The 48,259-nt window shown below is 72.3% G+C and carries 44 protein-coding genes and 1 riboswitch; of the genes, 16 read left to right on the forward strand and 28 right to left on the reverse strand.

Annotated features, from left to right (window positions below):
- Positions 1-315: 315 nt before the first annotated feature.
- The 3 genes from AB0399_RS29495 to AB0399_RS29505 all read right to left on the reverse strand — a co-directional run bounded on the left by AB0399_RS29495 (position 316) and on the right by AB0399_RS29505 (position 2,902).
- The gene (locus tag AB0399_RS29495; RefSeq protein ID WP_366413427.1) at positions 316-1,503 is read right to left on the reverse strand and encodes an ArsA-related P-loop ATPase; all 1,188 of its coding nucleotides are present in this window, start codon (positions 1,501-1,503) and stop codon (positions 316-318) included.
- Between the two features lie 2 nt (positions 1,504-1,505).
- Complete coding sequence (locus AB0399_RS29500) at positions 1,506-2,030, reverse strand: SRPBCC family protein (RefSeq protein WP_366413428.1); 525 nt, start codon at positions 2,028-2,030, stop codon at positions 1,506-1,508.
- Between the two features lie 110 nt (positions 2,031-2,140).
- Positions 2,141-2,902, reverse strand: coding sequence for a metallophosphoesterase (locus AB0399_RS29505; protein WP_366413429.1), 762 nt, complete (start codon positions 2,900-2,902; stop codon positions 2,141-2,143).
- 141 nt (positions 2,903-3,043) lie between these two features.
- Between AB0399_RS29505 and AB0399_RS29510 the strand changes: the two genes are divergently transcribed.
- Positions 3,044-4,840, forward strand: a complete 1,797-nt coding sequence (locus AB0399_RS29510; protein WP_329370366.1) for an AMP-dependent synthetase/ligase — start codon at positions 3,044-3,046, stop codon at positions 4,838-4,840.
- Between the two features lie 270 nt (positions 4,841-5,110).
- Here the strand turns inward: AB0399_RS29510 and AB0399_RS29515 are convergent, their stop codons facing one another.
- From AB0399_RS29515 to AB0399_RS29545, 7 genes are all read right to left on the reverse strand, one after another.
- Positions 5,111-6,241, reverse strand: coding sequence for a glycosyltransferase family 4 protein (locus tag AB0399_RS29515; protein WP_366413430.1), 1,131 nt, complete (start codon positions 6,239-6,241; stop codon positions 5,111-5,113).
- 76 nt (positions 6,242-6,317) lie between these two features.
- A complete protein-coding gene (locus tag AB0399_RS29520) occupies positions 6,318-7,502 on the reverse strand; it encodes a M48 family metalloprotease (protein ID WP_366413431.1) in 1,185 nt (394 codons plus the stop codon).
- Complete coding sequence (locus AB0399_RS29525; protein ID WP_366413432.1) at positions 7,499-8,740, reverse strand: hypothetical protein; 1,242 nt, start codon at positions 8,738-8,740, stop codon at positions 7,499-7,501. The genes AB0399_RS29520 and AB0399_RS29525 overlap by 4 nt, the downstream gene beginning before the upstream one ends.
- 152 nt (positions 8,741-8,892) lie before the next feature.
- Positions 8,893-9,939 (reverse strand): NlpC/P60 family protein, encoded by a 1,047-nt coding sequence (locus AB0399_RS29530; protein WP_366413433.1) that lies wholly within the window; start codon positions 9,937-9,939, stop codon positions 8,893-8,895.
- A gap of 278 nt (positions 9,940-10,217) precedes the next feature.
- Positions 10,218-11,252 (reverse strand): NlpC/P60 family protein, encoded by a 1,035-nt coding sequence (locus AB0399_RS29535; RefSeq protein ID WP_329370357.1) that lies wholly within the window; start codon positions 11,250-11,252, stop codon positions 10,218-10,220.
- Between the two features lie 356 nt (positions 11,253-11,608).
- A complete protein-coding gene (locus tag AB0399_RS29540; protein ID WP_366413447.1) occupies positions 11,609-12,907 on the reverse strand; it encodes an NYN domain-containing protein in 1,299 nt (432 codons plus the stop codon).
- 375 nt (positions 12,908-13,282) lie between these two features.
- Entirely contained in the window at positions 13,283-13,543 is a 261-nt protein-coding gene (locus AB0399_RS29545) for a hypothetical protein (protein WP_328463069.1), read from the reverse strand.
- Positions 13,544-13,710: 167 nt separating this feature from the next.
- On the opposite strand from AB0399_RS29545, the gene AB0399_RS29550 reads away from it, so the two are divergent.
- Together AB0399_RS29550 and AB0399_RS29555 are read left to right on the forward strand one after the other, a co-directional pair.
- Positions 13,711-14,490 (forward strand): rhomboid family intramembrane serine protease, encoded by a 780-nt coding sequence (locus AB0399_RS29550; protein ID WP_329370355.1) that lies wholly within the window; start codon positions 13,711-13,713, stop codon positions 14,488-14,490.
- A complete protein-coding gene (locus AB0399_RS29555; protein WP_328463073.1) occupies positions 14,487-14,768 on the forward strand; it encodes an Lrp/AsnC ligand binding domain-containing protein in 282 nt (93 codons plus the stop codon). Before AB0399_RS29550 ends, AB0399_RS29555 begins: the two co-directional genes overlap by 4 nt.
- Before the next feature lie 152 nt (positions 14,769-14,920).
- Here AB0399_RS29555 and AB0399_RS29560 read toward each other — a convergent pair whose 3' ends face one another.
- The 6 genes from AB0399_RS29560 to AB0399_RS29585 all read right to left on the reverse strand — a co-directional run bounded on the left by AB0399_RS29560 (position 14,921) and on the right by AB0399_RS29585 (position 22,317).
- Positions 14,921-16,240, reverse strand: coding sequence for an aminotransferase class V-fold PLP-dependent enzyme (locus AB0399_RS29560; RefSeq protein WP_366413448.1), 1,320 nt, complete (start codon positions 16,238-16,240; stop codon positions 14,921-14,923).
- A gap of 272 nt (positions 16,241-16,512) precedes the next feature.
- A riboswitch (SAM riboswitch) is annotated at positions 16,513-16,630 on the reverse strand.
- A 158-nt stretch (positions 16,631-16,788) separates the two neighbouring features.
- The gene (gene trpD / locus AB0399_RS29565) at positions 16,789-17,856 is read right to left on the reverse strand and encodes an anthranilate phosphoribosyltransferase (RefSeq protein WP_328463075.1); all 1,068 of its coding nucleotides are present in this window, start codon (positions 17,854-17,856) and stop codon (positions 16,789-16,791) included.
- A gap of 227 nt (positions 17,857-18,083) precedes the next feature.
- Positions 18,084-19,721 carry a cytochrome bc complex cytochrome b subunit gene (locus AB0399_RS29570; protein ID WP_329370353.1) on the reverse strand — a complete coding sequence of 546 codons (1,638 nt, stop codon included), beginning with the start codon at positions 19,719-19,721 and terminating at the stop codon, positions 18,084-18,086.
- Positions 19,718-20,782, reverse strand: a complete 1,065-nt coding sequence (locus tag AB0399_RS29575; protein ID WP_329370351.1) for a Rieske 2Fe-2S domain-containing protein — start codon at positions 20,780-20,782, stop codon at positions 19,718-19,720. The genes AB0399_RS29570 and AB0399_RS29575 overlap by 4 nt, the downstream gene beginning before the upstream one ends.
- Positions 20,779-21,588: a cytochrome c gene (locus AB0399_RS29580; protein ID WP_329370349.1), complete on the reverse strand. Its 810-nt coding sequence runs from the start codon at positions 21,586-21,588 to the stop codon at positions 20,779-20,781. The genes AB0399_RS29575 and AB0399_RS29580 overlap by 4 nt, the downstream gene beginning before the upstream one ends.
- 108 nt (positions 21,589-21,696) lie before the next feature.
- On the reverse strand, positions 21,697-22,317 hold the full coding sequence (locus tag AB0399_RS29585; RefSeq protein ID WP_328463083.1) for a heme-copper oxidase subunit III: 621 nt from the start codon (positions 22,315-22,317) through the stop codon (positions 21,697-21,699).
- Between the two features lie 177 nt (positions 22,318-22,494).
- Between AB0399_RS29585 and AB0399_RS29590 the strand changes: the two genes are divergently transcribed.
- Positions 22,495-22,914, forward strand: a complete 420-nt coding sequence (locus tag AB0399_RS29590) for a hypothetical protein (RefSeq protein ID WP_329370347.1) — start codon at positions 22,495-22,497, stop codon at positions 22,912-22,914.
- Positions 22,915-22,985: 71 nt separating this feature from the next.
- Here AB0399_RS29590 and AB0399_RS29595 read toward each other — a convergent pair whose 3' ends face one another.
- The 4 genes from AB0399_RS29595 to AB0399_RS29610 all read right to left on the reverse strand — a co-directional run bounded on the left by AB0399_RS29595 (position 22,986) and on the right by AB0399_RS29610 (position 27,592).
- On the reverse strand, positions 22,986-24,326 hold the full coding sequence (locus AB0399_RS29595) for an Ig-like domain-containing protein (RefSeq protein ID WP_329370345.1): 1,341 nt from the start codon (positions 24,324-24,326) through the stop codon (positions 22,986-22,988).
- A gap of 136 nt (positions 24,327-24,462) precedes the next feature.
- Positions 24,463-24,861, reverse strand: a complete 399-nt coding sequence (locus AB0399_RS29600; RefSeq protein ID WP_328463088.1) for a cytochrome c oxidase subunit 4 — start codon at positions 24,859-24,861, stop codon at positions 24,463-24,465.
- Positions 24,858-26,603: a cytochrome c oxidase subunit I gene (ctaD, locus tag AB0399_RS29605; protein ID WP_328463090.1), complete on the reverse strand. Its 1,746-nt coding sequence runs from the start codon at positions 26,601-26,603 to the stop codon at positions 24,858-24,860. Before ctaD ends, AB0399_RS29600 begins: the two co-directional genes overlap by 4 nt.
- A complete protein-coding gene (locus AB0399_RS29610) occupies positions 26,600-27,592 on the reverse strand; it encodes a cytochrome c oxidase subunit II (RefSeq protein ID WP_366413434.1) in 993 nt (330 codons plus the stop codon). Before AB0399_RS29610 ends, ctaD begins: the two co-directional genes overlap by 4 nt.
- Before the next feature lie 303 nt (positions 27,593-27,895).
- Here AB0399_RS29610 and AB0399_RS29615 point away from each other — a divergent pair, with 303 nt between their 5' ends.
- Positions 27,896-29,401, forward strand: a complete 1,506-nt coding sequence (locus AB0399_RS29615; RefSeq protein WP_366413435.1) for an aminotransferase class V-fold PLP-dependent enzyme — start codon at positions 27,896-27,898, stop codon at positions 29,399-29,401.
- Positions 29,402-29,462: 61 nt separating this feature from the next.
- On the opposite strand, the gene AB0399_RS29620 is transcribed toward AB0399_RS29615, so the two are convergent.
- Positions 29,463-30,440, reverse strand: a complete 978-nt coding sequence (locus AB0399_RS29620) for a carbohydrate kinase family protein (protein ID WP_329370339.1) — start codon at positions 30,438-30,440, stop codon at positions 29,463-29,465.
- Between the two features lie 193 nt (positions 30,441-30,633).
- Between AB0399_RS29620 and AB0399_RS29625 the strand changes: the two genes are divergently transcribed.
- Both AB0399_RS29625 and AB0399_RS29630 read left to right on the forward strand, forming a co-directional pair.
- Complete coding sequence (locus AB0399_RS29625; RefSeq protein ID WP_366413436.1) at positions 30,634-30,834, forward strand: hypothetical protein; 201 nt, start codon at positions 30,634-30,636, stop codon at positions 30,832-30,834.
- 144 nt (positions 30,835-30,978) lie between these two features.
- On the forward strand, positions 30,979-32,550 hold the full coding sequence (locus AB0399_RS29630) for a hypothetical protein (protein ID WP_366413437.1): 1,572 nt from the start codon (positions 30,979-30,981) through the stop codon (positions 32,548-32,550).
- A 117-nt stretch (positions 32,551-32,667) separates the two neighbouring features.
- On the opposite strand, the gene AB0399_RS29635 is transcribed toward AB0399_RS29630, so the two are convergent.
- Positions 32,668-33,021: an iron-sulfur cluster assembly accessory protein gene (locus AB0399_RS29635; RefSeq protein ID WP_328463099.1), complete on the reverse strand. Its 354-nt coding sequence runs from the start codon at positions 33,019-33,021 to the stop codon at positions 32,668-32,670.
- Between the two features lie 249 nt (positions 33,022-33,270).
- Between AB0399_RS29635 and nadA the strand changes: the two genes are divergently transcribed.
- Positions 33,271-34,464 (forward strand): quinolinate synthase NadA, encoded by a 1,194-nt coding sequence (gene nadA / locus AB0399_RS29640; RefSeq protein ID WP_366413438.1) that lies wholly within the window; start codon positions 33,271-33,273, stop codon positions 34,462-34,464.
- A 110-nt stretch (positions 34,465-34,574) separates the two neighbouring features.
- On the opposite strand, the gene AB0399_RS29645 is transcribed toward nadA, so the two are convergent.
- Entirely contained in the window at positions 34,575-35,120 is a 546-nt protein-coding gene (locus AB0399_RS29645) for a helix-turn-helix transcriptional regulator (RefSeq protein WP_366413439.1), read from the reverse strand.
- Between the two features lie 79 nt (positions 35,121-35,199).
- Between AB0399_RS29645 and AB0399_RS29650 the strand changes: the two genes are divergently transcribed.
- Complete coding sequence (locus AB0399_RS29650) at positions 35,200-35,676, forward strand: hypothetical protein (RefSeq protein WP_366413440.1); 477 nt, start codon at positions 35,200-35,202, stop codon at positions 35,674-35,676.
- 9 nt (positions 35,677-35,685) lie between these two features.
- Positions 35,686-36,561 (forward strand): GNAT family N-acetyltransferase, encoded by an 876-nt coding sequence (locus AB0399_RS29655; RefSeq protein WP_366413441.1) that lies wholly within the window; start codon positions 35,686-35,688, stop codon positions 36,559-36,561.
- 80 nt (positions 36,562-36,641) lie between these two features.
- Here the strand turns inward: AB0399_RS29655 and AB0399_RS29660 are convergent, their stop codons facing one another.
- Together AB0399_RS29660 and AB0399_RS29665 are read right to left on the reverse strand one after the other, a co-directional pair.
- Positions 36,642-37,703, reverse strand: coding sequence for a nicotinate-nucleotide--dimethylbenzimidazole phosphoribosyltransferase (locus AB0399_RS29660; RefSeq protein WP_366413442.1), 1,062 nt, complete (start codon positions 37,701-37,703; stop codon positions 36,642-36,644).
- A gap of 410 nt (positions 37,704-38,113) precedes the next feature.
- A complete protein-coding gene (locus tag AB0399_RS29665; RefSeq protein WP_366413443.1) occupies positions 38,114-39,337 on the reverse strand; it encodes a bifunctional adenosylcobinamide kinase/adenosylcobinamide-phosphate guanylyltransferase in 1,224 nt (407 codons plus the stop codon).
- A 211-nt stretch (positions 39,338-39,548) separates the two neighbouring features.
- Between AB0399_RS29665 and AB0399_RS29670 the strand changes: the two genes are divergently transcribed.
- Positions 39,549-39,779, forward strand: coding sequence for a hypothetical protein (locus AB0399_RS29670; protein WP_328463108.1), 231 nt, complete (start codon positions 39,549-39,551; stop codon positions 39,777-39,779).
- A gap of 124 nt (positions 39,780-39,903) precedes the next feature.
- On the opposite strand, the gene AB0399_RS29675 is transcribed toward AB0399_RS29670, so the two are convergent.
- From AB0399_RS29675 to AB0399_RS29685, 3 genes are all read right to left on the reverse strand, one after another.
- A complete protein-coding gene (locus AB0399_RS29675) occupies positions 39,904-41,025 on the reverse strand; it encodes a trypsin-like peptidase domain-containing protein (protein ID WP_366413444.1) in 1,122 nt (373 codons plus the stop codon).
- Between the two features lie 118 nt (positions 41,026-41,143).
- A complete protein-coding gene (locus AB0399_RS29680) occupies positions 41,144-41,875 on the reverse strand; it encodes a class I SAM-dependent methyltransferase (RefSeq protein ID WP_329374370.1) in 732 nt (243 codons plus the stop codon).
- A gap of 269 nt (positions 41,876-42,144) precedes the next feature.
- Entirely contained in the window at positions 42,145-42,735 is a 591-nt protein-coding gene (locus AB0399_RS29685) for a DUF3043 domain-containing protein (protein ID WP_329370322.1), read from the reverse strand.
- 195 nt (positions 42,736-42,930) lie between these two features.
- Between AB0399_RS29685 and AB0399_RS29690 the strand changes: the two genes are divergently transcribed.
- The 5 genes from AB0399_RS29690 (at position 42,931) to AB0399_RS29710 (ending at position 48,147) form a co-directional block, all read left to right on the forward strand.
- Complete coding sequence (locus tag AB0399_RS29690) at positions 42,931-43,725, forward strand: PspA/IM30 family protein (RefSeq protein ID WP_329370320.1); 795 nt, start codon at positions 42,931-42,933, stop codon at positions 43,723-43,725.
- A gap of 31 nt (positions 43,726-43,756) precedes the next feature.
- The gene (locus AB0399_RS29695) at positions 43,757-44,035 is read left to right on the forward strand and encodes a hypothetical protein (protein WP_328463113.1); all 279 of its coding nucleotides are present in this window, start codon (positions 43,757-43,759) and stop codon (positions 44,033-44,035) included.
- A gap of 245 nt (positions 44,036-44,280) precedes the next feature.
- Positions 44,281-45,696 carry a histidine kinase gene (locus AB0399_RS29700; protein ID WP_366413445.1) on the forward strand — a complete coding sequence of 472 codons (1,416 nt, stop codon included), beginning with the start codon at positions 44,281-44,283 and terminating at the stop codon, positions 45,694-45,696.
- 9 nt (positions 45,697-45,705) lie between these two features.
- Complete coding sequence (locus AB0399_RS29705; RefSeq protein ID WP_329370318.1) at positions 45,706-46,422, forward strand: response regulator transcription factor; 717 nt, start codon at positions 45,706-45,708, stop codon at positions 46,420-46,422.
- A gap of 234 nt (positions 46,423-46,656) precedes the next feature.
- Positions 46,657-48,147 (forward strand): arabinofuranosidase catalytic domain-containing protein, encoded by a 1,491-nt coding sequence (locus AB0399_RS29710; RefSeq protein WP_366413446.1) that lies wholly within the window; start codon positions 46,657-46,659, stop codon positions 48,145-48,147.
- Positions 48,148-48,259 lie beyond the last annotated feature (112 nt).

The raw sequence follows: 48,259 nt of genomic DNA on the forward strand, positions 1-48,259 counted from the left end.
CGACCTTCGTACGGAGTGGGGTGACGTGGTTGAGGTGCGCTGTCCCCGCGGCGAACAGCCACAACGAAGGGGCGCGGGGAACTGCGCGACCAGCCCTCAACCCTCAGAAGATCCGGCAAACCCCGCAAGGGGCAGCCTGGACGGCAGTCCAGCCCGCCAAAGCCCGAGAGAAGCAAGCACTCCCGGGCACTCCGAAGGAAGCGAGCTTCTTTTCACGGAGGAGCAGAGCGAATCCAGGGGCGCGGGGAACGGCGCGACAAGCCACCCACTCACCGCAAGGTCCCGGGACGGGCGGGTCCGGGCCACCCGGGGGGTTCAGCTCGGCCACACCGTGGGGTCGGGGACGAAGCGCACCCGTAGGGCGCCGTCGCGGAGGGCGGCACCCTGGACGGTGCAGCGGCGGAGCGCGGAGGGGAGGGGGAGGATACGGCGGAACCCACCTGCGTCGACGACGAGTTCGTCCCCGCGCCGGACCAGGTCGAGCCCTTCGCGGTCGGCCCCGGGCAGCGGAAGCACCCAGAGGAAGTGCCCTTCGGTGTCGAGCAGATCCTCGACCTCCCAGGGCTCGGCGGCCCGCGCCGGACCGCCGGACAGCGGCACCCCGCCCAGCTCGGCAAGATCCGCGGGGGTGCGCGGCTCCCGCCCGAGATGCGGGAGTTCGACCAGCGGCACCCCGTCGGCGGCGCAGCTCTCGGCCACCGCCTTGAGCTCGCTCTGCTGCTGCCCGGACAGCCCCGCGAGGAACGCGTCGGCCGAGCCGGTCGGCAGCAGGCGGTTGGCGACGACGGCGGCGAGCCGGTGCCCGTACAGGGCCAGCCCGGTCCGCGCGGTGCGCAGCGCCTCCTGGGGCCGGGCCCCGGGGTCGAGGACGACGGCCACCGCCGTGCCGGGGTCCTCGATCACCGCCTGTACGGCGGCGAGTTCGCGGTCGGCGCGGGCCGCGGCGTCGTACGCCCACTCGGCGGGCATCGGGACGCCGGCGAGTTGGGCGAGCACCGGGCGCAGCGCGCGGGCTGCCTGCCGGTCGGGGGGCAGCAACCGCCAGAGGTAGCGGCGCAGTTGCTCCGGGAGCGCCAGCATCCGCAGCGCGTCCCGTACGGCGGGCAGGTCCACGACGACCAGGTCCCACGGGGACGGGCCGGCGGCCCCCGTGTCGTCCTGGTCGGACAGCACCCGGGCCTGCCGCAGCGCCCGCAGCAGGGCGAGCGGGTCGGCGCCGGGAAGTTCGGTCAGCTCCTCCGGGTCCAGCGGCGCCGCGCCGAGCAGGGCGAGCAGCGCGCCTGTCCGGCTCTGCGCGTCGAGCGCGCCCTCGCGGAACGCGGCGGCCGGATCGACCGGGCCGACCGTCAGGCCCGGCGCGGTGACCTCGGCGGCGGCCCGGTCGGCGGTGAGCAGCAGGGTGCGGCTGCCGCCGCCGGCCGCTGCTGCGGCGACGGCAGCGGCGACGGTGCTGCGGCCGGCCCCGGACGCGCCGGTGACCAGCAGGGTGCGTACCGCGGTCACGCTCAGACCGACTTGCCGGACGTGCCGGACCCGGCGTCCGTGCCGGCGCCCTCGACGCTGTCGGCACCCTCCGCGGGCCGGTCCGCGTCGCCGGACTCCACCCGCTGCTTCAGGCCGGCCAGCGCCCGGTCGATGATCACCTTCTCGGCCTTCCGCTTGATCATCCCGAGCATGGGGATCTTCACGTCGACCGTGAGCTGGTAGGTGACCTCGGTGCGGCTGCCGCCGTCCAGCGGCACGAGCGCGTAGGAGCCGTCGAGGGTGCGCAGCATCTGGGACTTCACCAGCGACCACCGCACCTCGTCGGCGCCGATCCACTCGTACGCCAGGGTGTGGTCGTCCTTGATCGCGCCCGCGTCCAGCACCAGCCGCACCTGCGCGGCGCGCCCGGCGTCGTCGGTGGCGAGCACCTCCGCCTGCTTGACCTCGCCGGTCCACTCCGGATAGCGGTCGAAGTCGGCGATGACGCCCATGACCGCGGCCGGCGCCGCCTCGATCGTGATGCTCGACCTCGTGTGTTCCGCCATCGCCGTGGCCCTCCGGACTACTGGTGCATCTGGTGAAAGTGCTGATAGCGCTCGTACTGCTCGACCTGTCCCGACGTGGGGAAGGCTATCGCGCCGGGCCGTGCGGCAGGTCACCACTGGAGTGCCCAGGGGACGCGGGTGTGGTTGAAGTGGCCGACATTGACGCATTCGGTGCGGCCGATCCGGGTGCGGCGCACCAGCGGCTGGTGGACGTGCCCGAAGAGCGCGTACTTCGGCTGCACGGACCGCACCGCGTCGAGCAGCGCCTCGCTGCCGCGCTCGAACCGCCGGGCGGACGTGTCGTAGCAGAGTTCGGGGACGGCCGGCGGGATGTGCGAGCACAGCACGTCCACCGGGCCGAGGGCGGCCACCTTGGCGGCGTACGCCTCCTCGTCGATCTCGTACGGGGTGTGCATCGGGGTGGGCAGGCCGCCGCCGACGAAGCCGAAGACCCGGCCGCCGATCTCGGCGGTGGCGCCGTCCAGGACGGTGGTGCCGGGCCGGGCGTACTCCTTCCACAGCCGGGGCACGTCGACGTTGCCGTAGGTGGCGTAGGTCGGGGTGGGGAACGCGGCGAAGAGCTCCGCGTACTGCTTGCGCACGGCCTGCTCGATCAGCGCGGGCCGGTCCCGGCCGGCCCACAGCTCGCGGTCGAGCGCCCGCGCCTCGTCGAAGCGGCGGGCGGTGCGCAGGGCCACCATGCGGTCGGCGTTGGCCTCGCCGAAGAGGTCGGGGAAGATGCCCCGGGAGTGGTCGGCGTAGTCGAGGAAGAGCACCAGGTCGCCGAGGCAGACCAGCGCGTCCGCGCCGTCCCCCGCCCTCGCCAGCGCCTCGACCGCGCCATGTACGTCACTGACCACGTGAACCCGCATGCCGTCACCCTATGCTCGGGTGTGTGACCCTGAGAACATCTGCCCTGCGCCCCCTATCCCGAGGCTTTACCGATGGGTAACGTCCTCGCAGTCCATACCTTCCCTCCGGGTGCGACGCGGCACCGATGAGGAGCAGCAGCCTTGCGTGAGTTCAGCCTTCCGGCCCTGTACGAATTTCCCGCGGACGGCAACCTGACGGACCTGATCCGCCGCAACGCCGCGCAGCACCCGGACACGCCCGTCATCGGCCGCAAGGACTCCGCCGGGCACTGGCAGGACATCACGGCGGCCCGCTTCCTCGACGAGGTGCGGGAGGTCGCCAAGGGCCTGATCGCCTCCGGGGTGGAGCCCGGCGACCGCGTCGCGGTGATGTCCAGGACCCGCTACGAGTGGACGCTGCTGGACTTCGCGATCTGGACGGCGGGCGCGGTGACCGTGCCTGTCTACGAGACGTCGTCCGCCTCCCAGGTGGAGTGGATTCTCGCCGACTCCGGCGCGGTCGCGGTGGTGGTGGAGTCACAGCCGCACGAGGAGACGGTGGAGTCCGTACGGGAGCGCCTGCCGCAGCTCAAGCAGGTGTGGCGGATCGACGGCGGCGGGGTGCGGGCCCTGGTCGAGGCGGGCAGCGACGTCTCCGAGGCGGTGGTCGACGAACGCTCCACGGCCGCCGGCGCCGACGCCCCGGCCACGATCGTCTACACCTCGGGCACCACCGGCCGCCCCAAGGGCTGCGTGCTCAGCCACCGCAGCTTCTTCGCCGAGTGCGGCAACGTGGTGGAGCGGCTGAGCCCGCTCTTCCGCACCGGGCACTCCTCGGTGCTGCTCTTCCTTCCGCTCGCGCACGTGCTCGGCCGCCTGGTCGAGGTGGGCAGCGTGATGGCACCGATCCGGCTCGGACACGTGCCCGACGTCAAGAACCTCACCGAGGACCTCCAGGGCTTCCGGCCGACCCTGATCCTCGGGGTGCCGCGGGTCTTCGAGAAGGTCTACAACACCGCCCGGGCCACCGCGCAGGCCGGCGGCAAGGGCCGGATCTTCGACAAGGCCGCGGACGTCGCGATCGAGTACAGCAAGGCGCTGGACACCCCCGGCGGCCCCTCGTTCAAGCTGCGGCTGACCCACCGCGTCTTCGACCGGCTCGTCTACGCCAAGCTCCGCGCGGTGCTCGGCGGGCGTGCCACCCACGCGATCTCCGGCGGTGCCCCGCTCGGCGAGCGGCTCGGCCACTTCTACCGGGGCCTCGGCTTCACCGTCCTGGAGGGCTACGGCCTCACCGAGTCCTGCGCGGCCACCGCGTTCAACCCGTGGGACCGTACGAAGATCGGCACCGTCGGCCAGCCGCTGCCCGGCTCCACCGTACGGATCGCCGACGACGGCGAGGTGCTGCTCTACGGCGAGCACCTGTTCACCGGCTACTGGAACAACGACGCGGCCACCGCCGAGGCCGTCTCCGACGGCTGGTTCCACACCGGGGACCTGGGCACCCTCGACAACGACGGGTACCTGACGATCACCGGCCGCAAGAAGGAGATCATCGTCACCGCCGGCGGCAAGAACGTCGCGCCCGCGGTGATCGAGGACCGCATCCGCGCGGACGCGCTCATCGCCGAGTGCATGGTCGTCGGCGACAAGCGGCCCTTCGTCGGCGCGCTCATCACGCTCGACGAGGAGTTCCTGCCGCGCTGGGCCGAGCAGCACCAGAAGGCCGGCCGCACCCCGGCGGAGCTCTCCTCCGACCCGGACCTCCTCGCCGCCGTCCAGCACGCCGTCGACGAGGGCAACGCGGCCGTCTCCAAGGCCGAGTCCGTCCGCAAGTTCCGCATCCTGCCCGGCCAGTTCACCGAGGAATCGGGCCACCTCACGCCGTCCCTCAAGCTCAAACGCTCCGTCGTGGCCGCGGACTTCGCCGCCGACATCGAGGCGATCTACTCCGCGTAGGGAGGGTGCCCCCGACCCCCCGGGGTGGGTGGTCCTGTCGGTCGAGGGACCACCTGCCGGTGGTGGCCGGTCGCGCAGTTCTCCCCCAGAGCTTCGCCTGGGTGGTACCTCCACGCGCCCCTTTGGGGCGTACCCGCCTGCGGCGGGAAGAGCCGCACATACCCAGGGGCGCGGAGACGTGCGCGCTCAGCAGGCCACTGCATGTGGCCGGGAGCGGACCGCAAGGGGCGCGGCGCAGGCCCGTACACCCCCACCGGGCCGGCAACCGGCCTAGAGCAGGGACTGGAGGCGGTCCGCCAGGAGGTCCCAGCTCCACGCTTCGTGGACCCACGCCCGCCCGCGCTCCCCGAGGGACCGCCGCAACTCCGGGTCACGCAACAGCGTGAGGATGCGGGAGGCGGCCTGTTCGGGCGACCCCCCGGGGACGACGTACCCGGTCTCACCGTCGAGCACGGCGTCCGGCGCCCCCCCGGAGTCGCCGGCGACGACGGGCAACCCCGTCGCGGACGCTTCGAGGTAGACGATGCCGAGCCCTTCGACGTCGAGCCCGCCCCGCCGGGTCCTGCAGGGCATCGCGAAGATGTCCCCCGCGCCGTAGTGCGCGGGCAGTTCGGACCAGGGCACGCTGCCGGTGAACCGGACCGCCGCGGCCACCCCGGTGCGGGCCGCCAGCTTCTCCAACTCGCCGCGGTACGGCCCGCCGCCGACGATGAGGAGCACCGCGTCGGGCACCTCGCGGAGGATGCGCGGCATCGCGAGGATGAGCGTGTCCTGCCCCTTGCGCGGCACCAGCCGCGACACGCAGACCACCACCGGCCGGTCGGCGAGCCCGAGCCGCGCCCGCAGCACCGCGCCGTCCGGCCCGGGGTGGAAGACGCTCTCGTCGACGCCGGGCGGCAGCCGCACCATCCGCTCGGCCGCCTCGGGAGTGAGCGCGGCCGCGATCCGCGACCGGGTGTACTCCCCCAGGTAGGTCAGGACGTCGGTGCCCTCGCCGATCCTGCGCAGGAGTTGGCGGCTGGCCGGGAGCTGCGCCCACCCGGCCTCGTGGCCGTGCGTGGTGCCGACCAGCCGCCGGGCACCCGCCTTGCGCAGCGCGGGCGCCATCAGGGCGAGCGGCGCGGCCGCCCCGAACCACACCGACGAGCAGCCGTGTTCCCGCAGCAGTTCCGCCGCGCGCCGGGTGACCCGGGGCGTCGGCACCATCATCCTGGTCCGGTCCCGCACCACGGTGAACGGCTGCTCGGCGTCGAACCGCGCGACCTCGCGCCCGTCCCGCCAGGTCGAGGCGTACACCACGACCTGCTCGGGGTCCATCCGCATCGCCATGCTGTGCACGAACGCCTGGATGCCGCCGGGCCGCGGCGGGAAGTCGTTGGTGACGATGAGCGTCTTTTCCATCGCCGCCGACAGTACCGCCTCGCCCCGGCCGGCGGGCCGCGCCACCCGCCCGGGCACCCTGAGCGGCGGTGCCCGGTCAGTGTCCGGCGGCCCACCGGCGGGCGGCGGCGATGCGTTCGGCGGCGGTGGGGTGGCTGCCGAGCAGGGCGTGGGCGAGGCGGGGCGGCGCCGGGTCGGCGACGTTCGCCACGGTGAGCCGGCGCTGCATGGCGATGAAGGTGGCGGGGTCGCCGGTGGTGTCGAGGGCGTGCCGGTCGGCGCGGCGCTCGACGCGCCGGCTGAGGAGGGCGGTGAGCGGGCCGCCGAGGGCGCCGCCGACCGCGGCCACGGCGGCGAGCAGCCAGGCCGAGCGGGGGTCGGCGAAGTGCCGTACTCCGGCGGCGTGCAGCAGCGGGTCCCAGCTGACGACGGCGGCCAGGACGCACACCCCGGCGGCGGCGCCGACCGCGCCCAGCGCGGTGCCGCGCGCCACGTCGCGGTGGACGACGTGGCCGAGTTCGTGAGCGACGACGAGTTCGACCTCGCGCGGGTCGGCCGTGCTCAGCAGGGTGTCGTAGACGACGATCCGCCGGGTGCCGCCGAACCCGGAGACGTACGCGTTGAGCGCGGTCGTACGGCGCGAGGCGTCGGCGACGAGCACGTCCCGTACGGCGACGCCGTCGCGGGCGGCCAGCGCCAGCAGGTCGACGCGCAGCGGTCCCGGGGGCATGGGCGTGAAGCGGTTGAAGAGCGGTTCGAAGACCAGCGGGGCGAGGAAGGAGAGCAGGACCGTCAGCACGGCCGCGCCGAGCGCCGCCCACGCCCACCACCAGCGGGTCACCCCGGCGAGCGCGTAGACCGCGAAGAGGGCGCCGAGCGCCAGCGGCAGGGACACCAGCAGCCCGCGCAGCCGGTCCACCGCCCAGCCGCCCCAGCCCTGCGTGACCAGGCCGTAGCGGGCCCTGACCACCCGTCCCCGCGCGGCGAACGGCAGCCCGGCCGCCTCGCCCAGCAGCACGAGCGTGACCGCGCCGCCCACCACCCGCACCGCCCACGCGGTCCCGAAGGCGCCGACCAGCCGCGCCCCGCCTCCGGTCAGCCCGAGCGCGAGCAGCAGCGCGAGCGAGACCGCGGAGGAGGCCAGCGACAGCGGCAGCACCTGCCGCCGCAGCGCCTGTCCCCGTGCGACCTGCTCGGCCGTGAAGTCGGGCCCCTCGCCGACGGGTTCGGGGCTCTTCGCCTCGCCGCGGCCGTTCTCGCCGTTCGCGTCCTGCCCGCTCAACCCAGCTCCTGTTCCACGTAGGCGCGCCACTTCGCGGTGAAGTCCGCGAGCCCGATGCCGAGCGAGGCGCGCAGGTGGGAGTCGAGTGTGCCGCCCTTCGCCACCGCGCGGTAGAACGTGGTCAGCGTGTCCGGCGACCACTGGTCGGCGATCATCCGGCAGGCGAGCCACCCGCCCTCGTACGCCTGGGCGAGGCCCTTGGCGGTGGAGCGGAAGTCGGCGTCGGTGGGGAGCGCGGCAGGGGTGCGGCCGGCCTCGACGTCGGCGGCCAGCTCGGGCGCGATCTCGCGGGCGGTGCGGCCGGAGTCTCGGTAGGCCACCCAGTCGGCGACGCCCTCGGACAGCCACAGCGGGGTGGACGCGGTGGTGGACAGCCGGGTGGCGACGTGCGTCGTCTCGTGGGTGAGCACCACCTGCCGCCCGAACGCGGACAGTTCGCCGAACGCCGCCGGGTTGAGGATCACCCGGTCCGCGGGCGCCGCCGCGTTGCCGCCGCCCTCGCCGGTGGTGACGGCGGCGATGTCCCGGTAGTCGGCGGGCTTCGCCGAGAGCAGCGCCGCCATCTGGTCCAGGGTGGACGGCGCCTCGATCACCACGCTGCCGGGCCAGCCGGAGCCGAACGCGTGCCGCACCTCGGGCACGGCCTTGTCCGCGTCGTCGGCGTAGCCGCGCAGCGTCTTCTCGCTGCCGAGCCCCAGCACCAGGCTGTGCGTGCCGCGCACCACCCGCACCGGACCCTGGTCCCAGATCTGTACGGCGGTGCGGTGGCCGCTCGCGTCGCCGTCGTCATCACCCGCCAGGTACCAGCGGGTGCCGTGCCGCGCGAGGGTCAGGTAGGCGGTGGAGACCACCGGGCTGCTGTCGTAGCCGCGCAGCCGGTAGCTCAGCCGCACCTCGGCGGCGGTGCGGCTGCTGCCGTCGGCGGTCGGCGGCAGCGCGAACGCGCCGGTGCGGACGAGTTGGTACGACCACGCGGCGAGCGGCACGTCGGCGAGATCGGTGAACACCTCGCGTTGCTGGGCGCGGAAGCGGGTGGCCGCCGGGTCGATCCCGGCTAGGAAGGCGGCGCGGTCGTGGTGCAGCACCGCGGTCGCCCGCCGCGCGAGCAGGGCCCGCGCGGCCGCGTCCACCGAGGAGGTCTTCTTCGCCGCGGTCCCACCCGACCCGGTGCACCCCCCGGCCAGCAGCACCCCGCACACGCCGAGTGCGACCCCGCGCGCTCCGCGGATGAGCCGCACCGTCCGAAGTGATCGAGCCCCATCGTGCACGCAGTGATCGTACGGTGCTCACCTTTCCCCGAGGCGCGCCGGGCCCGCCGGCCCAGCCCCCCGCGACGAGTCGCCGGACCACCCGCCGGGGGCCGACAGGACGGGGCTGACCGGGCGGACGGTCACGGACGAGTGATCGCGGTGATCGGCATCATCGTGACCGGGTCGTAGCGGACCCGGGCGCCCGGGTAGGGGGCGTGGATGACCTGGCCGCCGCCGACGTACATCGCGACGTGGCTGGCGTCGGAACGGTAGATCACGAGGTCACCCGGGCGGGCCTGGTCCAGCGAGACATGCCGCCCCGCGTTCATCTGCTCCTGCGAGGTCCGCGGCAGCGCCACCCCGGCCTGCGCGTACGCGTACTGCATCAGCCCCGAGCAGTCGAAGGAGTTCGGCCCGGTGGCGCCCCACACGTAGGGGCTCCCGAGCATCCGGCGGGCCGCGGCGACGGCGACCGCGGCGCGCCCGGAGGAGGCGGGCAGGTCCAGCAGGGGCGGCAGCACCTGGTCGCGGGAGGCGCGGGCACCGCCCCCGCGGAAAGCGGCCTGCTGGGCCGCGGGCATCGCGTGCAGCAGGGTCTGGGCCGTGGCCAGCGCCCGCTGCACCTCCTTCTTGCGCTGCTGGAGCTGCCGCGAGGTGCTCTGCAACTCCGCGAGCTTGCCGGTCGCCTGGTCCCCCTCCTGCCGCAACGTCCGCTCGGCCTCCTGGAGTTCGCCGAGCCGGGCGGCCTGCCGGGCGCCGAGCCGGTCCAGCGCGGTCGCCTGGTCGAGGTACTGGGACGGCCGGTCGGAGAGCAGCAGCGCCAGCGTCGGGTCCATCGCGCCCTCGCGGTACTGCGAGGCCGCGACCGCGCCGAGGTCGTCCCGCAGCGCGTTGACCCGCTGCTGGCCGCGCGCGGCCCGGTCCTGGAGGTCGGCCACCTCGCCGCGCAGCCGCTTCGCGGTCTCCTGCGCGGCGTCGTACTTCTGGGTGGCCTGCTCGGCCTGCTGGTAGAGCTGGTCCAGCCGGGTCGCGGCGTCCGGGGCGGTGCCACCGGCAGGGTCGGCCGCCGCGAACTGGGCGGCACCGCCGGACAGCGCGGCGGTCGCCGCTGCCGCCGCCGACAGCACAGTGACCCTGGTGGTACGGGAAGCGAGTCCCGGCTGCGGGGTGCGTCGATGGGAAGCCACGAACGCTGACAGTAATCGCGCCGTGGCGCACGGTTCAAAGATCCGCGGCCGCCCGAATCCGGACCGCGACCGTGAACCGCAGGTCACACGCCCGCCGTCGGCCCTCTCGGCAAGGTGTTCATCACCCGTCCGCCGTACGGGAGTCGGGCGCGTCACCGTCGACACCGGCCGTCATACGAACGAACGGGTACCCGCGAACGCGCCGGGCGGCCGCCCCTCAACGGAGCGGCCGCCCGGGCCAGGTCATCAGCCGGGGCACTCCGCCCCGCGCGGGTGCGTCAGATCCGCACGCCGAACTCGAACGGCATGTCGCTCATCGCCTCGTACCGCACCACGGCGCCCGGCTTCGGGGCGTGCAGCACCTGGCCGCCGCCCGCGTAGAACCCGACGTGGTGGAAGTCGCCGTAGAAGATGACCAGGTCGCCGACTTCGAGCTGGGAGGCGTTGTAGATGCGGGTGCCCGCGTTCGCCTGCTCCTGCGAGGTCCTGGGTATGGTCACGCCGGCCTGGGCGTAGGCCCACGAGGTCAGGCCCGAGCAGTCGAACTGGCTGGGGCCGGATGCGCCGTAGTAGTACGGGGAGCCGATCTTCGAGACGGCGGCGTCGAACGCGTTCTTGGCGCGGGCGCTGGCGGCCTTGGTGTTGCCGAGGTCCACCCGGGAGCTGGCCCGGTTGGCCGCCGCCGCGTCGTCCTGCGCCATCTGCGCGCGCTGCGCGGCGGTCAGTCCGTTGAGCACCGACTGCGCCTTGGCGAGCTTCGCCTGCGCGTCCTTCTTGTTCTTCGCCAGGTCGGTGCGGGTGCTCTGCACCTCCGCGAGCTTCGCGGTGGCCTCCGCCCGCTCCTGGTCCAGCGTCTGCTTCGCGTTCTCCAGCTGCGTGAGCGCACCGGCCTGGAGCGAGGTGATCTGGTCGAGCGAACTCGCCTGGTCCAGATAGTCGTCCGGGTTGGAGGAGAGGAAGAGCTGGAGCGAGGGGTCGATGCCACCGCTGCGGTACTGCGAGGCCGCGATCGCGCCGATGTTGTCCCGCAGCTTGTTCAGGTGCTCCTGCTGGCGGGCGACCTGGTCCTGGAGGTTCGACGCGTCCTTCTGCAACGACTTGAGCTTCTCGTTGGCCGCGTCGTACTTCTGGGTGGCCTGCTCGGCCTGGTCGTAGAGCGCGTCGACCTTGGTCTTGGCGTCCTTGACGGACTCCTTGGCCGGGGCGGCGGCGTTGGCAGCCTGCGAGGACAGCGCGACCGCTGCCGCCGCGGTGGCGGTCAGCACGGTGACGCGCACGCGGCTTGTCGGCTTGGGACGACGGTGGGACGCCACGAAGGCGGTCTCCTTCTTCCTTCAGCCGCCTACCGGTTCACTGGCGGGCGGCCTCCGAGCGCCACCCGGGTTGGATGATCGACTGCGCGGAGGTACGAGCCCAGACCCTAGTGACCGAACTGTGATCGGTTCAAATCCTTGCAGGCAAAATCTCGACCGCTTCGCATATTCTTTACGCGCCCTGTACCCGGGGTGAGGGCAGGAGGACACTGCGTTGGCGGTCGTGCGCTCGTGAACGCAAGCCGCCGTCGAACGGCCGGAAAGAGCCGGTGAGTTCACGCCACCACCACAGAGCGCGCGGGAAACCTCCCGCGCGCTTCGCACCGTCCGTACGCCTGTCAGGCGCTATGCCCGTTTCACACCCGGGCGAGCCGTTTGAGCAGCAGCACCGAGGCGACCGGGCGGGCCCCGGCCTTCGCCACGCCGTCGGCGACCTCGCGGTCCGCGGAGACCACCACGATCTGCCGCCCCGGCGGCTCCGCGCGCACCAGCCGGCGGATCAACTCGTCCGCGGTCTCACCGGCCTTGGAGAACAGCACCCGCACCCCGCGCGGCGGCGCGAGCAGCACCGGCATGTCCAGGTCGGCCCCGTCGAAGACGCAGGTCACCTCCGCGCCGCTCTGCGCGGCCAGCGCCGCCAGCCCGCCCAGCAGCCGCAGCCGCTGCTTCTCCAACGGCAGCGCGGGATAACCGGTCTTGGTGACGTTGTAGCCGTCGACCACCAGGTGCGCCTGCGGCAGCGCGAGGAGTTGGTCCAGCAGCGCCGGGTCGGTCGCGGACAGCGCCCGGGTGGCGATGTCCCGCGCGCTGAACGCCCCGGGCGCGACCGCGTCCACGGTGTCCGCGGGCCGTACCCCGAGCGTGTCGCGCGGCGGCAGCGCCAGCTCGCGGCGCAGCCCGGCCGCCGCGTCGAGCACCGTGTCCAGCAGCAGCCGCAGCCGGACCTCCTCCACGCTGCGGCCCTCGCGCACCGCGCGCCGGCCGGCCTCCACCACCGCCTCGGCCTCGGTCAGCCGGGTCCGCAGCCGGCGCGCCTCGCTCTCGGCCGCGGCACGCTCGCGCGCGGCGGCCGCCCGGGCCTCGTCCAGCTCGGCCTGGAGTTTGCGCTGCGCGGCCTCGGCGCGCTTCACGTCGCTGTGCGCGGCCCGCAGTTTGCGGTGCAGCGCGTCGCCGTCCTTGCGTACGGCGTCGAGTTCGCCGCGGGCGCGGGCCGCGTCGGCGCGGGCCTGGGCCTGGAGCGCGACCACCTCCTCGCGCAGCCGGGCCAGTTCGCGGACCGTCTCCTCGTCGACCCGCTCGGCGTCGGCCCGCTGGGCCTCCTCGCCCGCGGTCGCCACGAGCTTGGCCCACCCCTCCGGCCGCAGCAGATACGCGGCCGCGGCCACGTCCAGCGGGTCGGCGGCCGGCGGCGGGGTGCCGGAGTCCAGCGCCCCGGTCAGCTCCGGCTGCGCCTCCCGCAGCCGCCCGGCGACCTTCAGCCGGAAGCCGGGGTCCGACTCCAGCGCGGCGGCCAGCGCGGTCGCCGCGTACTTCACCCGGCGGGACGGCGTGAAACGGGCATACGGCCGCAGCGACACCGGCAGTTCGGGGAAGGTGAACCCGCCGAAGGCGTCGGCGGCGATGGCGACCACCCGGTGCCGTACGCCTTCGGGCAGCGGCCGGTCGAGCGCGGACTCGACCGCGCCGTCCTGCTCCGCGCCGCGCGCGTCGTCAGCCGCCGCGTCCCCGCCGGCCTCGTCCTCACCCGCCTCGTCCTCACCCACCGCGTCCGTGTGCTCCGCGGCATGCTCGGCGGAAGGCTCGGCCGGGCCGGTACGGTCGGCGGGCGCGCCGCCGTCCGCGGGCACGGCGTGCTCCACCGGCTCGGCGTCCCGCGCCGCTCCGGCGCCCGGCCCGCTCTCCTCGTCGGGCAGCGGTAGGCCGCCGTTACCATCCACCAGTCACTCCCTGTCGGGTTCCTCGGCGCCCTCCCGGCCCCCTTCGATCCCTCCGGCCGCCGCCTGCTGCTTCCATTGTCCCCGTAACAGAGCTCAACCCGTCGCGGAACCGTCCGTCACGTCCTTGCCGGGGCGGTCCACCAGTTCGACCTGGTCCACCGCGTTGCACCAGCGGCAGCGCACGGACTCCACGGTCTCGCTGAGCACCTCGGTCTCCTCGGTGCGCGGCTCACCGCCCAGATCGAGGTGGACGTACTCGACCACGCGGGTCGAGCGGGTGACGTCGAACCTGGTCAGATTGCCGCACAGCGTGCAGCGCCACCGGGTGGTCGCGGTCGGCAGGGGAACCGTCATCGGCTCCGCACCTCTTCTCGTCTCGGTGCGTCTACTAGGCGGACTATGGCTCACCCATACCCAACGTGAGGGGCGTGTGTGCCCCGGTCACCCTACGGCCTCGGAGGTCCGGCGCGCTGCGGCGAGGCGGTCCTTGCCGGTTGGTCCCGTTCCGTCATGATCGGTGCATGGTCATCCCGGTGTACGACAAGAACCCGGTCCGCCGCCCGCCGGTCGTGACCTACGCCCTCATCGGCATCTGCACCGTGGTGTTCCTGCTCAGCCCGCTCTCCGGCTTCGTCCGGCTGCACGGCAGCGGGCCCGCGCTCCAGTGCGCGCAGACGGTCTACTTCGACCGCTGGGGCGTCATCCCCAGCGAGCTGTTCCACGGGCGGCTCCCGGTCGGCGAGCTCGACCTGCCGGCCGGCTGCAAGACCCCGGGCACGTTCCCCAAGGTGCCGTTCCTGTCCGTGCTCACCTCGATGTTCGTGCACGGCGGCTGGCTGCACCTGATCGGCAACATGCTCTTCCTCTACGTCTTCGGCGACAACGTGGAGAACCGCATGGGCCGGGTCCGCTTCGCGCTCTTCTACCTCGCGGCCGGCTACCTCGCCACCTACGGCTTCGCCTTCGCCAACACCGACGACACACAGAGCCTGGTCGGCGCCTCCGGGGCGATCTCGGGTGCCCTCGGCGCCTACCTCTACCTCTATCCCAAGGCCCGCGTCACCAGCCTCTTCCCTTTCCTCTTCTTCGTGCCGCTGCGGTTCCCGGCCTGGGTCGTGCTCGGCTTCTGGTTCGTCCTGCAGTGGCTCGCCGCCCAGACCGCGCAGGGCGGCCCCGGCGTCGCCTACCTCGCCCACGTGGTCGGCTTCGCCTTCGGGTTCCTGTGGGCGTGGGTCTGCTACCGGCCACGGCGTAAGGTGAGCGTCGTCATCGGACCCACCCAAGGAGACGTCCAGCCGTGATCACCGCGATCGTGCTCATCAAGACCTCAGTGGACCAGATCCCCGAGATCGCCGAGTCGATCGCCGCGTTGGACCACGTCAGCGAGGTGTACTCGGTGACCGGGACGTACGACCTGGTCGCGCTGGTACGCGTGGCTCGCCACGATGACCTCGCGGACATCATCCCCGGGCAGATCTCCAAGATCCCGGGGGTGGAAGTGACCGACACCCACGTCGCGTTCCGCACGTATTCCCAGCACGACCTGGAGGCCGCGTTCTCCATCGGGCTGGACTCCTGAGGAACCGCAGGTCCTGCCCCCGGATGGTCCGGTCCGACCATCCGGTCCGTTCCGGCTGGTCGCGCGGTTCCCCGCGCCCCTTGGTGACGCACCTCTTCCGCGGCGTGCAGCCACCGGCCGGGGACGCGTGACGGGCAGCCCGGGCGGTCCCGTCACCGTACGGGCACGCACCGCCCGGCCTCGGTGCGGTAGCGCCACGCCGCACCGTCGCGGACGAGGGTCCGGACGGCCCCGAGGAAACGCTCGATGTGCTCCTCGGGCGTACCCGCCCCGAAGCTGACCCGCACGGCGTTCAGGGAGCGCTCGCCGGGCGCCGCGTCGGGCGCCCCGCACTCCCCCGGCTCGTCCGGCTCCGTGTCGAGCAGGGTCCGCACCAGCGGGTGCGCGCAGAACAGCCCGTCCCGCACCCCGATCCCGTACTCCGCCGAGAGCGCGGCCGCGAAGTGCGAGGAGTTCCAGCCGCGGACGACGAAGGAGAGCACGCCGACCCGGGCGGAGCCGGACCCGAACAGGGAGAGCACGCGGACCTCGGGAAGCTCGGCGAGCCCGTCCCGCAGCCGGGCCAGGAGTTCACGCTCACGGGTGACAAGGGAGTCGAAGCCGGCCTCGGTGAGCGCCTTGCACGCGGACGCGATGGCGTACGCGCCGATCACGTTCGGCGACCCGGCCTCGTGGCGGGCGGTGCCGGAGTGCCATTCGACGGACAGCCCGTCGCCGGAGCGCGCGACCTTGCGGGTGGCTCCGCCGCCCGCGAGGTACGGCTCGGCGGCCCGCAGCCAGTCGGCCCGGCCGGCGAGTACCCCGGCGCCGAAGGGCGCGTAGAGCTTGTGCCCGGAGAAGGCGACCCAGTCGACGTCCAGCGCGGTGATGTCCACCGGGTGGTGCGGGGCGAGTTGGGCGGCGTCGAGCACGATCCGCGCGCCGTGCCGGTGCGCGGCGGCGGCCAGTTCCCGTACCGGCCAGATCTCGCCGGTCACGTTGGACGCGCCGGTCACGCAGACCAGCTTCGGGCCCTTGGGGGCGCCGTGCAGCGCCACGTCGAGGGAGGCGACGGCCTGTTCGGGGGTGCGCGGCGCGGGCAGGTACTCCACCCGCGCGCCCTCGGCACGCTGCCAGGGCAGCAGCGCGGCGTGGTGCTCGGTGTCGAAGACGAAGACGCGGGTGCCGGCCGGGAGCGCCGAGGCCAGCAGGTTGAGCGAGTCGGTGGTGGAGCGGGTGAAGATCAGCTCGTCGTCCGGGCGGCAGCCGAGGAACTCCGCGACGGTCTCGCGGCTCTGCTCGAACAGGTCGGTGGACAGCTGCGACAGGTAGCCGGCGCCGCGGTGCACGCTGCCGTAGTAGGGCGCGTAGGCGGCGACGTCGTCCCACACCCGCTGGAGGGCGGGGGCGCTGGCGGCGTAGTCGAGGGCGGCGTACCCCACTTCCCCGCCGGTGACGAGCGGCACCCGCACGTCACGGCCGAGCACGGGCAGCGGGGTGGTCGTACAGGCGGGGCAGTCGGTGGCGGCGGCGCCGGCGGCGGGGCGGACGGCGGCGCTGACGCCAGTGGTGCTGGTGGTACCAGTGGTGCTGGTGGTGACGGTCAAGGCGAACTCCCGGCGGAAGGCAGGCGAAAGCACCACGAAGCGTGCAGCCGAAAGCGACTGCGCGGGCGGCGCGGAGCATGAAGATCGGGCGGAATTGCTGGTTGCAGAACCGGGGCCGACTGGCCCTAACGCATTCGCTTGCTCATGAAAGAACTCCCCAGTCCGGCTTGCTGTGAGCCTCGCTGCATCACAGCCTGGTCATCACCCGGGGCACCCCGCCTCGGACGGAGGGTTGCCGGACAGCGAGCCGGGGCCTTTGCGCTGTCACTCGTGACCTGGAACAAGATTGTGCCATACGGCGACGCGGGCGCAAGATGCCGTCCGCTCAGTGGACGGCGCCTCACGCCCGCGCCCGCACGCTCTGTACCGATATGCCCGTTTCACGCCCACCGCTGGTACGCGCCCGCGTACGTTCCGGTGTCCGCGCCGCGCCGCTACCCGCGGGTGGCCGCCACCCACCGCTCCAGCACGGCCTCGGCCGCACCCGAGTCGATCGACTCCGCGGCCCGCTCCAGGCCCTTGATGATGCGCTCCTCCAGCGTGCCGCCGCTTGCCGGCGTCAACGCGGTCAGCGCGGCAGCCGAGTTGAGCAGCACCGCGTCCCGCACCGGCCCGCGCTCACCGGCGAGCAGCCGCCGGGCCACGTCCGCGTTGTACGACGCCTCGCCACCGCGCAGCGCCTCCACCGGCACCAGTTCCAGACCGACGTCCCGCGGGTCGAAGCCGGCGTGCTCGACCTTGCCGTCCCCGACCACCCACACCTGCGAGGTCGCGGTGGTGGTCAGCTCGTCCAGGCCGTCGTCACCGCGGAACACCAGTGCGGACGAGCCGCGTTCGGCGAGCACCCCGGCGAGGATCGGCGCCATCCGCAGGTCCGCGACCCCGGTCGCCTGTGCCTTCACCCGGGCCGGGTTGGTCAGCGGGCCGAGGAAGTTGAACGGAGTCGCCACCCCCAACTCGCTCCGGGCGGTGGCCACATGACGCAGCGCCGGGTGGAACCTGACGGCGAAGCAGAAGGTGATGCCGACCTCCTGCGCCACCTCGGCGACCCGCTGCGGCGACAGGTCGAGGTTGACGCCCAGCGCCGCGAGCACGTCGGACGCGCCGCTCCTCGACGACGCCGACCTGCTGCCGTGCTTGACCACCCGGGCGCCGGTGCCGGCCACCACGATCGCCGACATCGTGGAGATGTTCACGGAGTTCGACCGGTCGCCGCCGGTGCCGACCACGTCCACGGTCGGGCCCGGCACCTCGATGGTCGTCGCGTGCGCGTACATCGCCTCGACCAGTCCGGCGATCTCCGCGACCGTCTCGCCCTTGCTGCGCAGCGCCACCGCGAAGCCGGCGATCTGGGCGTCGGTGGCCTCGCCGCTCATGATCGAGTCCATCGCCCACGCGGTCTCCGCGGAGCTGAGGTCGTCCCTGCGGATCAGGGCGCCGAGGATGTCCGGCCACGAGCGCGCGGCCCCGGGTTCGCCTCCGGCGGGGTGCACAACGCTCATGGCTTCACGCTCCTGGAATACGGCAACACGTCTGACCGCACCCTATCGGTGGGGTGTGCTCCGCAGGGGCGCGTGGGGGTCCTCCCGCGCACCGGGGGGACGCCCGGGGTACGCCCGGGGTACGCCCGGGGTACGCCCGGGGTACGCCCGGGGTACGCCCGGGGTGCGCCCGGGAACGACAAGGCCGCCCGGGCGTGCCCGGGCGGCCTTGGCAGCGTGTCGACGGCTCAGTGGTGGCCGTGGCCGCTGGTGATCTCTTCGTACTCCTCGACCGTCGGCTTCGGGATCTGGCTGTGCTCGCCGTAGAACCCCTCGGAGAGCCTCGCCTGCACCTTCGCGACGGGGCTGACCTTGCGCGCGACACCGTTCTCGTCGGTCTCGGGTCCGAGGTCCAGCGGCTGCGGCTGGACGTGCGCGGTGAGCACGTGCAACTGCTGCTGCGACAGCGGCTCGTGCACCTCGATGAACTCGCCGTGCGGCAGCCGCTTGATGATGCCGCTCTCCCGCCCGTGCAGCACCTTGTCGCGGTCGCGGCGCTGGAGCCCGAGGCAGATCCGCTTCGTGACCCAGAACGCGGCCGGTGGTGCCAGGAAGAAGGCGACCCGCACGACCCAGGTGATCGCGTTGATCGACAGATGGAAGTGCGTGGCGATCAGGTCGTTGCCGCCACCGATCAGCAGCACGAAGTACAGCGTCAGCCAGGCGACGCCGAACCCGGTGCGCACCGGACGGTTGCGCGGACGGTCCAGCAGGTGGTGCTCGCTCTTGTCCCCGGTGACCCAGGACTCGATGAACGGGTACACCGCGATGGCCATCATCACCAGCGGGAAGACCATCAGCGGGATGAAGACGCCGAGCACCAGGGTGTGGCCCCAGGCCCTGATCTCCCAGCCGGGCATCACACGGATCAGGCCCTCGGAGAAGCCCATGTACCAGTCCGGCTGGGCTCCGGTGGACACCTGGTCCGGCCGGTAGGGGCCGATCGCCCAGATCGGGTTGATGGTGGCGATCGCGGCGATCGCGGCGATCACACCGAAGACCAGGAAGAAGAAGCCGCCCGCCTTCGCGGTGTAGATCGGCAGCAGCGGCGAGCCGACCACGTTCTTCTCGGTCTTGCCGGCACCCGGGAACTGGGTGTGCTTGTGGAAGAACACCAGGATCAGGTGGGCCACCAGCAGACCGGCCATCAGACCCGGCAGCAGCAGGATGTGCACCGAGTAGAACCGGCTGACGAAGTCGTGCCCGGGGAACTCCCCGCCGAACAGGAACATCGACAGGTAGGTGCCGACGATCGGCGTGGAGAGCACCGCGCCTTCCATGAACCGCACGCCGGTGCCGGACAGCAGGTCGTCCGGGAGCGAGTAGCCGGTGAAGCCGGTGAACATGCCCAGGAAGAGCAGGGTCCAGCCGAAGAGCCAGTTCAGCTCGCGCGGCTTGCGGAACGCGCCGGTGAAGAAGACGCGCATCATGTGCACGATCATCGCGGCGATGAAGATCAGCGCGGCCCAGTGGTGGATCTGCCGGACCAGCAGGCCGCCGCGGACCTCGAAGCTGATGTGCACCGTGGAGGCGAACGCCTCGGACATCCGCTGGCCGTCGAGCGGCGCGTACGGGCCGTTGTAGACGACCTCGTTCATGCTCGGGTGGAAGAACAGCGTCAGATACACACCCGTGAGGATGAGGATCACGAAGCTGTAGAGGCAGACCTCACCGAGCATGAAGGACCAGTGGTCCGGGAAGATCTTGCGCAGGTTGGACTTGGCCAGCTTGTAGAGCCCGAGCCGGCCGTCGGTCCACTCCGCGACCCGCTCACCGGGGTTCGTCGGGCGGCCACGCCGGGTCGGTGCATCGGTCGTGGTGCTCATGAGCGCTCCCAGAATGCCGGGCCGACGGGCTCCTCGAAGTCGCCGAGGGCGATGAGGTTGCCCTCACTGTTGACGCTGATCCGGAGCTGCGGCAGCGGGTGGCCCGCGGGACCGAAGAGCACCCGCGCGCCGTCGGAGAGGTCGAACGTCGACTGGTGGCACGGGCAGAGCACGTGGTGCGTCTGCTGCTCGTACAGGCTGATCGGGCAGCCGACGTGGGTGCAGATCTTGGAGAAGGCGACGATGCCCTGGTGGCTCCAGTCGCGCTCGCGCTTGTCCTTGATGTCGTCCGGCTTGAGCCGGATGATCATCAGGGCGGCCTTGGCGATCTGCTCCTGGAAGTCCTCCTGGCTCTCTTCGAGTCCGTCCGGCTGGGCGAAGGTCAGAGAGCCGACGACGACGTCCTCGGGACGCAGCGGCTGGTTGGTGTTGGTGTTGATCAGCTGCTTGCCCTTGGCCCACATGGTGTGGTCGAGCTTCTTCTCCGGCAGCGGGCCGAGGTCGCGCAGGATCACCAGGCCGGCCAGCGGCACCATGGTGAGCGCGCCCATCATGGTGTTGCGGATCAGCTTGCGGCGGCCGAAGCCGCTCTCCTTCGCGCCGGTGATCCACTGCTGGCGGACGTTCTCCCGCAGCTCGTCGTCGGCGTCGATACGGTGCCGCTCGTCGGCGACCTCCTCGTCCGACATCAGCGTCCGGGCCCAGTGCACGGCGCCCGCGCCGATGCCGAACAGCGCCACGGCCAAGGTGAGGCCGAGCGAGAAGTTCAGCGCACTGACGTGCCCGAACGGGAAGATGTAGACGATCTTGTCGACCGGGAAGATGACGAAGCACGCGATGAACGCGATGGTGCCGAGCATCGACAGCGTGAACAGGCCGGCCACCACTCGCTCGGAGTGCCTGGCCGCCTTCTCGTCGATGTCCTGGCGCCGGTACTCGTGGGGCGGCAGCCCGGGGTCGGCGAACGGGTCGGGCTTGGCGACCTCGTCGCCGTGGTGGCCGCCCCGCTCGCTCGGCAGGTTCTCTGGCACGTCGTTGTGCGATCCAGTCTCGTCGCTCATGATTTCTTGGCCTTAGTCGTCCGTGCAGCGAGCCAGGTCGTGAGACCGATCAGCGTGCCGAGGCCGAAGACCCAGGCGAACAGGCCCTCGGACACCGGGCCGAGAGAACCGAGCGTGAAGCCGCCGGGGTTCGGGCTCTGCGCGCTGTCCACGGCCTTCAGGTACGCGATGATGTTCGCCTTCGCGTCGGAGGGCATCGTGCTGTCCGGGAAGGACGGCATGTTCTGCGGGCCGGTCTGCATCGCCTCGTAGATGTGCTTCGACGAGACGCCCTTGAGACTCGGCGCGAACTTGCCGTGCGTCAGCGCACCGCCCTTGCCCACGAAGTTGTGGCACTGCGTGCAGTTGGTCCGGAACAGCTCGCCGCCCTTGGCGACGTCGGCGGAGGCCGGGCTGTACTGGTCCTTCGTCGGGGTCGCCGGGCCGGGGCCCAGGGAGGCGATGTACGCGGCGAGCTGGTCGATCTCGCCCTGGCTGTAGGTGTTCTTCTTCGCCTCGACCTGCGGGCCGGGCTGCTTGGCCGGCATGCGGCCGGTGCCGACCTGGAAGTCCACCGCGGCCGAGCCGACGCCCACCAGGCTCGGGCCGTCTGAACTGCCCTGCCCCGACATGCCGTGGCAGCTGGCGCAGCCGACCTGGTAGAGCTTCTTGCCCTCCTCGATGGCGAGGGAGGACTGCGAGGAGTCAGCCTGCGCCTTGGGCGCCGGCGCGAGCGCGGCGTACAGCCCCCCGGTGGCCGCGAGCGCGAAGAGTAGGACGACAAGCGCCGCCAGCGGATGGCGCCGTCGTGCGGAGAGCTTTTTCACGGATTACCCCGGTGTCAGGATCTCTTGTGTCGATGCTTCTGGCTGTGCCGTCGGCGGGCCGTCGTCCTCCGTCCGGAGTGCGACGCTGCGCCGACCGCGCGGTACCGGCTACTTGATCAGGTAGATCGTGGCGAACAGGCCGATCCAGACGACATCGACGAAGTGCCAGTAGTAGGACACGACGATGGCCGCGGTCGCCTGCTGATGGGTGAACCGCTTGGCCGCGTACGTGCGGCCCAGCACCATCAGGAACGCGATCAGACCACCCGTCACATGCAGCCCGTGGAACCCGGTCGTCAGGTAGAACACCGAGCCGTACGGATCGGAGCTGAGCGAGATCCCGTCCTTCTTGACCAGGTTGGTGTACTCGAAGATCTGCCCGCCGATGAAGATCGCGCCCATCACGAACGTCACGATGAACCACGAGCGCAGCTTCTTCACGTCACCGCGCTCGGCGGCGAACACGCCCATCTGGCACGTGAAGGAGGAGAGCACGAGGATCGTCGTGTTCGTCGCGGAGAACGGCACGTTCAGCGCGTCGGCGTGGGCCTTCCAGAAGGTCTCACCAGTGACCGACCGAAGGGTGAAGTACATCGCGAAGAGGGCCGCGAAGAACATCAGCTCGGAACTCAGCCAGATGATGGTCCCGACGCTGGTGAGGTTCGGCCGGTTGACCGACGGGTGCGCGTGCCCGGTTTCTACTGCTGTTGCTGTCGCCACGTCCGACATTATGTCGGTCCCTTATCCGGCGCTGACTCCGGGGGTCCCCCTTCGGTGTGTCAAGCACCTTCCGCGACCCGCACGGCCTAGTTGGGCGTCCTTCGATCGGGCGACCCCTCCTCGGAAACACCCTGGCGGGAGTAGCATCCGAGCCACTTGAGAAAACCTTCACGAGGAGGAGCCACGATGCAGGCGACCGCCACGGTGCTGGTCTACAGCGACGACGCGAACACCCGGGAGCAGGTCCGGCTCGCCGTCGGCACCCGCCCCTCCGCCGACCTTCCCCCGGTGCAGTACGTGGAATGCGCGACGCTGCCCGCGGTGCTGAGCGAGTTGGAGAAGGGCGGCATCGACGTGATGGTGCTGGACGGGGAGGCCAACCCGGCCGGCGGAATGGGCGTGTGCCGCCAGGCGAAGGACGAGATCTTCCGCTGCCCGCCGGCGATGGTGCTGATCGGGCGCCCGCAGGACGCCTGGCTGGCCACCTGGAGCCGCGCCGACGCCGCGATCACCCATCCGGTGGACCCGGTGGCCCTCACCGACGCCCTGACGGTCCTCCTGCACCGCCGCCTGGAGCCCGTGACGAAGGCCGTCGCCCACCGGTAGGACCGGTGAGCGACGGCGGTCGGTGGGTGAAGGGATGACGGCGCCCACGCGAGGCGGGATCGCGGCAGGAATCAAGCCGTCTGCGGGGTGAGGCGAGCGGGGGTGCCGGCCGGGACGTCGACCGGGGTGGTCTGGTCCTGGTCGGTGCTGCCGGCCCCGGAACCGCTGGGGGTGCTGGGCGTGCTGCCGGCGCCGCCGCCGGAACCGCCGTTCAGCGCGCTGCCCTTCTGCCACTGGGCCCAGCTCAGGTTCCAGTCGCCGAAGCCGTTGTCGAACGGCGTCATCATCGGGCCCTGGCTGTTGACGACCCGCACGACATCGCCGACCCGGACGTGGTCGAAGAACCACTCCGCGTCCGCGGTGCTCATGCCGGTGCAGCCGTGGCTGACGTTGGCGGACCCCTGGGAGCCGACCGACCACGGCGCGGCGTGCACGTACTCGCCGCTCCATGTCACCCGGGTGGCCCAGTAGACGGGCAGGTCGTACGAGTCCGAGCTGCCGGCGGCGATGCCGACGGTGGAGCTCTTCATCTGGACGAACGACTCCTTGTCCAGCACCACCTTGATGCCGTTACGGGTGTCGAAGCCCGGCTTCCCGGTGGTGACCGGGAGGGTGCGGACCACCTTGCCGTCGTCCTTGAACGTCATCTCGTCGGTGGACGCGTCGGTGAGCGCCTCGATCCGGTCGCCGGTGTGCACGGTGAGCGGCTTGTCCGCGCCGCCGTACAGCTTCTTGGCTATCTGCACGCCGCTGAGGGTGCTGCGGGCGCTGATCGTGGCGTGGGCGGGCCAGTACGTGCTGGGGCGGTAGTGCAGGGTGCGGTCGTCGACCCAGTACCAGGAGCCCTTCGCCGCCTGGGGGTTGCTGCTGACCTGGAGGTGGGACTCCACCACGGCGCGGGACTGCCTGTCCTTGACAGGGGCGCTGAGCGTGGCGGTGATCGGCTCGCCGACGCCGTAGGTCCCGGCGTTCGGGCCGAAGGTGACGTGGAAGCCGGCCGCCGCTCCGGTGGTGTCGAAGGTGAGGGTCTTACGGCCGGGGTGGCCGCCCGAGTCCTCGGTACTCACCCGAACGGTGTAGTGCGCGCCGGCGGCGAGCGGGGTGGTGGAGTGCCAGTGCCTGCTGTCGGCACTGAGCTGGCCGCTGACGTAGCGCCCGGTCGAGTCGGTCGCGGTGACGTCGGTTATCTGCGAGCCGGTCTGCACGGAGACTTTGAGGGGCTTGGCCGGGTTGGCCTTGCCACGGCCGGAGGTACCGAAGGTGACCTTGGCCGCGGCGTCGTGGGGGGAGGCTGCCAGCGGGTTGCCGCCACCGCCGCAGGCGGTGAGCCCTATCGCGAGGGGCGCCGCGAGAATCGCGCGGCGCACGGTTATCAGCCGGCGGGGGCGGGGGCGCTCGGGAAGGTGGTTCATGCGTTCACGCTATGAACGGCCGCCGGTTTCCGCGCGGTGGACGCCTGCAAAACGGTGAGGGCGGGTCCTGAGCACCGTACTGGTACTCCGGACCCGCCCCTCGTGCCGGCGGCCGCTCAGCGGCCGCCTGCGCCGCCTACTGGGTGCGGTCCTCACCGTGGTAGTACTCGAACACCCATCCCCACACGCCGATCAGGATCACCGGCAGGGAGAAGAAGAGCAGCCACCAGCCGAAGATGATGCCGAGGAAGGCCAGGCTGCCGCCGATGCCCAGGGCGAGCGGCTGCCAGCTGTGCGGGCTGAAGAAGCCCAGCTCGCCCGCGTCGTCGGCGACGTCCGCGTCCTCCCGGTCCTGCGCGCCGGTGTCGGCCCGCCGGGCGGTGAACGCCAGGTAGAAGCCGATCATGGTGCACAGGGCGAAGGCCATGAACAGCGCCGTGGTGCCGGCCGCTTCCTTGGACCAGATCCCGTAGACGATCGCCGACGCCAGGATGAAGACGGCGAAGCCCAGGAACATCTTGCCTTGGACCTTCACTTGCCGGCCTCCGTCTCATCCGAGCCGGACAGCGCGGAAGCCGCCGGGGCGCCGCTGTGGGCGAGCGCGTCCATGGCCGCGATCTCCGGGTGGTGCAGGTCGAACGCCGGGGATTCGGAGCGAATCCGGGGCAGCGTGAGGAAGTTGTGCCGCGGCGGCGGGCAGGAGGTCGCCCACTCCAGCGAACGGCCGTAGCCCCACGGGTCGTCGACCTCGACCTTCTTGCCGTACTTCGCCGTCTTCCAGACGTTGTAGAGGAACGGCAGGATCGACAGGCCGAGCAGGAACGAGCTGATCGTGGAGACCGTGTTCAGCGTGGTGAAGCCGTCTGCCGCGAGGTAGTCCGCGTAGCGGCGCGGCATGCCCTCGACACCCAGCCAGTGCTGGACGAGGAAGGTGCCGTGGAAGCCGAAGAACAGCGTCCAGAAGGTGATCTTCCCGAGCCGCTCGTCGAGCATCTTGCCGGTCATCTTCGGCCACCAGAAGTGGAAGCCCGCGAACATCGCGAACACCACGGTGCCGAAGACCACGTAGTGGAAGTGCGCGACCACGAAGTACGAGTCCGAGACGTGGAAGTCCAGCGGTGGCGCCGCGAGGATGACACCGGTCAGACCACCGAAGGTGAAGGTGATCAGGAAGCCGATGGACCACAGCATCGGTGTCTCGAAACTCAGTGAGCCCTTCCACATGGTGCCGATCCAGTTGAAGAACTTCACACCGGTCGGTACCGCGATCAGGAAGGTCATGAACGAGAAGAACGGCAGCAGCACACCGCCGGTGACGTACATGTGGTGCGCCCACACCGTCACCGAAAGGCCGGCGATGGAGATCGTCGCGGCGACCAGGCCGATGTAGCCGAACATCGGCTTGCGGCTGAAGACCGGAATGACCTCGGAGATGATGCCGAAGAACGGCAACGCGATGATGTACACCTCTGGATGGCCGAAGAACCAGAAGAGGTGCTGCCATAGCAGTGCGCCGCCGTTGGCCGCGTCGAAGACGTGTGCGCCGAATTTTCTGTCCGCTTCCAGACACAGCAGCGCGGCCGCGAGCACCGGGAAGGCGAGCAGCACGAGCACCGCGGTCAGCAGCACGTTCCAGCAGAAGATCGGCATCCGGAACATCGTCATGCCGGGGGCGCGCATGCAGATGATCGTGGTGATGAAGTTGACCGCGCCGAGGATGGTGCCGAAGCCGGACAGCGCCAGACCCATGATCCACATGTCGGCGCCGACGCCGGGCGAGTTCACCGCGTTGGACAGCGGCGAGTACGCGAACCAGCCGAAGTCGGCCGCGCCCTGCGGGGTGACGAAGCCGCCCACCGCGATCAGCGAGCCGAACAGGTAGAGCCAGTAGGCGAACATGTTCAGCCGCGGGAACGCCACGTCGGGCGCGCCGATCTGCAGCGGCATGATCCAGTTGGTGAAGCCCGCGAACAGCGGCGTCGCGAACATCAGCAGCATCACGGTGCCGTGCATCGTGAACGCCTGGTTGAACTGCTCGTTGGACAGGAACTGGTTGCCCGGGCGCGCCAACTCCGCCCGCATCAGCAGCGCCAGGACGCCGCCGATCAGGAAGAAGGCGAACGACGTCACCAGGTACATCGTGCCGATGGTCTTGTGGTCGGTGGTGCTGAGCCACGACACCGCGATCGAGCCGGGCTTCTTGACCCGGGCCGGGATTTCGTCCTCGTAGGAGTCGTCGGCCTCCGCCGCTCCCTGAGGTTCGTTGAGAATGCTCATGTGGTCTTGGGCTCCGAGTTCTTCGCGTTGCCCGTGGTGGCAATGCCCGACGGCAGATAACCGGTCTGACCCTTTGCCGCCAGGTCCTTGAGGTGCTGCTCGTACTGCGCCGGCGTGACCACCTTGACGTTGAACAGCATCCGGGAGTGGTCCACGCCGCAGAGTTCGGCGCACTTGCCCTTGAAGTCACCGAGCCGGCTCGGGGTGACCTGGAAGTCGTTGGTCTGGCCCGGGACGACGTCCATCTTCATCAGGAAGGGGATGACCCAGAAGTCGTGGATGACGTCACGCGAGGTCAGCACGAACCGGACGGACTCGCCCTTCGGCAGCCACAGCGTCGGCCCGGGAAGCCCGGTGTCCGGGTCCTTGCTGGCCGCGGTGCCGACGTCGTAGACGCCTTCCTCACCGGGCTGCCAGTCGAGCTTGTTCTGCGGGATCTCGTTGAGCTCCGCCGGCACCTTGGTGGGTGTGGCGGGGTTGCCGTCCACGTTCTCCAGGTAGTTGAAGCCCCAGCTCCACTGGAACCCGACCACGTTGATCACGTGCTGCGGCTTCTTCGAGGTGTCCAGCAGCTTCGTCTCGTCCCGGGCGGTGAAGTAGAACAGCACCGCGATCACGAGGATCGGAACGATCGTGTAGAAGGCCTCGATCGGCATGTTGTAACGGGTCTGCGGAGGGACCTCGACCTTGGTCCGGCTGCGCCGGTGGAAGATCACGCTCCACAGGATCAGGCCCCATACCAGTACACCGGTCGCCAGTGCGGCGGCCCAGGAGCCCTGCCAGAGGGAGAGGATTCGCGGTGCCTGTTCCGTCGCCGGGGTGGGCATACCGAGGCGGGGGTAGTCCTTGTAGGAGCAACCCGTTGCGGTTGCCAGGACCAGGCCCGCGGCCAGCGCCCGCGGCAGCCATCGCCGCACCGGGCGCCGCGACAATGGGGTACCTCCCACGCCGTCCTGGCCGTGGGGGAGGTCGGAGCCGTTGGGACTCACGTAGCGCCTTCCCGAGAGTCTCGCCCGCGCGTCCCGAGTGTTCCGGCCGTCTGCTGGTCGGTCGGCCCGAGCGCGGGCGCGTAGGTGTGGATGTTTATGCGGCACAAACCCTACTGGACGCTATTTGGAGTCTCGCGGGGAGGGGGGCCAACGCGCCGGGGCGCTCCCCGAAGGGGTGGATCAGGTGCGGATCGGGTGCGGATCAGGCCCGGTCCGATCCCGGAAATGCGCCACGCCGCGGGTGTTCTGACGCCGCGCCGAGCGGCGCGCCGGGGCGGGCGGCGCGGGTTGTAGCGTGCTGAGGTGCCCTACTTCGACGCGGCCTCCGCCGCTCCCCTGCATCCCGTGGCGCGCCAGGCGCTGCTCGCCGCGCTGGACGAGGGATGGGCCGACCCGGCCCGGCTGTACCGCGAGGGGCGCCAGGCGCGGCTGCTGCTCGACGCGGCGCGCGAGGCCGCCGCGGAGGCGGTGGGCTGCCGCGCCGACGAGTTGGTGTTCACTCCTTCGGGGACGCGCGCGCTGCACTCCGCCGTGTCGGGGGCGGCCGCCGGGCGGCGCCGGGTCGGCCGCCGGCTGGTGGTCTCGGCGGTGGAGCATTCGGCGGTACTCCACGCGGCGGAGGCGGCCGCGGGGGCCGAAACCGTACAAGTGGGGGTGGATCGGACCGGCCGGGTGCGGCCGGCGGACTTCGCCGCGGCGCTCGCGGGCGAGGGGCAGCCGCGGACCGGGCCGGAGTCGGGGGGCGGCGGTACGGCGCTGGCCGCGCTCCAGTCGGCGAACCACGAAGTGGGCACGGTCCAACCGGTCGCGGAGGTCGCCGACCTGTGCCGCGCGGCCGGGGTGCCGCTGCTGGTGGACGCGGCGCAGTCGCTGGCGTGGGGGCCGGTGGAGGGCGCCTGGTCGCTGCTGGCGGCGAGCGCGCACAAGTGGGGCGGGCCGCCCGGGGTCGGGCTGCTCGCGGTCCGCAAGGGCACCCGGTACGCCCCTCAGGAGCCCGCCGACGAAAGGGAGTCGGGCCGCTCGCCCGGCTTCCAGAACCTCCCCGCGATCGTGGCCGCGGCCGCGTCCCTGCGGGCGGTGCGCGCGGAGGCGGCGGCCGAGGCGGCCCGCCTGTCGGTGCTGGTGGACCGGATCAGGGCGGCGGTGCCGCGCCTGGTCCCCGATGTCGAGGTGGTCGGCCACGACCGGCTGCGGCTGCCGCACCTGGTCACGTTCTCCTGCCTGTACGTCGACGGGGAGGCGCTGCTGACCGGTCTGGACCGGGCGGGTTTCTCGGTCTCCTCGGGGTCCTCGTGCACGTCGAGCACCCTGACGCCCAGCCATGTGCTCAAGGCGATGGGGGTGCTGTCGGAGGGGAACGTCCGGGTGTCGCTGCCGGCCGGCACCTCCCCGGCGGACGTCGACCGCTTCCTCGACGCGCTGCCCGAGGTGGTGGCACAGGTGCGCGCACAGCTCGGCGCCCCGACGGCCGTACGCGGAGCGGGCGTTGGCGCCGGGGACGAGGACCCGGCAGAGGTGGAGCCGGCGGGGGTGGAGGCAGCGGAGGCGGAGACGCCAGGGACGGATGCGCCAGAAGTGGCGGCCGAGGGCCTGCTGGTCGACTCGCTCGGCAAGCGCTGCCCGATCCCGGTCATCGAACTCGCCAAGGTGATCGGCGACGTTCCGGTCGGCGGCCTCGTCACGGTGCTGTCCGACGACGAGGCCGCGCGGCTGGACATCCCCGCGTGGTGCGAGATGCGCGCGCAGGAGTACGTCGGCGAGCGCCCCGCCGAGCGCGGCGTCGCCTACCTGGTGCGGCGCCGCGGCTGAGAGGGGACGTCCCGTACGTACGGTGCCGCGGCAACGGCCGGGCCGGTGCCGCGGGATACGGTCAGGCGCCGATGTGCCCGCGCACCTCGTCGGCGGCCGTGTCGCCGTACGCCTTCGTGAACCGCTCCATGAAGTGGCCGCGGCGCAGTTCGTACTCCTGGGTGCCGAGGGTCTCGATCACCAGGGTGGCGAGCATGCAGCCGACCTGGGCGGCGCGTTCGAGGCCGACGCCCCAGGACAGGCCGGACAGGAACCCGGCGCGGAAGCCGTCGCCGACGCCGGTCGGGTCGACCTTCGCCTCTTCCTGCGCGCAGCCGACCACGATGTCCTGCTCGCCCTTGCGTTCGATCCGCACGCCCTTGGCGCCGAGCGTGGTCACCCGGTTCTCCACCCGGTCCAGGATCTCCTCGGCGCTCCAGCCGGTCTTGGACTCGATCAGCCCGGCTTCGTACTCGTTGTTGAACAGGTACGCGGCGCCGTCGACCAGAATCCGGATGTCGTCGCCGTTCATCCGGGCGATCTGCTGGGAGAAGTCGGCGGCGAACGGGATGTTCCGGGTCCGGCACTCCTGGGTGTGCCGGATCATCGCCTCGGGGTCGTCGGCGCCGATGGACACCAGGTCCAGGCCGCCGGTCCGCTCCGCGACGTGGTGCAGTTCGATCAGCCGCGCCTCGCTCATCGCGCCGGCGTAGAACGAGCCGATCTGGTTGTGCGCCGCGTCGGTGGTGCAGATGAAGCGGGCGGTGTGCAGCACTTCGGAGATCCGCACCGAGTCGGTGTCCACGCCGTGGCGCTCCAGCCAGGCCCGGTACTCGGCGAAGTCGGCGCCGGCCGCGCCGACCAGGATCGGCTTCGTGCCGAGCTGGCCCATGCCGAAGCAGATGTTCGCGGCGACACCGCCGCGCCGTACGTCCAGCGCGTCCACGAGGAACGACAGGGACACCGTGTGGAGTTGGTCCGCGACGAGCTGATCGGCGAACTTGCCGGGGAAGGTCATCAGATGGTCGGTGGCGATTGATCCAGTTACGGCGATACGCACGACGGCGACTCCCGGGAAACGGTGGTGAGGTCCCCTCACGCTACCGGTCCCCGTGGAGTGGATGGCCGGGTTCCCCCCAGTGGCCAGGCCGTCCCCCGGCCGGCAACGGCAATCCCGGCCACGACGGCGGACGGCCGAAAATTACCGGTTGGTAGCCCTTTGTCCGCCCCGCGAACGTGCCTAGGGTCGAGGTATGAGTACTCCTCGCACCGCCCCGTACACGGAAAACCCCGAAAGCATGGCGGAACTGCTCGGCGACTGCCACCGCACCGCGCAGCACTGGAGCCACTCGGCCCCGGCCGCGCCGCAGCCCGCGCACGTTCGCCCCCCGGGTATCCACGTCCCGCCGAAGTCCGTCGCCGCCGTGCGGGACATGACGGAGTACGGCGCCTGACCAGGCACCCGACCGGGCGCCGCCCCCGCACCTCGCGCCTTCTCGCGCCCCACGCGCCCCAGCCTCACCCGAACGGTGGAACCGCTTCGCGCTCCGCCACGTCCCATGTGCACCTGACGGTCGACAGAGCCGAAGGAGCACCCAGTGAGCAAGGAACGCGACGACGGCGCCAACGAAGGCAGCACCCGTGGCACGCAGCCCGCGGCGAGCGCCGAGAGCCCGGAGAGCGGCGACCGCCCCACCCGTAAACCCCGGTGGGCCATCGCGGCGGTCGCGGCGGCCGTACTCGTGGTCGGCGGCGGTGGCGCCTGGTGGGCGTCCGCGGCGGGCGGCGGAGGCGGCGGCAACGCGGGCGACCCCAGCCCGCTGCGTATGGACGCCCCGGTGAACGGTGCCGCGCCAGGCGCTTCGGGGCCGACCGACGGCGGCGCGGACCTCTACCACCTGACCGGCACGCTGCCGCAGGGACCGGAGAAGGCCGCGGTCTACGCCGCGTCCGGCGCGCTGACCACCGCCGACGTGCAACGCCTCGCCCGGCTGCTGGGGGTGCCCGGCAGCGTGCGCACGGAGAACGGCTCGTGGCGGGTGGGCGCCGAGGCGGGCGCCGCCAAGCCGTCGCTCATGGTGAGCAAGGCAGCGCCGGGCACCTGGACCTACACCTCAGGCGGCGCGCCCGCGACGGGCGCGCGGACCGGCGGTTCCGATACCTCCCCGGTCCCCGCGGCGAAGGCGGCGGCCGTGGCGGCGCCGGTGCTCAAGGGGCTCGGGCTGTCCGGCGCGAAGGTGGACACCTCGACCGCGGTCGGCCCGATCCGCACGGTGAGCGCGGACCCGCGGGTGGGCGGGATGTCCACCCACGGCTGGACCACGTCGCTGCAGATCGGCGCGGACGGCCGGATCAGCAACGGCTTCGGCCGGCTGTCGGACCTCGCGAAGGGCGACACCTACCCGGTGGTGAGCGCGGCCACCGCGCTCAAGGAGCTCAACGCCTCGACCACGATCATGCACCCGGGCGCCGTGAACGGCGGGATCGTGCCGTGCCGGGCCGTACCGGCGCCGTCCGCGAAGTCCGGCGCGAAATCCGGCGCGAAATCCGGCGCCACCTCCACGACGTCCGGCGGCGCCTCCTCGTCGCCCTGCGTGCCGAGCAGTGGCGGCGGGCAGTCGACCGAGGTGCGCGGCGCGTCCTTCGGGCTCGCGCTGGAGTACGTGTCGGGCGTCCAGGCGCTGGTGCCCGCCTGGCTCTTCCAGACCGCGCCGGCCGGGGCGACCCGGACCTCGGTGGTGGCGCAGACCGCGGTCGACCCGCGCTACATCGCGAGCCCGAGCGGCAGCCCCGGCAGCGTGCCGCCCACCGGCCCGGCCTCTCCCCCGCCGTCGCTGAACCCGGGCGGGCCGATCCTGCCCACCAGCCCGGCGGACCCGGCGAACCCGCCGAGCGGCCGGACCGTGCACCGCGTGCCGATCGACTCCTACACCACCGCGGGCCGCACCCTCACGCTCGTCTACGAGGGCGGCGCGTGCGACACCTACCAGGCGTCGGCGAGCGCGAGCAGCGGCCAGGTGCGGGTGTCGGTGGTCGCGACGCCGAAGCCGAAGGGGACGGTGTGCCCGATGATCATCCGGTCGCTGAGCCAGAAGGTGACGCTGGCGGCGCCGTTGGGCGACCGCAAGGTGGTGGACGCCTCGAACGACCGGCCGCTCGCGGGCCGCTGACCGGCTCCGCGACCCGCCGGACACGACGAAGCGGCGGCACCCATGGGGGGTGCCGCCGCTTCCGTGCGACCGCTGCTGCGCGACGCGGTGGAATCCGCGACTCAGCGGCTCACCGACTCAGTGGAAGGAGTCGCCGCAGGCGCAGGAACCCGTGGCGTTCGGGTTGTCGATCGTGAAGCCCTGCTTCTCGATGGTGTCGACGAAGTCGATGGAGGCGCCGCCCAGGTACGGGGCGCTCATCCGGTCGGTGACGACCTTGACGCCGCCGAAGTCCTTGACCACGTCGCCGTCGAGGGCCCGCTCGTCGAAGAAGAGCTGGTAGCGCAGGCCCGAGCAGCCGCCGGGCTGGACGGCGACCCGCAGGGCGAGGTCCTCGCGGCCCTCCTGCTCGAGCAGGCTCTTCACCTTGGCGGCGGCAGCGTCGGACAGGAGGATGCCGTCCGTCGTGGTGGTCTCGTCCTGAACCGTCATGTGCTTCACTCCCGGGTTGTACGGACTGCTGGCTATCGATGCCTAACCGACGCCTATTCGGATTCATTCCGGGTCCGTGGCGACTTCTTCCTCACTCGTCCCTCCATGTTCGCACACGCCCAAGGGATGACCAGCGGTATGCGTCACACTGACGAAACCGGCATCGTCAATCTGACACGAACGGGTTATGATAGATAACGTCAAGTAGACGAGAAGGTCTGCGCGCTGCGAAGAAAGGGCTACGGGCCCGTGACCACCACACAAACGCCGACTGTCCCGACGGAGCCGCTGGACGTCCGGCCCACGCCACTCGCCCTGCTGCTGCTCGGCCGCGAGGCCGACCCGCGCAGCGAGCGCGGCGTGGAGTGCCCGGGCGACCTGCCCGCGCCGTCCGACCCCGACCTGGTCGCGCGGGCCCGGGCCGCCAAGGCCCGGCTGGGCGGGAAGGTCTTCATCCTCGGCCACCACTACCAGCGCGACGAGGTCATCGAGTTCGCGGACGTCACCGGCGACTCCTTCAAGCTCGCCCGCGACGCGGCCGCCCGGCCCGACGCCGAGTACATCGTCTTCTGCGGCGTGCACTTCATGGCCGAGTCCGCGGACATCCTCACCTCGGACGCCCAGCAGGTGATCCTCCCCGACCTCGCGGCCGGCTGCTCGATGGCCGACATGGCCACCGCCGAGCAGGTCGCCGAGTGCTGGGACGTCCTCGCCGACGCCGGTGTCGCCGATGCCACGGTCCCGGTGTCGTACATGAACTCCTCGGCGGACATCAAGGCGTTCACCGGCCGGCACGGCGGCACCATCTGCACCTCGTCCAACGCCCGGCGCGCGCTGGAGTGGGCGTTCGAGCAGGGCGAGAAGGTGCTCTTCCTGCCCGACCAGCACCTCGGCCGCAACACCGCGGTACGCGACATGGGCCTGTCGCTCGACGACTGCGTGGTCTACAACCCGCACAAGCCCGGCGGCGGCCTCACCGCCGAGCAGTTGCGGGCCGCGAAGATGATCCTGTGGCGCGGGCACTGCTCGGTGCACGGCCGGTTCTCGCTGGAGTCGGTCGAGGACGTCCGGGCCCGCATACCCGGCGTCAACGTGCTGGTGCACCCCGAGTGCAAGCACGAGGTGGTCACCGCGGCGGACTACGTCGGCTCCACCGAGCACATCATCAAGATGCTCGACGAGGCGCCCGCGGGCTCCGCGTGGGCCCTGGGCACCGAGCTGAACCTCGTCCGCCGCCTGGCCGCCGCCCACCCCGACAAGCAGATCGTCTTCCTCGACAAGACCGTCTGCTTCTGCTCCACCATGAACCGCATCGACCTGCCCCACCTGGTCTGGACCCTGGAGTCCCTGGCCGACGGCAAGCTGGTCAACCGCATCCAGGTCGACGAGGAGACCGAGCACTTCGCCAAGCTGGCGCTGGAGCAGATGCTGGCCCTGCCGTAACGCACCCGCCCGGCACCCCCGCCCGCGCCCGAGCGGGCCCGAGCACCCGACGGCCCCGGCCGGCGCACCTCCGCCGCCGCCGGGGCCGCCGCACGCTCGGCGCCGCACGTTCAGCGCCGCGTGTCAGGCACTTCCGGCACTTCCGCGAGGATGTCCGGCAGTTCGCTCATCCAGTCGAGCACGGCCCGCTCGTAGTGGATGCCGAAGCGCATCGTGGCGCGCTGGTACGGATTGAGGCCGCCCTGCTTCTCCGTGTCGAGGTATCCGGCGAGCCGCTGCTCGTGGGCCGCGCGGTGCCGCTCGACGTACTCGAGCAGCCTGCCGGTGTCGAGATGCGCGCCGAACGCGAGCGTCAGCAGCAGCGGGTACCGGATCTGCTCGGTCTCCGGCGGCTGCGCCATCCACTCCGCGAAAGCCTCCCGCCCGGCATCCGTGAGGGTGTACGGGCGCCGCGAGCGCGTCCCGGTGGCTCCGGCGACGACGAGGCCGCGTTCGTCGAGCGCGCCGAGTTCCCGGTACACCTGGCTGCGCGTCAGGCTCCAGAAGTCCCCGATGAACGCCTCGGCGAATCCCAGCAGTTCATAGCCGCTCGCCTCGCCCGCGTGCAGGAAGCCGAGCAGCGAGGCGGCCGTCGGGTTGAGGTCGGTCCGCGTCACACACATCTCCCTTGACAGTCCACAGTGGACGGTGTTTGTCTGGTCGACACAGTCCACTGTGGCATATGGGGGAGCTTTCATGCATGCTGTCGTGTTGGTGGTCCATGTCGTGTCCGGCAGCCTCGGGCTGCTGGTGGGGCCGGCCGCGATGCTCGCGCCCAAGCGCCCGGGGCGCCATCCGCTACTCGGCCGGAGCTACCAGGTTCTGACCGGCACACTGTGCCTGAGCGCCTTCGGCCTGGTCGCCTACCGGCCCTCGCTGTGGTGGCTCGGCGTGATCGGCGCGCTGACCTGGGCGGCGGCGCTGGCCGGCTGGTGGGTGCGGCGTGCGGCCTTCAGCGGCTGGCTGATCTGGCACATCAACCTGATGTGCAGTTCCTACATCTCGTTCGTCACGGCGTTCCTCGTCGTGAACCTGGGGCTGGGGTCGATCGTCGCCTGGGTCCTGCCCGCGGCCCTGGGGACGCCCCTGATCGCGCGGGCCACGGTCCGTGCGCTCCGTCCGCGCCAACCGGCCGTGAACAGCCCTGAACCGGCGGTCTCTGACGTGTCGTAAAGTCGAACGGTGATTCTTCGCCCCGTACGCGATGACGCGCAGGACGCAGGGGTCGTACGGGAGGTCGCGGCGGCCGCGTTCGGCGTGCCGCGGTCCCTGGACGACGGCGGGCCCGCCACGGACGGCGCGGCACGGGCCGCGCGGCAGGACAGCCGCACGCGGCATCTGGCCAGGAGCGACCCCGGCGGGTGCTGGATCGTCGAGGACGAGACGGCCGGGCCGGTGGGCACCGTGCTGTCGTCGCGGCGCGAGGGCACGTGGGCGCTGTCGCTGCTCGCGGTCGTGCCGGGCGCGCAGGGCAAGGAGGTCGGCAAGGCGCTGCTGGCGCGGGCGCTGCACTACGGGCGGGCCTGCCTGCGCGGGATCGCGTGCGCGCCGAGCGATCCGGTGGCCGCGCGGACGCTGCGGCGCGCGGGGCTGACGCTGCATCCGACGCTGCGGCTGTCGGGGCGGGTGGACACCGCCGGGCTCGACCCGCTGGACGGCGCCGTCCACCAGGGCACCGAACGGCACCGCGATCTGATGGACTCCGTCGACCGGCGCACCCGGGGCGGGGCGCACGGCCCCGACCACGAGGAACTCCTGCGGCACAACGCCCTGTTCGTCGTGGACGACCTCGCGGGCAGCGGCTACTGCTACTCCCGCGGCGGGCATGTCGAGGCGCTCGCGGCGACCTCCCGCCGCCTCGCGACCCGCCTGCTCACCGCGGCACTCGTCACGACCCCGCCCGGCGAGGCCGCCCGCGTCACCCACGTCTCGGCGGAGTCCCAGTGGGCGCTCGACGTGGCCGTCACCGCGGGGCTCGACATCACGAACGACGGTTTCCTCTGCTTACGGGGTCTGCGGCCACCCGAACTGGCCATCCCCTCCCGCACGTTGCCCTAGGGGGCGCCCCTGGCCCCCGGGTGCCCCGGATCTGTCGGCTCAGGGGCCACCTGCGGGTGGGTGGTTGGTCGCGAGGTCCCTCAGTCGACGGGCTGGGGCTCTTCGGAGGGTCCGAGCCCAGCGGAAAGCGCGGCTGCGGCCTGGAGGAGGGGGAGCGCCATGAGGGAGCCGGCGGCTCCGCCGACGGCCACGGCACGGTCGAGGAGAGGTTCGAGGGACACCCGGTCGAGCGCCTTGGCCTGCCCGGCCTCACCGGTGCCGGCCCCGGCCACCCACCAGTCGGGCGCGCGGAAGGCGACCCGCTGGGCGACCAGCGCGCAGGCCGCGCTGACCACACCGTCGAGAACGACGGGCAGCTTACGCACCGCGGCCTGCAGCAGGAACCCGGTGATCGCGGCGAAGTCGGCCCCGCCGACCGCCCCGAGCAGCGCGAGCTGATCCCCGAGTACGGGCCGCGCGCGGCGCAACCCGTCCCGGATCGCCGCGCACTTCCGCATCCAGGCGAGGTCGTCGATGCCGGACCCCCGCCCGGTCACCACGGAGGCGTCGGTGCCGCAGAGCGCGGCGATGAGCACACCCGCGGCCGTGGTGCCGCCGACGCTGAGGTCACCCAGGAGCACGAGGTCCGTACCGGAGTCGGCTTCCTCGTCGGCCAGCGCGAGCCCGGTGCGGAACGCCTTCTCCGTCTCCTCGGGGCTCAGCGCGTCCTCGATGTCGAGCCGGCCCGAGCCGCGCCGTACCCGGTGCGCGGTGACCGGTGCGGGCAGTTCCGCCGGGTCGCAGTCGACCGCCATGTCCACGATGCGCAGCTCCGCGCCGTACTGCCGGGCCAGGATCGCGGCGGGCGAGGTGCCGTCGAGGGCCGCCCGTACCAGCTGCGCGGTGCTGCCCGCGGGCCGCGCCGACACGTCCAGCGACGCGACGCCGTGGTCCGCGGCGAAGACCAGCGCGCGGGGCCGGGTGATCGGCCGCGCCACCACCTGCCCCTGCACCGCGGCGAGCCAGTCCGCCAGTTCGGCGACCTTCCCCAGCCCGCCGGACGGCTGCACCAGCCCGCTCCAGCGTTCCTGCGAGTCCCGGCGCACACCCGCGTCCGGTCGCTCCACCAGGGCCCCGAAGTCGTCCATCTCAATCCCACTCACCCGCCGAACAGTACCGGTCCGCTGCGCTTGGCTGCGCGGACCCTCCAGGCTGCTGTGTTCTGTCGGTTGAGGGACCACCTGTCGGTGGTGGTTGCTCGCGCCGTTCCCCGCCCCTCGGCTACGCGCCACCTCGGTCACGGTCCATTCCCGGCCGCACGCCGGTGGCCTGCTGAGCGCGCAGTTCCCCGCGCCCCTCGGCTACGCGCCGCCTCGGTCACGGTCCGGTTCCCGGCCCCAGGCCGGTGGCCTGCTGAGCGCGCAGTTCCCCGCGCCCCTTCGGCTACGCGGCGCCTCGGGCACGGTCCGGTTCCCGGCCGCGCGCCGTTCCCCGCGCCCCTGGGGAAGGTGCGGCTTCCTCGCGGGGGAAGGGTGCGTCGGCATCGGGCACCCCGGGGGGCAGGGGCAGCGTGTCAGCGGAGGCGGATGGGGAGCCCTGAGACCGTGAGGAGGACGTGCTCGGACTCCTCCGCGAGGGTGGCGTTGAGGTGGCCGAGGATGTCGCGGAAGCGACGCCCCGCGGGGGTGGCGGGGACGACGCCGGAGCCGACCTCGTTGGAGACGGCGACGACCGTACGGCGGGTGGCGCGCCAGGCGGCGCGGAGGGCGTCGATGTCGGCCTGGACGGCCGCCGCCCCGGTCCGGTGCCAGGTCTCGTCGTCCCAGGCGCCGGCCGCGTCCATCGCGTGGGTCAGCCACAGGGAGAGGCAGTCCACGAGCAGCGGCGCCCCCGCGGGGTCAGCGAGCAGCGGCAGCAGATCGCAGGTCTCGATGGTGCGCCAGCCGGCGGGGCGGCGCGCACGGTGCGCGGTGACGCGTTCGGCCCACTCCGCGTCGCCGTCGCGGGTGCCGCCGGTGGCGACGTAGAGGACGTCGGGGAAGGCGGCGAGGCGCCGTTCGGCCTCGGCGGACTTGCCGGAGCGCGCGCCACCGAGGACGAGGGTGCGGCGCGGCAGGTCGGGGACGTTCTGGTAGTCGCCGACGACCAGGGTCGTGCCGTCGGGCACCGCGCGGGCACCGAGCGCGGCGAGGCGGCGGGCGAGTTCGGGCCCGGGCGGCGCGTCGTGGCCGAGGTGGACCGCCACCACGTCGGTGGTCCCGGCGACGGCGCCGACCGCCCGCAGCCGGGCGAGCACGTCGGGCCGCCCGACCACGTCGAGCAGCACCATGTCGTACGGCACCGCGTCCGCCCCGGCACCGTGGTCGCCGTTGTCCGCGAGGCCCGCCGGGGCGCATCCCGGCGGCAGGTACAGCACGCGCAGCCCCTGCGGCGACTCGACCTCGTACCCGGTGCCGAGCGCGTCGGTCGCGACGGCACGCACCCGGTGCCCGGTCAGCACCGACAGCCGCTGCCCGTCCGGCACCCGGGCCGGCGCGGGCAGCCCGGGCGGGATCTCCACCGGCGGGCCGTCGTGCGGATGCGACAGCAGTACGAGGCGTAGCCCGCCGAGGGTCTGTCCGGCGCGGGCCGCGGCCAGCGCGGCCCCCGGGACCAGGTCGAGCAGCACGACGCCGTCGACGAGCACCGAAGTGGCGCCGCGCGCCCCCTCCCCCGTAGCGAGGGCACAGGCGGCACAAGGGCAGTCGGGCACCGGCAGGCCCTCGGGGCCGCCGGTGCCGAGCAGAGTCAGTTCCACGGGACGATCGTCTCGCGCCCGCCGGGCGCGGGCGCGCGGGGGCCGCCCAAGCGGCTGCCGTACGACGCCCGGGGCACCCTGGCCCGTGGCGACTTCGGGGCGCCCTCTCGACGGCTCCGGGGCGCGCTGGAAGGATCATCGATGCCCCGGCGAATCGTGCAGATACGCTTCCTGGGCACTGTCCTCCATTTCCCGGACCGAGGAGAAGCACATGGCGTGGACGTGGCGGTTCGAGGCGGCTGACGGCACCGAGGTGGAGCCCGCGGTGCAGCCGGAGGAGTTCCCCACCCAGGGCGACGCCGAGTCGTGGGTCGGCGAGGTCTGGAAAGAGCTTGCCGCCGGCGGCGCCGACCAGGTCACCCTCTTCGAGGACGGCACCCGCGTCTACGGCCCCATGAGCCTCTCCTCGCCAACCGACGAAGCGGCGACGGACGAGCCGTAACGGGCCCCCCGGGTCGCCCGGTTGCGGATGTGCCGGGGCCTTCCGGTCCCAGGGTGGCCGGCCGCGCACCCACCGGAAGGTCCCGGAACGCGCGGGACGGGGCACCCGGGCGGGTCCGGTCAGGTCAGGTCAATGACCCGAGGGTGACCTCGGCCGTCTTCGTGCCGGAGTCCCGCACATACGTGACCTTGACCTTGTCGCCCGGCTTGAGCTCCGCCAGCACCTCCGTCAGCGACTGCACCGTGGTGATCGGGGTGGAGCCGACCTTCGTGATCACGTCCCCGGCCTTCAGCCCGGCCTTCGCGGCGGCGCCCCCCTTCGTCGCGCTGACGATCGCCGCGCCGGCCGGCTGGAAGTTCGATCCGACGACCCCGCGGACGGTCACGTCGAGCGCGGCCCGCCCGGAGTCGGTGACCTTGCCGCTCTTGATGATCTGGTCGGCGATCCGCTTGACCGCGGAGGAGGGGATGGCGAACCCGATCCCGGGCGCCGCGCCGCTGCCGAGTTGGGGGTCGGTGGCGGCGAGGGTGGGGATGCCGATCACCTGGTTGTCGAGGTTGACCAGCGCGCCGCCGCTGTTGCCGGGGTTGATCGCCGCGGACGTCTGCACCATGTCGGGGATGGTGGCCCCGGTGCCGCCGCTGGAGCCGCTGGAGCCGTCGGAACCGCTCTCGCTGACGGTGCGCCCCGTCGCGGAGACGATGCCCTGGGTGACGCTGCTGGACAGGCCGAGCGGGTTGCCCATGGCGAGCACGATCTCCCCGACGGCGGCGGTGCCGCCCGGCGCGAAGGTGGCCGGCTTGAGTCCCTTGGGCACCGAGGAGAGCCGGATGACGGCGAGGTCGCCCGCGGGATAGGACGACACGAGCCTGGCGGCCAGCGGGCTGCCACCGGTGGCCAGCGACACCTGGAACGAGGTGGCGTTCCCGATGACGTGCGCGTTGGTGACGATGTCGCCCTTGCTGTCGTAGACGACGCCGGACCCGAGGTCCTGCTTGGTGGTGATCTGGACCACCGAGGGCAGCACGTTCTTGACGGTGCTCTGGTAGGCGTTCTGCAGGGTGTCCGAGGAGCCGGCCTTGTCCACCGCGGCCTTGGCGACGGGTGCCCCGGGGCCGGCGTCGGAGGCGGCGCGGGGCGAGGGACTGCATCCGGAGGCGAGCAGGACGGCGGTGCACGCCACGGCGGTACCGGTGGCGGGCAGCAGGAAACGGTGGCGGCGGTGGTCGTTGCGCGATCGACTCATGCCCGAATTGTCGCTTTCGCGAAGTCTCGTGGCGCGGCCCGGACCGCCAATCGGGTCGTATGACCGCTCGGCGCGGTACGTAGCTCAGCGCGGCGCTCCGCTCAGTCCCGTACCCCGGTCAGCCCCGCACCCCGCACAGGTGGAGCAGCGCGGCCACCGCGCGGTACGGGTCGGTCCGGCCCGCCTGCTCCTCGGCCGCCAGCAGCAGGTCCAGCTCGTGCGGGTCGGGCGGGATCAGCGCCAGGTCGGGGGCGCTGTCGGTGAAGATCCGCACGCCGTACCAGGCGCGCAGCGGCACCCCGATGCCGTCGAGCACCGCGGTCAGTGCCGCGCGGCGGTCGGCGCGGGTGGCCAGGCCGAGCCGGTTGGTGTAGGCGTCGGAGCCGAAGGCGCCCAGCGCGGCCGTCCAGTCGCCGAACAGGCCCGGGCGCATGGCGAGCGCGTCACCGTTGCGCACCAGCAGGGACAGCAGGCCGCCCGGGGTGAGCACGCGGGCCAGCGCGGCGAGCAGCGGCTCGGGGTCGGGGACGTACATCAGCACGCCGTGGCAGAGCACCACGTCGAAGCAGGCGGGGCCGAAGTGCCGGCCGGTCTCGCGGCCGTCGCCGCGCAGCAGCACGAAGCGCTCGCGGACGTCAGCGGGCTCGGCCGCGACCGCCTGGTGGAGCGCGGCCAGCATCGCCGGGTCGGACTCCAGGCCGGTGACCAGGTGGCCGAGCCGGGCCAGCCGCAGCGACTGGGTGCCCTGGCCGGGGCCGATGTCCAGCACCCGCAGCCGGCGCCGGGCGTGCGCGCCGGCCGGCTGCGGGAAGCACGCGTCCAGCTGCTCGTCGAGCTGGCGGGCGACCAGCTCCTGGCGGACGGTGTTCCGCAGTCCGCCGAGCCCGGCAAGCCAGCTGTCGGCGCCGCCGGTGAAGCCGCCCGAGCCGGGTCCACCCGGAAGTGCCGGTCCCGGCCCGCCGCCTCGGCCGAAGCCCGTGGCGAACCCGTCGCCGGCCCCCGACCCGTCGCCGGAGCCGGCCGGCCCACCGTGCGGACCGGCGGCGCCTCCGGGCATACCGCCGGGCGCGCCGTCGCCGTATCCGTAGTCGTACCCCGCCGGGCCCCCGTGCCCTCCGGTCAGAGTTTGGTGCCGCGGCTGACCTGCGGCTTCGGCAGCCGCAGCCGCCGCATCTGGAGGGTCCGCATCAGTGCGTAGGCGGTCGCGCCCTTGGTGTTCTTGTCCGCGAACCGCAGCCGGAGCTGGCGGCGCAGCAGCACGCTGGTGACCACCGAGTCGATCACGATCCCCACGATCACGACCAGCCACAGCAGCAGCGACAGGTCCTGCATGGAGCCGGCGATGCTCAGCACCAGGATCACGACCGCCAGCGGCAGGAAGAACTCCGCGACGCGGTAGCGGGAGTCGACGTAGTCCCGGACGAACTTGCGCACCGGTCCCTTGTCGCGCGGCGGCAGGTAGCGCTCGTCGCCCCCGGCCAGCGCCTGGCGCTGCTTGGCCATGTCGACCCTGCGGGCCTCCCGGGCCTGCTTCGCCGCCGACTTCCGGTCGGTGGGCGTGCTCACCGCCTTACGGCGCTGGCTCTGCGCCTCGCTTCGCTTGGGCGTGGGGCGGCCCTTGGGAGCCTGCGGGTCACGCGACTGGTCCTCCAGCAGCGCCGTGTTACTGGCGCTCTGGGCCTGCTCATCATGGGAACGACGTCGGAACACATCTCCCAGGTTACGTGGTTCCGGCGCCGCACCCCAGCCCCTCACGTACTCCTTGGGCCCTAGGTCACCGAACCGTGATCGTCCCTACGGATGACCGCATCCGATCCCGAACAGTGCGGTAATGGAACCAAGGCCCGTAGGCTGGGGTCTGTAGAGGTGCTGGAGCAGTTGCCGAGAAGGGGGCGCGCGAGGCCCATGAGCGGTGTCATGAAGCGGATGGGAATGATCTTCCGCGCGAAGGCCAACAAGGCCCTGGACCGGGCCGAGGACCCGCGCGAGACCCTCGACTACTCGTACCAGAAGCAGCTTGAGCTGCTTCAGAAGGTGCGCCGAGGAGTGGCCGACGTGGCCACGTCCCGCAAGCGGCTGGAATTGCAGCTCAACGAGCTGAACAAGAAGTCATCCACCTACGAGGACCAGGGCCGCAAGGCGCTCGCGCTCGGCCGGGAGGATCTGGCCCGCGAGGCGCTGTCCCGCCGGGCCGCGCTCCAGCAGCAGGTCACCGACCTGGAGACGCAGCACACCCAGCTCCAGGGCGAGGAGGAGAAGCTCACGCTCGCCTCCCAGCGGTTGCAGGCCAAGGTGGACGCCTTCCGCACGAAGAAGGAGACCATCAAGGCCACGTACACCGCGGCCCAGGCGCAGACGCAGATCGGCGAGGCGTTCTCGGGTATCTCCGAGGAGATGGGCGACGTCGGCATGGCGATCCAGCGTGCCGAGGACAAGACCGAGCAGCTGCGCGCGCGGGCCGGTGCCCTCGACGAGCTGATGGCCTCCGGCGCCCTGGACGACCCGAGCGGCCTCGCCAAGGACGACCTCCAGGCGGAGCTGGACCGGCTCTCCGGCGGCAGCGACGTCGAGCTGGAACTCCAGCGGATGAAGGCGGAGCTGGCCGGCGGCAGTGGCAGCACCCCGGCGATCGAGGGCGGTCAGAGCGGCCAGGGCACCCAGGGGCAGCCCCAGGACACCCCCCGGTTCGACAAGAACTAGTCGCCCTACCGAGCCTTACGGAGGAGCCGTCGTGATCGTACGGATCATGGGGGAGGGCCAGGTGCAGGTGGAGGACTCCCACCTCACCGCGCTCAACAAGCTCGACACCGAACTGCTCGCCGCCGTCCAGTCCGGCGACGAGCCCGCTTTCCGCCGAACCCTCAGCGCCCTCCTCGACGGCGTCCGCGGCTTCGGTGAACCTCTCCCCGACGACGCCCTGATGCCCTCGGAGCTGATCCTCCCGGCACCGGACGCCACCTTGGAGACGGTCCGCGACATGCTCAACGACGACGGCCTCATCCCGGGATAGCCCCTCCGGGCAGGTCCGCCGTCACAACAGTGCCCAGCAGGGGCGCGGGGAACTGCGCGGGCCACCGGCCCCCGGCCGGTGGCCCGGACACGACAGCGACAGCCTCTTCGGGTCGGTGACGACCCGCGGGGGCCGCGACGTGGCTGAGCGCGCGGTTCCCCGCGCCCCTGCGTGTGTGCGGCTCCCTCCGCGGAAGGAGCTCAAGACGGCCGGGCACCCCGCGGGGGGTATTACCGTTGCTTACCGTGCAGTACCCATCGGGAGTCCTCGCGCCGTGGCAGTGGCTGCGGGCCCACCAGACCACGGCCGACGCCGGGCTGGCGGCAGCCGTCTTCGTGGTGATCCTGCTGGGCAGCGTGCTGGGCGCGGACACCTACCAGCTGAGCCCGGTGGACGTCGGCCTGGCCGCGCCCGCCTGCGCGTCGCTGAGCCTGCGCCGCCGCGCCCCGTGGTCGGTGCTCGCCTTCACCTGCGCGTTGTGCGCCGTGTTCACCGCGCTGCGCCCGGCCGACGGCCGGGTCCCGGTGATCCTGGCGGCGGCGATGGCGCTGTTCACGGTCGCGGCCCGTACCGACCGGCACACCACGTGGCTGACCGGTCTCGCGGTCTGCGTCGGGCTGACCGCGCTCGCGATGTCCTTCGGCAACGGCCCCTGGTACGGCCAGGCGAACTTCGCGGTCTTCGCGTGGACCGGGATGGCGGCCGCGGCCGGTGACGCGGTGCGCAGCCGCCGGGCGTACATCACCGCGATCGAGGAGCGCGCGGAGCGGGCCGAGCGCAGCCGGGAGCAGGAGGCGCGGCGGCGGGTCGCCGAGGAGCGGATGCGGATCGCCCGCGAGCTGCACGACGTCGTCGCCCACCACATCGCGCTGGTCAACGTCCAGGCGGGCGTGGCCGCGCATGTCATGGACTCCCGCCCGGACCAGGCCAAGCAGGCCCTCGCCCACGTCCGCGAGGCGAGCCGGACCGCGCTGGCCGAGCTGCGCACCACCGTGGGGCTGCTGCGGCAGTCCGGCGAGCCCGAGGCGCCGATGGAGCCGGCGCCGGGGCTGGCGGTGCTGGACCAGTTGCTGGACGGCTTCCGGCGGGCGGGGCTGCGGGTCGCGGTCGAGTGCGAGGGCCAGGGGCCGGACGGGGCGGAGCCGCCCGCGCTGCCCGCGTCCGTGGACCTGACCGCGTACCGGGTGATCCAGGAGTCGCTGACCAACGTGCAGAAGCATGCCGGGCCGCAGGCGGGCGCGGTGGTGCGGATCAGCCGGGCCGGCGGGGAGTTGCGGGTCGTGGTGGACGACGACGGCGCGCCCGGGGCCGCGGCCGGGCCGGCGTCGCCGCTGTTCGGCGGGGCGGTGCCGGAGCAGGACGCCGGCGTGGCGCGGGACCGCGGCGGGCCGGAGGAGGCGCGCGGCGGGGCGCCGGAGCGCGTGCGTACGGCGGCGGGCGGCGCGGACGCGGGTGCTCCGGCGCGCGGCACGGGCGCGGGAGGGGCGGGGGGCGGCGCGGGAGGAGCGGGAGGCGGCCACGGCCTGCTCGGCATGCACGAACGCGCCTCCGCGCTCGGCGGGGTCTGCCGCACCGGCGCCCGGCCCGGCGGCGGCTTCCGCGTCTCGGTCCGGCTGCCGCTGACGGTGCCCCCGCACGGTTCGGCGACGCCGTCCCCGTAACCTGGCCGTATGGCGACGACCCTTGGCAACGGTGAGGTTCCCCCGCTCGGCGTCGTGAAGGTGCTGCTCGCCGACGACCAGGCGTTGCTGCGGGGCGCGTTGCGCATGCTGGTGGAGTCCGAGCCGGACATGGTCGTGGTGGGCGAGGCGGTGGACGGGGCCGAGGCCGTCCGGCTGGTGCGGGCCGAGCGGCCGGACGTGGTGCTGATGGACATCCGGATGCCGGGCACCGACGGGATCGCGGCCACCCGGGAGATCCTCGCCGACCCCGAACTCGCCAGGACCGCGGTGCTGGTGCTGACCACCTTCGAGGCGGACGAGTACGTGGTGCGGGCGATCCTCGCCGGCGCCTCCGGGTTCCTCGGGAAGGGCGCCGAGCCGGACGAGCTGCTCAGCGCGATCCGCACCGTGGCCAAGGGTGAGGCGCTGCTCTCCCCCGCCGCCACGAGGAGCCTGATCTCCCGGTTCGTCGCCCAGCAGCACGGCGTCGACGACGAACCGCGCACCGTGCCGGGCCTGGACACCCTCACCTCCCGCGAGCGCGAAGTCCTCATCGAGGTCGCCGGCGGCCTCCCCAACGACGCGATCGCCGCCCGCCTCGGGGTCAGCCCGCTCACCGTGAAGACCCATATCAACCACACCATGGCCAAACTCGCGGCCCACGACCGCGCCCAACTCGTCGTGGCCGCCTACGAATCCGGCCTGGTCCGCCCCCAACGCCCCTGACCTCGCGGAACGTTGCCGCCGGGAGGGCACCGCGGCGGAATTCCGCCGCCGGAAACGCACAGATTCGGACAGGTGAACGCGCTCTCAGAAAAATGAAAGCAACAAATGTTGACCCAACCAATCAGCGCGCGTACCTTCCCAGCGAGCCGCCGGAAGCCGGACCGCGGCTGAAATCGGCTGCCGTAGCGTCAAGTTGAAGCAAGCTCCCACCACCCCCCACCACAGGAGCGCGCCATGCACACTGACCCAACCGCGGCTGTGGGACGAGGACATGTCCCCCGGTTGCGCGGAATCCTGCTGTCGGCCGTCGCTGCGCTCGCGCTCGTGGTCGGCCTGCTGATCAGCCTGCCCGGCACGTCGGCGCACGCCGCCGACTCGCTGCCGTGCGACATCTACGCCGCCGCGGGCACCCCGTGCGTGGCCGCGCACAGCACCACCCGCGCCCTCTACGCCTCGTACGACGGCCCGCTGTACCAGGTGACCCGGGCCTCCGACGGGGCCAGGACCGACGTCGGGCTGCTGGCGCAGGGCGGTTACGCGAACGCCGCCACGCAGGACTCGTTCTGCGCGGACACCACGTGCAGCATCAGCAAGGTCTACGACCAGTCGCCCCGGCACAACGACCTCGACCCGGGGCCGGCCGGCACCGCGGGCAGCGCGGACCGGGGCGCCGACGCGAGCGAACTCGCCGTCACCGCGGGCGGCCACAAGGTGTACGGCATCTGGATCTCACCGGGCGTCGGCTACCGCTCGAACGGCGCCGCGTCCGGCACCGCGGTCAACGGCCAGCCCGAGGGCGCGTACATGGTGGCCAGCGGCACCCACGTCGGCTCCGACTGCTGCTTCGACTACGGCAACGCGGAGTCCACCGCGGCCGACACCGGCAACGGCCACATGGACGCCGTGTCCATCGCGACCACCTGCTACTTCGCACCGTGCACCGGCTCGGGCCCCTGGGTCGAGGCGGACATGGAGAACGGCATGTTCCAGGGCGACAACGGCTCCAACACCGCCAACGCCGGGAACAACAGCACCTTCGTCACCGCCGTGCTGAAGAACAACGGGCAGACGACGTACGCCCTCAAGGGCGGCAACTCGCAGTCCGGCGGCCTGTCGACATGGTGGAACGGATCGCTGCCGACCAGAGGCGGCTACATGCCGATGCAGCAGGAGGGCGGCATCATCCTGGGCACCGGCGGCGACAACAGCAACCGGAACATGGGGACGTTCTTCGAGGGCGTGATGGTCTCCGGCTACCCGACCGACGCCGCCGAGGACGCGGTCCAGGCGAACGTCGTCTCCGTCGGCTACTCCGGCGAGACGAACATCCCCAACGGCCCCCAGGGCACGATCACCGGGCCGGGCGGGCAGTGCGTCGACGTCGCGGCCGACGACACCGGCACCGACGGCTCCGCGGTCCAGCTCTGGAACTGCCAGTCCTACGCGGAGGACCAGTACTGGACCCACCACACCAACGGCTCCCTCAGCACGATCGGCCGCTGCCTCGACATCATCGGCAACGGCACGGCCAACGGCACCGAGGTCGAACTCTGGGACTGCAACGGAGTCGGCGGCCAGGTCTGGCAGCAGCAGTCCGACGGCTCCCTCTTCAACCCCCAGTCCGGCCGCTGCCTCGACTCCCCCAACGGCGCGACCGGCAACGGCACGAGGCTGCGGATCTGGGACTGCAACGGGTCCGCTGCGCAGAAGTTCACGCTCAACTGAGCGTGTGACGACGCCCTTGCTCCACCGGCCCGGCGCGCGCCCCTCATCGCTCGGACTCCGCCCGCTCCAACTCCTCCATCCGCTCGATCCGCGCCTTCCGCTCCACCTCGTC

This window comes from Streptomyces sp. NPDC088194 (genome assembly GCF_040702025.1).
Classification (GTDB): Bacteria; Actinomycetota; Actinomycetes; order Streptomycetales; family Streptomycetaceae; genus Actinacidiphila.

Excerpts from the sequence above, each read along its gene's own strand:
- AB0399_RS29670 (WP_328463108.1), top strand. The coding sequence starts at position 39,549 with ATGGCGTGGACGTGGCGGTTCGAGGCGGCTGACGGCACCGAGGTGGAG.
- AB0399_RS29570 (WP_329370353.1), bottom strand. The coding sequence starts at position 19,721 with ATGAGCACCACGACCGATGCACCGACCCGGCGTGGCCGCCCGACGAAC.
- AB0399_RS29515 (WP_366413430.1), bottom strand. The coding sequence starts at position 6,241 with ATGGAAAAGACGCTCATCGTCACCAACGACTTCCCGCCGCGGCCCGGC.
- AB0399_RS29650 (WP_366413440.1), top strand. The coding sequence starts at position 35,200 with ATGCATGCTGTCGTGTTGGTGGTCCATGTCGTGTCCGGCAGCCTCGGG.
- AB0399_RS29550 (WP_329370355.1), top strand. The coding sequence starts at position 13,711 with ATGGTCATCCCGGTGTACGACAAGAACCCGGTCCGCCGCCCGCCGGTC.
- AB0399_RS29625 (WP_366413436.1), top strand. The coding sequence starts at position 30,634 with ATGAGTACTCCTCGCACCGCCCCGTACACGGAAAACCCCGAAAGCATG.
- AB0399_RS29675 (WP_366413444.1), bottom strand. The coding sequence starts at position 41,025 with ATGAGTCGATCGCGCAACGACCACCGCCGCCACCGTTTCCTGCTGCCC.
- AB0399_RS29635 (WP_328463099.1), bottom strand. The coding sequence starts at position 33,021 with ATGACGGTTCAGGACGAGACCACCACGACGGACGGCATCCTCCTGTCC.
- AB0399_RS29585 (WP_328463083.1), bottom strand. The coding sequence starts at position 22,317 with ATGTCGGACGTGGCGACAGCAACAGCAGTAGAAACCGGGCACGCGCAC.
- AB0399_RS29705 (WP_329370318.1), top strand. The coding sequence starts at position 45,706 with ATGGCGACGACCCTTGGCAACGGTGAGGTTCCCCCGCTCGGCGTCGTG.
- AB0399_RS29575 (WP_329370351.1), bottom strand. The coding sequence starts at position 20,782 with ATGAGCGACGAGACTGGATCGCACAACGACGTGCCAGAGAACCTGCCG.
- AB0399_RS29545 (WP_328463069.1), bottom strand. The coding sequence starts at position 13,543 with ATGACGGTTCCCCTGCCGACCGCGACCACCCGGTGGCGCTGCACGCTG.
- ctaD (WP_328463090.1), bottom strand. The coding sequence starts at position 26,603 with ATGAGCATTCTCAACGAACCTCAGGGAGCGGCGGAGGCCGACGACTCC.
- AB0399_RS29595 (WP_329370345.1), bottom strand. The coding sequence starts at position 24,326 with ATGAACCACCTTCCCGAGCGCCCCCGCCCCCGCCGGCTGATAACCGTG.
- AB0399_RS29710 (WP_366413446.1), top strand. The coding sequence starts at position 46,657 with ATGCACACTGACCCAACCGCGGCTGTGGGACGAGGACATGTCCCCCGG.
- AB0399_RS29590 (WP_329370347.1), top strand. The coding sequence starts at position 22,495 with ATGCAGGCGACCGCCACGGTGCTGGTCTACAGCGACGACGCGAACACC.
- AB0399_RS29690 (WP_329370320.1), top strand. The coding sequence starts at position 42,931 with ATGAGCGGTGTCATGAAGCGGATGGGAATGATCTTCCGCGCGAAGGCC.
- AB0399_RS29500 (WP_366413428.1), bottom strand. The coding sequence starts at position 2,030 with ATGGCGGAACACACGAGGTCGAGCATCACGATCGAGGCGGCGCCGGCC.
- trpD (WP_328463075.1), bottom strand. The coding sequence starts at position 17,856 with ATGAGCGTTGTGCACCCCGCCGGAGGCGAACCCGGGGCCGCGCGCTCG.
- AB0399_RS29505 (WP_366413429.1), bottom strand. The coding sequence starts at position 2,902 with ATGCGGGTTCACGTGGTCAGTGACGTACATGGCGCGGTCGAGGCGCTG.